This is a genomic window from Amycolatopsis sp. NPDC051716, from assembly GCF_040681595.1.
Classification (GTDB): domain Bacteria; phylum Actinomycetota; class Actinomycetes; order Mycobacteriales; family Pseudonocardiaceae; genus Amycolatopsis.
Map to the genome: position 1 here is coordinate 186,487 of NZ_JBFAZA010000007.1, position 56,911 is coordinate 243,397.

General features: G+C 73.1%; 49 protein-coding genes and 2 pseudogenes (1 of these 51 cut by a window edge). 23 read left to right on the top strand and 28 right to left on the bottom strand.

Features of this window, described 5'->3' with window-relative positions; all coding sequences use genetic code 11:
* Positions 1–323: 323 nt before the first annotated feature.
* The 6 genes from AB0M30_RS11850 to AB0M30_RS11875 all read right to left on the bottom strand — a co-directional run bounded on the left by AB0M30_RS11850 (position 324) and on the right by AB0M30_RS11875 (position 6,965).
* Positions 324–2,462, bottom strand: coding sequence for a transglutaminaseTgpA domain-containing protein (locus tag AB0M30_RS11850; RefSeq protein ID WP_364582956.1), 2,139 nt, complete (start codon positions 2,460–2,462; stop codon positions 324–326).
* Positions 2,462–3,607, bottom strand: coding sequence for a DUF58 domain-containing protein (locus tag AB0M30_RS11855; RefSeq protein WP_364582957.1), 1,146 nt, complete (start codon positions 3,605–3,607; stop codon positions 2,462–2,464). The genes AB0M30_RS11850 and AB0M30_RS11855 overlap by 1 nt, the downstream gene beginning before the upstream one ends.
* 2 nt (positions 3,608–3,609) lie before the next feature.
* A complete protein-coding gene (locus tag AB0M30_RS11860) occupies positions 3,610–4,569 on the bottom strand; it encodes a MoxR family ATPase (protein ID WP_360168011.1) in 960 nt (319 codons plus the stop codon).
* A gap of 123 nt (positions 4,570–4,692) precedes the next feature.
* Entirely contained in the window at positions 4,693–5,778 is a 1,086-nt protein-coding gene (locus tag AB0M30_RS11865) for a hypothetical protein (protein ID WP_364582959.1), read from the bottom strand.
* A 31-nt stretch (positions 5,779–5,809) separates the two neighbouring features.
* Positions 5,810–6,148 carry a hypothetical protein gene (locus AB0M30_RS11870; protein WP_364582962.1) on the bottom strand — a complete coding sequence of 113 codons (339 nt, stop codon included), beginning with the start codon at positions 6,146–6,148 and terminating at the stop codon, positions 5,810–5,812.
* Positions 6,149–6,152: 4 nt separating this feature from the next.
* Entirely contained in the window at positions 6,153–6,965 is an 813-nt protein-coding gene (locus AB0M30_RS11875) for a hypothetical protein (protein ID WP_364582964.1), read from the bottom strand.
* A gap of 244 nt (positions 6,966–7,209) precedes the next feature.
* Between AB0M30_RS11875 and AB0M30_RS11880 the strand changes: the two genes are divergently transcribed.
* A complete protein-coding gene (locus tag AB0M30_RS11880; protein ID WP_364582965.1) occupies positions 7,210–8,526 on the top strand; it encodes a protein kinase in 1,317 nt (438 codons plus the stop codon).
* Positions 8,527–8,538: 12 nt separating this feature from the next.
* Here AB0M30_RS11880 and AB0M30_RS11885 read toward each other — a convergent pair whose 3' ends face one another.
* From AB0M30_RS11885 to AB0M30_RS11895, 3 genes are all read right to left on the bottom strand, one after another.
* Positions 8,539–10,395 (bottom strand): fibronectin type III domain-containing protein, encoded by a 1,857-nt coding sequence (locus AB0M30_RS11885; protein ID WP_364582968.1) that lies wholly within the window; start codon positions 10,393–10,395, stop codon positions 8,539–8,541.
* Between the two features lie 81 nt (positions 10,396–10,476).
* The gene (locus tag AB0M30_RS11890; RefSeq protein ID WP_364582971.1) at positions 10,477–11,721 is read right to left on the bottom strand and encodes a HAMP domain-containing sensor histidine kinase; all 1,245 of its coding nucleotides are present in this window, start codon (positions 11,719–11,721) and stop codon (positions 10,477–10,479) included.
* Positions 11,718–12,389, bottom strand: a complete 672-nt coding sequence (locus tag AB0M30_RS11895) for a response regulator transcription factor (protein ID WP_364582974.1) — start codon at positions 12,387–12,389, stop codon at positions 11,718–11,720. The genes AB0M30_RS11890 and AB0M30_RS11895 overlap by 4 nt, the downstream gene beginning before the upstream one ends.
* Before the next feature lie 56 nt (positions 12,390–12,445).
* Between AB0M30_RS11895 and AB0M30_RS11900 the strand changes: the two genes are divergently transcribed.
* From AB0M30_RS11900 to AB0M30_RS11910, 3 genes and pseudogenes are all read left to right on the top strand, one after another.
* Positions 12,446–13,888: a BTAD domain-containing putative transcriptional regulator gene (locus AB0M30_RS11900; protein ID WP_364583277.1), complete on the top strand. Its 1,443-nt coding sequence runs from the start codon at positions 12,446–12,448 to the stop codon at positions 13,886–13,888.
* A gap of 21 nt (positions 13,889–13,909) precedes the next feature.
* Positions 13,910–14,107, top strand: a pseudogene (locus AB0M30_RS11905) (helix-turn-helix transcriptional regulator); the annotation flags it as partial.
* A gap of 27 nt (positions 14,108–14,134) precedes the next feature.
* Entirely contained in the window at positions 14,135–14,818 is a 684-nt protein-coding gene (locus AB0M30_RS11910; protein ID WP_364582976.1) for a response regulator transcription factor, read from the top strand.
* Between the two features lie 29 nt (positions 14,819–14,847).
* On the opposite strand, the gene AB0M30_RS11915 is transcribed toward AB0M30_RS11910, so the two are convergent.
* The 9 genes from AB0M30_RS11915 to AB0M30_RS11955 form a co-directional block, all read right to left on the bottom strand.
* Complete coding sequence (locus AB0M30_RS11915; RefSeq protein ID WP_364582978.1) at positions 14,848–15,639, bottom strand: FHA domain-containing protein; 792 nt, start codon at positions 15,637–15,639, stop codon at positions 14,848–14,850.
* Positions 15,636–16,829 carry a right-handed parallel beta-helix repeat-containing protein gene (locus AB0M30_RS11920; protein ID WP_364582981.1) on the bottom strand — a complete coding sequence of 398 codons (1,194 nt, stop codon included), beginning with the start codon at positions 16,827–16,829 and terminating at the stop codon, positions 15,636–15,638. Before AB0M30_RS11920 ends, AB0M30_RS11915 begins: the two co-directional genes overlap by 4 nt.
* Before the next feature lie 83 nt (positions 16,830–16,912).
* Entirely contained in the window at positions 16,913–18,703 is a 1,791-nt protein-coding gene (locus AB0M30_RS11925) for a serine/threonine-protein kinase (protein WP_364583279.1), read from the bottom strand.
* Positions 18,704–18,964: 261 nt separating this feature from the next.
* The gene (locus AB0M30_RS11930; protein ID WP_364582984.1) at positions 18,965–20,284 is read right to left on the bottom strand and encodes an RICIN domain-containing protein; all 1,320 of its coding nucleotides are present in this window, start codon (positions 20,282–20,284) and stop codon (positions 18,965–18,967) included.
* Between the two features lie 224 nt (positions 20,285–20,508).
* On the bottom strand, positions 20,509–21,333 hold the full coding sequence (locus tag AB0M30_RS11935; RefSeq protein WP_364582986.1) for a class II fructose-bisphosphate aldolase: 825 nt from the start codon (positions 21,331–21,333) through the stop codon (positions 20,509–20,511).
* A complete protein-coding gene (locus AB0M30_RS11940; RefSeq protein ID WP_364582988.1) occupies positions 21,330–22,271 on the bottom strand; it encodes a PfkB family carbohydrate kinase in 942 nt (313 codons plus the stop codon). The genes AB0M30_RS11935 and AB0M30_RS11940 overlap by 4 nt, the downstream gene beginning before the upstream one ends.
* Positions 22,268–23,179 carry a DMT family transporter gene (locus AB0M30_RS11945; RefSeq protein WP_103343168.1) on the bottom strand — a complete coding sequence of 304 codons (912 nt, stop codon included), beginning with the start codon at positions 23,177–23,179 and terminating at the stop codon, positions 22,268–22,270. Before AB0M30_RS11945 ends, AB0M30_RS11940 begins: the two co-directional genes overlap by 4 nt.
* A 9-nt stretch (positions 23,180–23,188) precedes the next feature.
* On the bottom strand, positions 23,189–24,145 hold the full coding sequence (locus tag AB0M30_RS11950) for a BadF/BadG/BcrA/BcrD ATPase family protein (RefSeq protein ID WP_364582992.1): 957 nt from the start codon (positions 24,143–24,145) through the stop codon (positions 23,189–23,191).
* Positions 24,146–25,288, bottom strand: a complete 1,143-nt coding sequence (locus AB0M30_RS11955; RefSeq protein ID WP_364582995.1) for an SIS domain-containing protein — start codon at positions 25,286–25,288, stop codon at positions 24,146–24,148.
* A 125-nt stretch (positions 25,289–25,413) separates the two neighbouring features.
* Between AB0M30_RS11955 and AB0M30_RS11960 the strand changes: the two genes are divergently transcribed.
* The 8 genes from AB0M30_RS11960 (at position 25,414) to AB0M30_RS11995 (ending at position 35,349) form a co-directional block, all read left to right on the top strand.
* A complete protein-coding gene (locus tag AB0M30_RS11960) occupies positions 25,414–26,220 on the top strand; it encodes a DeoR/GlpR family DNA-binding transcription regulator (protein WP_360167954.1) in 807 nt (268 codons plus the stop codon).
* A gap of 90 nt (positions 26,221–26,310) precedes the next feature.
* Complete coding sequence (locus AB0M30_RS11965; RefSeq protein WP_364582997.1) at positions 26,311–27,126, top strand: endo alpha-1,4 polygalactosaminidase; 816 nt, start codon at positions 26,311–26,313, stop codon at positions 27,124–27,126.
* A gap of 212 nt (positions 27,127–27,338) precedes the next feature.
* Complete coding sequence (locus tag AB0M30_RS11970) at positions 27,339–28,604, top strand: ABC transporter substrate-binding protein (RefSeq protein WP_364583000.1); 1,266 nt, start codon at positions 27,339–27,341, stop codon at positions 28,602–28,604.
* Positions 28,605–28,766: 162 nt separating this feature from the next.
* Positions 28,767–29,588: a sugar ABC transporter permease gene (locus AB0M30_RS11975; RefSeq protein ID WP_364583003.1), complete on the top strand. Its 822-nt coding sequence runs from the start codon at positions 28,767–28,769 to the stop codon at positions 29,586–29,588.
* Entirely contained in the window at positions 29,585–30,484 is a 900-nt protein-coding gene (locus AB0M30_RS11980) for a carbohydrate ABC transporter permease (RefSeq protein WP_364583005.1), read from the top strand. The genes AB0M30_RS11975 and AB0M30_RS11980 overlap by 4 nt, the downstream gene beginning before the upstream one ends.
* Positions 30,485–30,518: 34 nt before the next feature.
* Positions 30,519–31,826 carry an alpha-glucosidase/alpha-galactosidase gene (locus tag AB0M30_RS11985; protein WP_364583008.1) on the top strand — a complete coding sequence of 436 codons (1,308 nt, stop codon included), beginning with the start codon at positions 30,519–30,521 and terminating at the stop codon, positions 31,824–31,826.
* Between the two features lie 341 nt (positions 31,827–32,167).
* Positions 32,168–34,279 (top strand): PQQ-dependent sugar dehydrogenase, encoded by a 2,112-nt coding sequence (locus tag AB0M30_RS11990; RefSeq protein WP_364583011.1) that lies wholly within the window; start codon positions 32,168–32,170, stop codon positions 34,277–34,279.
* Between the two features lie 62 nt (positions 34,280–34,341).
* A complete protein-coding gene (locus AB0M30_RS11995) occupies positions 34,342–35,349 on the top strand; it encodes an SMP-30/gluconolactonase/LRE family protein (protein WP_364583013.1) in 1,008 nt (335 codons plus the stop codon).
* Here the strand turns inward: AB0M30_RS11995 and AB0M30_RS12000 are convergent.
* A complete protein-coding gene (locus AB0M30_RS12000; protein WP_364583016.1) occupies positions 35,324–35,800 on the bottom strand; it encodes a transposase in 477 nt (158 codons plus the stop codon). The genes AB0M30_RS11995 and AB0M30_RS12000 overlap by 26 nt on opposite strands.
* A 186-nt stretch (positions 35,801–35,986) precedes the next feature.
* On the opposite strand from AB0M30_RS12000, the gene AB0M30_RS12005 reads away from it, so the two are divergent.
* The 4 genes from AB0M30_RS12005 (at position 35,987) to AB0M30_RS12020 (ending at position 39,627) form a co-directional block, all read left to right on the top strand.
* Positions 35,987–36,481: a SigE family RNA polymerase sigma factor gene (locus AB0M30_RS12005; RefSeq protein WP_364583018.1), complete on the top strand. Its 495-nt coding sequence runs from the start codon at positions 35,987–35,989 to the stop codon at positions 36,479–36,481.
* On the top strand, positions 36,481–37,350 hold the full coding sequence (locus AB0M30_RS12010) for a hypothetical protein (protein WP_364583020.1): 870 nt from the start codon (positions 36,481–36,483) through the stop codon (positions 37,348–37,350). Before AB0M30_RS12005 ends, AB0M30_RS12010 begins: the two co-directional genes overlap by 1 nt.
* Positions 37,351–37,494: 144 nt before the next feature.
* On the top strand, positions 37,495–38,331 hold the full coding sequence (locus AB0M30_RS12015; RefSeq protein ID WP_364583022.1) for a serine hydrolase: 837 nt from the start codon (positions 37,495–37,497) through the stop codon (positions 38,329–38,331).
* A 54-nt stretch (positions 38,332–38,385) separates the two neighbouring features.
* Positions 38,386–39,627: a PHB depolymerase family esterase gene (locus tag AB0M30_RS12020; protein WP_364583024.1), complete on the top strand. Its 1,242-nt coding sequence runs from the start codon at positions 38,386–38,388 to the stop codon at positions 39,625–39,627.
* A gap of 19 nt (positions 39,628–39,646) precedes the next feature.
* On the opposite strand, the gene AB0M30_RS12025 is transcribed toward AB0M30_RS12020, so the two are convergent.
* The 4 genes from AB0M30_RS12025 to AB0M30_RS12040 form a co-directional block, all read right to left on the bottom strand.
* The gene (locus AB0M30_RS12025) at positions 39,647–41,737 is read right to left on the bottom strand and encodes a xanthine dehydrogenase family protein molybdopterin-binding subunit (RefSeq protein ID WP_364583026.1); all 2,091 of its coding nucleotides are present in this window, start codon (positions 41,735–41,737) and stop codon (positions 39,647–39,649) included.
* Positions 41,734–42,729, bottom strand: a complete 996-nt coding sequence (locus AB0M30_RS12030) for a xanthine dehydrogenase family protein subunit M (RefSeq protein WP_364583028.1) — start codon at positions 42,727–42,729, stop codon at positions 41,734–41,736. The genes AB0M30_RS12025 and AB0M30_RS12030 overlap by 4 nt, the downstream gene beginning before the upstream one ends.
* Positions 42,726–43,250, bottom strand: a complete 525-nt coding sequence (locus tag AB0M30_RS12035; protein WP_364583030.1) for a 2Fe-2S iron-sulfur cluster-binding protein — start codon at positions 43,248–43,250, stop codon at positions 42,726–42,728. Before AB0M30_RS12035 ends, AB0M30_RS12030 begins: the two co-directional genes overlap by 4 nt.
* Before the next feature lie 246 nt (positions 43,251–43,496).
* Positions 43,497–43,694: a hypothetical protein gene (locus tag AB0M30_RS12040; RefSeq protein WP_364583036.1), complete on the bottom strand. Its 198-nt coding sequence runs from the start codon at positions 43,692–43,694 to the stop codon at positions 43,497–43,499.
* A 113-nt stretch (positions 43,695–43,807) separates the two neighbouring features.
* On the opposite strand from AB0M30_RS12040, the gene AB0M30_RS12045 reads away from it, so the two are divergent.
* Positions 43,808–44,224 (top strand): nitroreductase family deazaflavin-dependent oxidoreductase, encoded by a 417-nt coding sequence (locus AB0M30_RS12045; protein WP_364583039.1) that lies wholly within the window; start codon positions 43,808–43,810, stop codon positions 44,222–44,224.
* A 303-nt stretch (positions 44,225–44,527) separates the two neighbouring features.
* Complete coding sequence (locus AB0M30_RS12050) at positions 44,528–45,757, top strand: AI-2E family transporter (RefSeq protein WP_364583042.1); 1,230 nt, start codon at positions 44,528–44,530, stop codon at positions 45,755–45,757.
* 335 nt (positions 45,758–46,092) lie between these two features.
* Here AB0M30_RS12050 and AB0M30_RS12055 read toward each other — a convergent pair whose 3' ends face one another.
* Both AB0M30_RS12055 and AB0M30_RS12060 read right to left on the bottom strand, forming a co-directional pair.
* On the bottom strand, positions 46,093–48,651 hold the full coding sequence (locus AB0M30_RS12055; RefSeq protein WP_364583044.1) for a LuxR C-terminal-related transcriptional regulator: 2,559 nt from the start codon (positions 48,649–48,651) through the stop codon (positions 46,093–46,095).
* Positions 48,652–48,753: 102 nt separating this feature from the next.
* Positions 48,754–49,215 carry a hypothetical protein gene (locus AB0M30_RS12060; protein ID WP_364583047.1) on the bottom strand — a complete coding sequence of 154 codons (462 nt, stop codon included), beginning with the start codon at positions 49,213–49,215 and terminating at the stop codon, positions 48,754–48,756.
* Between the two features lie 201 nt (positions 49,216–49,416).
* Here AB0M30_RS12060 and AB0M30_RS12065 point away from each other — a divergent pair, with 201 nt between their 5' ends.
* On the top strand, positions 49,417–49,923 hold the full coding sequence (locus AB0M30_RS12065; RefSeq protein ID WP_364583050.1) for a DUF1269 domain-containing protein: 507 nt from the start codon (positions 49,417–49,419) through the stop codon (positions 49,921–49,923).
* 336 nt (positions 49,924–50,259) lie between these two features.
* Positions 50,260–51,624 carry a DUF2252 domain-containing protein gene (locus tag AB0M30_RS12070; protein WP_364583053.1) on the top strand — a complete coding sequence of 455 codons (1,365 nt, stop codon included), beginning with the start codon at positions 50,260–50,262 and terminating at the stop codon, positions 51,622–51,624.
* A 23-nt stretch (positions 51,625–51,647) separates the two neighbouring features.
* On the opposite strand, the gene AB0M30_RS12075 is transcribed toward AB0M30_RS12070, so the two are convergent.
* Both AB0M30_RS12075 and AB0M30_RS12080 read right to left on the bottom strand, forming a co-directional pair.
* The gene (locus AB0M30_RS12075; RefSeq protein WP_364583056.1) at positions 51,648–51,920 is read right to left on the bottom strand and encodes a hypothetical protein; all 273 of its coding nucleotides are present in this window, start codon (positions 51,918–51,920) and stop codon (positions 51,648–51,650) included.
* Positions 51,917–52,168: a hypothetical protein gene (locus AB0M30_RS12080; RefSeq protein ID WP_364583058.1), complete on the bottom strand. Its 252-nt coding sequence runs from the start codon at positions 52,166–52,168 to the stop codon at positions 51,917–51,919. Before AB0M30_RS12080 ends, AB0M30_RS12075 begins: the two co-directional genes overlap by 4 nt.
* 204 nt (positions 52,169–52,372) lie before the next feature.
* Here AB0M30_RS12080 and AB0M30_RS12085 point away from each other — a divergent pair, with 204 nt between their 5' ends.
* The 3 genes and pseudogenes from AB0M30_RS12085 to AB0M30_RS12095 all read left to right on the top strand — a co-directional run.
* Positions 52,373–55,030, top strand: coding sequence for a LuxR C-terminal-related transcriptional regulator (locus AB0M30_RS12085; protein ID WP_364583061.1), 2,658 nt, complete (start codon positions 52,373–52,375; stop codon positions 55,028–55,030).
* A 109-nt stretch (positions 55,031–55,139) separates the two neighbouring features.
* The gene (locus AB0M30_RS12090; RefSeq protein WP_364583063.1) at positions 55,140–55,544 is read left to right on the top strand and encodes an SHOCT domain-containing protein; all 405 of its coding nucleotides are present in this window, start codon (positions 55,140–55,142) and stop codon (positions 55,542–55,544) included.
* A gap of 179 nt (positions 55,545–55,723) precedes the next feature.
* Positions 55,724–55,963, top strand: a pseudogene (locus tag AB0M30_RS12095) (potassium channel family protein); the annotation flags it as partial.
* 90 nt (positions 55,964–56,053) lie between these two features.
* Here AB0M30_RS12095 and AB0M30_RS12100 read toward each other — a convergent pair.
* Positions 56,054–56,911 carry the 3' portion of an MFS transporter gene (locus AB0M30_RS12100; RefSeq protein ID WP_364583066.1) on the bottom strand. 543 nt of this gene lie beyond the right edge of the window, so the window shows 858 of its 1,401 coding nt (coding positions 544–1,401); the start codon falls outside the window, past its right edge; its stop codon occupies positions 56,054–56,056.

Consider the following 56,911-nt stretch of genomic DNA (forward strand, 5'->3'; position numbering starts at 1 on the left):
GCCGAACCGTGCGGACCGCGGCCCACGCCTCGGAACCCGCATCCGCGCCCGGAACATCACCGGACCACCCGATCCCGGGCCACACCCCGTGCTGAACGCGTCCGAGACAGGAACTACACGAATTCATACCCGGAACCGAAGTGTGCAGGGGTCGAGCGCCGCACGCAAACGGAGACGCGGGACGCGACCGGCCAGGCCGCGCCGAACCGTGCGGACCGCGGCCCACGCCTCGGAACCCGCATCCGCGCCCGGAACATCACCGGACCACCCGATCCCGGGCCACACCCCGTGCTGAACACGTCCGAGACAGGAACTACACGAATTCATACCCGGAACCGAAGTGTGCAGGGGTCGAGCGCCGCACGCAAACGGAGACGCGGGCCGCGACCGGCCAGGCCGCGCCGAACCGTGCGGACCGCGGCCCACGCCTCGGAACCCGCACGCGCGCCCGGAACATCACCGGACCACAGGACCTGATCCACGGTGGCACCCAGGGCGTGCAAGCCGTCCACTATGGACGGATTGCCGAGCCGCCGGGCGGCCGATGCCAGGTCACGCGCCGTCATCCCCGCCGTCCACGGAACACTGTGGTCGCGGAGGCGGTCGCGGGCCTCGAGCCAGGCACCGAGCACCGCGCCGGCACCCGCCCTGCGCCGTCGGCGCCACGAACGCAGGACCTTGGCCACCGGCACCCCCACGAACCAAGCCAGCAGGAACGCGGCCGGCCCGGCGAGTACCCAGAGCACCGGGAACGACCGGTCGCCGGTGCTCGCACCACCCGCGTCGCCGGGACCCTTGACCGGGGCGACCGGGGCGTCGTGCTGCTGCGCCGCCGGCGGCAGCTGGGCGCGCGCCTGGGCGGTGACCTCGGAAAGACCGGCGGGGCCACCGGCACCGCCGAGGCGGGTGGTGCCGGTCGGATCCAGCGGCACCCAGCCGGCCCCGGCGACCGCCACCTCCGGCCAGGCCAGGACATCGCCGTTGCGGACCGTGTAGCCACCGCCCGCGGCCGGCCCGGCGGGACAGCGGAAGCCGACGACCAGGCGGGCCGGGATGCCGACGATCCGCGCCAATGCGACGTACGCGGCCGCGAACTGCTCGCTCGTCCCGCGTCGCGTCTCGAGCAGGAACTTGCGCAGCTGCGGCCAGCCGTGGCCGCTCGGCAGGCCGGGGCCCGCCGCGGTGTGGTAGCCCTCGCGGAAGAACCGTTCCAAGGTGAGCGCCGCCTGGAAACCGGGGTGCAAGCCGCCGGCCGCGGCCCGCGCCATCGCCTCGACGTCCGCGGGCGGCTCGCCGATCGCGCCGAGCCCGCCCGGGGCCCGCTGGTCGATGGCGGCGGCCGCGAGGTCGGCGACCGGGACCTGCGGTTCCCACCAGCTCAGCCGGTACTCGCCGGCCGGGCGTGGCAACCACAGCGATCCTTGCGACTCCTCGACCAGCGGATCGGCGCCGCTGACGGCGGCCGGCCAGGTCTGGCTCGGCAGCCACGGCCCGTCGAGGTCGCCGAGCCGGATCGTCGCCGTCCGTTCCCGGGACGGCACGGTCACCAGCGGGCTCCGCGGCAACTCCGCGCCGAGCCGCCGGTAGTGGCCGCCCGGCGTCCAGTTGACTCCGTCGAAGGTGTCGAGCACGACCAGCGGCCACCGGTCGGGCCGCGCGTCGCCGCGGACGGAAAACAGCGGCACGTCGGGGTGCCGCAGCCGGTCGGCGATGTCGTCCAACGGCCCGGTCACGCGCCCGCTCACCTGCGCGGGCTGGTCCTGCTTCAGCGAAAACGCCGGTCCCGGCGCGGGAAGCAGCATCCCGGCCGCGGCCGCAGCGGCGAGCCCGAGGACCACCACCGGCACCCCCGACACGAACGCCGGCGCTCTCCGGCGGCCCCGGCTCGCCGGTTTCCCCGAGCCCGGACGGCTCAGGACGAGCAACGCTCCCACGACCGCCGCGTACCCGAGCCCGGCGGCGACGGCCGCGAGTCCGGACAGCGCAACGTAGAGCTGGCTCACGACGACCACCGCGAAACTCGGGATCAGCGCCACCATCGGCTTCCGGGCGCGCAGCGCCAGTTCCGTTCCGAGCACCCCGGCCGCCAGGGCCAGCAACGGGACGAACAGCAACTGGTCCGGCGACGGCCGCGCCGGCCAGGTCGACTGCAGGGTCAGCTGCCAGGACTCGGTGACCCCGGACGCCAGCGCGGACAACGTCTCGCCGGTGGGCAGCCCGGCCGCGGTCGTCGGAAAGAGCACGGTCTCGACGACCGCGAGCAGCCCGGCCAGGAGCAGCAGCAGCGGGCGCCACGCGGCGAGTGCCTCGGTGCGCGCGCACAGCCGGGCGACCCCGAACAGCACCGCCGCGGGGACCAGGAGCGGTGCGAGCAACGCCGCCACCCCGAACACCGGCGCGAAGAACAGGCCCGCGACGACGGTGGCGAGCAGCACGCACAGCGCGGTGGACCGGCCGGGCATCAGACCACCTCGTTCCACCGGCGCACGGCGTCCGCGGCGCTGTCGGCGCTGAGCACCCGGGCGCCGGGAACCACTAGCGGGACGCCGCCGGAACCCAGGTCCAGGACGAAAACCGACGAATACCGCACGCGCAGCCCGGCGAGGCCACCGAGCGTGCCGGGCCCGCCCGCTCCCGACGTCACGACCGTCAGGCAGCCACCCCGGTGCCGGACGACGGACAGCACGCCCGGCACGAGTGCCTGCCCGGCGCCGGTGTCCTGGCGTACCTGGCACAGCTCGTCGAGCACGTGCCGGACCGCGAGCGGGCCGCCGGCGGTCGCGAGGTCGGTACCGCCCGAGGTGACCAGCCGGCTGTGGTGCCCGGCCGTGGCGGACGCGGCGAGCAGTGACGCCGCGAGATCGACGGCTTCCTCGAAAACGGCCGGCGGCAACGCATTGCTTCGGGTGTCGAGCAGCAGGGTGAAGCGCGGCTGCTCCGGGTCGGCGTAGTCGCGGACCATCATCCGGCCGGTCCGCGCGGTCGCCTTCCAGTGCAGGTGCCGGACTTCGTCGCCGGGCTGGTATTCGCGGACGTCGCGGAGGTCCAGCGAGCCCCGCAGCGAGTCGTCGGTGGTGGCGCCGTCGTGGTGGTGCCGGGGGAAGCCGCCGGTCAGGGCGCGCGCCGGGTACGTGCGCGGATACACCCACAGCGTCGCGATTTCGCCCGCCGGGTGCCGGTTGCGGGCGAGGCCGAAGGGATCGGCGCGCAGCAGCGTCAGCGGCCCGACGGCCAGCAGCCCGCGGGTCCCGGTCGGAAGCTCGTACTGGTACGTCGCTTCCGCCCCCTCGGCCAGCGCGCGCACCTGGACCGACCGGGTACTTCCGCCGGCGTGGTCCCACGCGGCGAAGCCCGGCTGGGGCCGGCCGGCGAGATTGCGGACCCGCAGCTTCGCCAGGGCCGGCCGGCCTCGCTCGACGCGGTCCGGGTAGACGACCCGGGAGACCGCGACCCGCATCCCGCGGGCGGTGACCGCGACGGCGGCGAGCAAGGCGCCGAGCCCGATCGCGCCGAGCACGCGCAGCAGCGGGTAGCCCGCCCACTCCGCCGCCGCGACCAGCAGCACGGACACCCCGAGGACGGCGGCCCCGCGCGGGGTCGGCCGCATGGTCAGCGGCCCGCGTGGTGCATCGCCGGTGCCGGCGTCCCGGCCAGGACGTCGGCCACGACGTCGGCGGCGCCGAGCCGGCCGAGCTCGGCTTCGGTGGTGAGCACCAGCCGGTGTGCGAAGACCGGCACGGCCACGTCCTTGAGGTCGTCCGGCGTGACGAACCCCCGGCCTTCGGTGGCGGCCATGGCCTGGGCGGCGCGCACCAGCGCGATGCTCCCGCGCGGGCTGACCCCGAACCGCACCGCGGCGTGTTCGCGGGTCGCTCCGGCGAGCCGTGCCGCGTACTCGACGACCGCCCGGTCGAGGTGGGAAGCCCGGACCTCGGCGATCGCGTCGAGCAGCATCGGGACGTCGACCACGGCCGGGAGGTCGTCGGGTGACACGCCCGCGCAGTCGCTCATGATCACCATGACCTCGGCGTCCAGATCCGGGTACCCGACGGACAGGCGCATCAGGAACCGGTCGAGCTGGGCCTCGGGCAGCCGGTAGGTGCCCTCCATCTCGATCGGGTTCTGGGTGGCGATGACGAGGAAGGGCCGCGGTACGTCGTGGGAAACGGCGTCGGCGGTGACCCGCCGCTCGGACATCACCTCCAGCAGCGCGGACTGCGTCTTGGGGGTGCCGCGGTTGATTTCGTCGGCCACCACGATGTTCGAGAACACCCCGCCGGGGTGGAAGGCGAACCGCTCGTCCTTCTGGTGGTAGACGGTCACGCCGGTGATGTCGCCGGGAAGCAGGTCCGGCGTGAACTGGATCCGGCTCCAGCTGCCGCCGATGCTGCGCGCCAGGCACCGCGCGAGGGTCGTCTTGCCGAGACCGGGCACGTCCTCGATCAACAGGTGCCCCTCGGCGAACAGCGCGGCGACGGCGAGCCGGACCACCTCCGGCTTGCCGCGGATCACCCCCTGGATGTTCCGTGCGATCAGCGCGTAGGCCTCGCCGGCCCTCGACTCACCCATGCTGACTCCCCACCTCGTCGAACCTGCCCTCTTTTCCGAGGTGCGGATCCGGCCGACCGTAGCGCCGGCTTCCGGGGACCGGTCCCGAAGTCGTCCGGACATCGCGATCGGCCGCGCGATACCTCACGAAGGTGCGCCGACCGGCGGGCTTCCCGGGGCCATGACCCGCACCTTCGGCTGGGCCAGCACATCTCTCCAGTCGAACAGGCGACGGGCGTCGGTGTACTCCAGGCCACCACTGGCCGAAGCTTCGATACCGGCCCCGACCGCGACACTGTCGTTGAGGTACTTGCCGTCTTCGGATACCGAACCGTTGAGTTCGACCCCGGGACCGGCCGCTATCCCGGCCGTGCCGTAGATCGACCGGCCGGTGAGCTCGTCGATGTTCGCCGTCGACCCCTTGACACTGATGGTGGCTTCGCCGCCGAAACCCAGGCCCGGACCCACGTGCTGACTGTTGGCGACGCCGACCCCGCGCCGGTCGACCACCAGGCAGGAGTCACCACCACCGCCGGCGCCCGCACCTTGGAGGTGCACGCCGAAGCAAAGCGCGTTGGAACCACCGGGCGGGTTCTTCTCTTCCGCCTTCTTCTGGTCCGGCTGCCGCGCCGGGCGGGCCGCCGCCTGCCCGCGCCGGGCCTGCTGCTGTCGCTCTCCTGACCTCTTCGCGGCCTGCTTGCCCTTCGCATCATCCGCAGAAGCGTTGGCCTTCCTGCTCGCCTTGTTCCGCGCGGCGGTGTCGGCCAGCCTTCGATTCCTGGCGACGTTCTCGGCGGCCCGCCGCCCCGCGCCCAGCTGGTCGGACACCGCGCCGCCGCCACCGACCTTGGTTCGCCGCGCGTCGCCCGCCGGGTCGGACACCGCCACGCCGCCCCCTCCCGCGTTTTCCGGAAGCCGAGGCAACGCACCGGGCATCGTCTGCCGAACCACGCGGTTGAACCGGTCGGAGGATTTCTTGTCGAGGACCGGCGCGTGCTGCTCGGCATTCTTACGCCCCTGCGCACGCTCTTCCTTCCGAGCCGGATTCCCGGCATCGGCGGCGGTGCGCTTGTCCGCGGCTTCCTGCTTCGCGATGTCCGCGGGTGAGCTCGGCGGCGGCGCCGGCGCGGCGTCCGCGGACTGCGCCCCCACCACCCCGAACACCGCGGCCGCCCCCACACCGAAGCCGGCCGTCAGCATTCCCCGGATCACCTTGTCCACTGTCGTCAACCGCTTCTCCCTTCCTACGGCGGTGCGAATCTCAGTGCTTGCGGTCGTGGATTTCCTCGGCGAGCGAACTGCCCATCAGGCCGCCGAAGATGCCCGCCGCGACGCCGGCGGCCAGGCCGAGCGGCGACGTGGCGAGCGCGCCGGCGACGATGCCGAACACCAGCGAGCCCGACACGCCACCGATTCCCGTCACCGCGCCGAGGCCGAGCGGCGCCCTCGGCTCGAGCGGCGGCAGGTAGTACGTCTCGGAAACCTCCTCGCCGCGGTCCCGCTCCTCGACCGGCGCCTTCTGCCCGAGCCACACCCGCTCCGGGAGCACGATGTAGTAGGCGTCGTCGAGTGCCGGCTCTTCGGCCAATGCCGTGCTCACGACGTCACCACGCGGTCGCGGAGACGGTGCCGTTGACCGCCGTCGCGGTCGAGGACGCGGACACTCCGCCGGACGTGACGGACGCGGTCTTCGAGACCACCTTGCCGTGCTCGCCGGGAGTCCGCTTCCCGTGCCCGGTCTTCCGCGCGGGCGCGTCGTCGCACGGTCCCTTCTCGGTCTTGAGGCCGTCGCGGATCTTCTTGAGATCCGCCTTCGTCTTGCCGAGTGTGTCCTTGGCCTGGTGGAGCGCCTTGGCCGCCTCGTCGAAGGTCTTTTCCGCGTCCCGGACGGCCTGGTGCGCGACGCCGACCGCCTTGACGGCTTCGTCGAGCCCTTGATCGGTCGTCGCGGCGGGGCTCGGCCGGACCTCCGGCGTCTTGACGGCCGGCGCGGAGGCCTGGGCCGCGGCCCGCACGATGTACCGGGTGGTCGACGCGTCGACCGTCTTCTGCGCCGCCGAAGAGCGGGACCGTGACGGCGATTTGGCGTGTTTCGCGACCGGCCGCGCCGGCAGGATCGGCCGTGCCGCCGCGACGGCCGGGCGGTGCGCCGCCGCGGGCACCACGTGCCGCGGCGGCTCCGGCTGCTTCGGCCCGTCGACGGTGTGCTGCGGGGTGGCGATCCTGGCCGGCGGAGCGGCGACGGCGGCAGGAGCCTGCTGTGGAACCGCGGCCGCCTGAGGTGCGGCCGGAACCGGCTTCACGTCGTGGTTTTCCTGGCCGTCTTCGGCGAGTGCGCTCGCCGTCGATGCCCCGATCGCCGCGGTCGCGAGACCCGCCACCCCGTAAACGGCCGCCCGCTTCAGATTCCGCTTCATTCCCTCACCTCGCTGGTCATCGGCGACCGGTCGCCGCCACGCCGCAACAATCCCCGGAGGTGGTCCACCACGAATACATCCGCGATACATTCGCGGCCGATTCCCCGCGCGATCCGCCGTTGTGGCGCGCCGATGGCCGCAACCTGCCACGCGGGGCGCGCCGCGGGCAGAGGCATTCCTAGAATGGGAGTGCACGCCCGCACGAAGCCGGGCATCGGCACGAGCGCGAGGGCGACCCAGAACCATGGCGGACACGGAACACGGCGAACTGGTGCCGCTCGGCGAAGGCCCGGTCGCGCGAGTGCTGGCCGGGGTGCACGGCACGACCGGCGAGGCGTTCGCGCTCAAGGTGTACCCGGGCAAACTGGATCGCCGGACCCGCACCGAACTCGACAAGGAATTGAGCGCACTCGCCGAATTGCGCGAGCTGGGGACCGCGCTGATCCCGGACGAGGTCCGGGAACTCCCCGACGGCCGGTGCGGGATCCGGATGGAACTGTGCGCGCAGTCGTTGCCGGAACTGGTCGCCGCCTTCGGGCCGCTGTCGATCACCGACACGCTGGCGCTCGGCGAAGCCCTCGCCACCACTCTCGCCCAGGCGCACCAAGCCGGGCTCGTCCACGGCGGTGTCACGCCGGGCAACGTGCTCTTCCGGGCTTCCGGCGCCCCGGTGCTGGCCGACTTCGGTTCGACCCTGCGCCAGGCCTTCCCCCGCGACCTCGAAAGCGGGGTCGAATACCTCGCGCCCGAAACCCTGCGCGACGGGACCGTCGACGAGCGCACCGACCTGTACGGCCTCGGCGCCGTCCTGTACCTCGCGCTGTCCGGGCAGCCTCCGCACCAGGGCCGCCCCGGCGAGCCCGTGGACGCGGTGACGCTGCGCGTCCTCGGCGGCGACGTTCCCCCGCTGGACCGGCCCGACCTGCCCGGCGGTCTCGCTCATCTGGTGTCGGCACTGCTCGCGGTCAACCCGGACGCGCGGCCGATCGACGCCGCCCTCGTCGTCACCCGGCTCGGTGCGATGATCGGCCCCGCCGTCCCCGGAAACCACCCCGCACCGACACCTTCCGCAGCCGTGCCGCCCCGGCCTCGCCCGCTCGGTGAGCTGGTGGCCGAGTACGGCCCCACGACCGGCACGCCTCGCAAGCGCCGCACCACGCTCACGGTCGCGGCCGCCGCGGGCGCGGCCGCGCTCGCGATCGTCGCGGTGGTCGTCTTCACGAACCGGCCGGAGGAACTGAGCGTGCCCCCGGCCCCGGCCCCCACGACCGGCCGCCCGACGCCGTCACCGGCGGCCGCGCGGATCGAGTTCGCGACGCCCGCCGACCACGACACCTATGTGGACCTCAGCTGGCGCGGCAGCACGCCGGAGCTCGTCTACGCCGTCGTCGTCGCCCCGGAGGGCAAGCCGAACCACACCGAATACGTGCAGCGCGAGACGAGTCACCGCGTGGACGTGGAGCCGTCCCTGAAGTACTGCTTCGTCATCCAGGCCACCGACGGCTCGGCGACCGTCCAAAGTGCACCGCAGGGCATCCGGGACGCCCACTGCACGCAGTAGGCGTCCCGGGGCTCAGCCGGGCGGCCAGGTGTACTTGGCGGACGAGACGCCGTTGTCCGAGGTGACCCAGGCCTGCTTGCCGACCGCGCCGAAGTCGAACGCCTCGAAGGTCACCGCACCGTTCGCGTCGGTGGTGAACGAGCGGCCCCCGTTCGAGTACGTGCACCCGCAGTGCGGCGTGAAGTGGAACTCGGTGTCGGGCGCGAATCCGCGCACGACGACGTGCATCTTGGCGCAGTCCGGCGCCGAACACTCTTCCGGGGCCGGCTCGTAGGTCCCGGTCTTCCCCCGGGTCACCGTGATCGTCGGTTTCGGGACCGCCGGGCCGGTCACCTTCGCCGTGGCCGGCGTCCCGCGCCCGGCACTGTTCTCCGCGGCCACGGTGACCGTGTAGGTGATGCCCGCGCGCAGCCCGGGAATCACCGCGGACCGCGCGGTGCCCCCCAGATCGGCGGACCCCGCTCCGGCGCCGGACGACGGGTTCCACGTCACGTGGTACGCCGTGACCTCGGCCCGGTTGTCGGCCGCCGCGCCCCAGCTGAGCTGCGCATCACCGCCCTGCAGCCGCGCGGTGAGCCGGGCCGGGATGCCCGGCGGGCTCGGCGGGAGGGGCTTCTGCTGCTGGGGCACCGGCGGATCGGTCTTCCGCACCGGCGGAGATTGCTGCTTCGGACCGTCCGCCCGCACGTCGGGCTTGGCCTTCGGCGGTTGCTGAGCAGGTGGCTGCTGGACCGGCGGCGGTGGGGGTGACGTCGGCGGCGCCGAGGTGGCGGGGGCAGGAGCCTTGTCGGCGGCGACCGGCACCTGGCTGACCTTGCCGTCGGGGTCGACGACCAGGACGTGCTTGCCCTCCCCGCCGTCCACGTAGACGCGCTTGTCGTCGCCGCGCACCAGCTGCGGGGTGCCCGATTCCGGCGGGATCGCCGTGGACTGACGCGGCTTGCCGTCCGCGCCGTAGGTGAGCACCTGGTGGCGGGTCAGATCGAGGAGCACCACCGAGGACGCACTCGCCGCCGGGTTCGAATAGACGCCGTCGGGCAGGCCGACCTTGATCGGCTGCGCGGGCGCGCGCCCGGCACCGGGCACGCCGGCGTCGAGCAGGTACAGCTGCCGCTCTTCCGGCTCCAGCACGGCGATCCGGCCGTCGGCGTCGGCGGGAGCGATCTGCGCCGCCGCCGAAAGGTCCGTCCCGATCGCCACCGGTTCGCCCGGCGCGTCCCCCGACACCTGCCGGATCGTGTCGGTCGTCGTGTCGACGAACACCGCGCGGTCGCCGGCGATGCTGAGCCCGCCGGTGTGCCCCGCGCCCAGATCGTCCCGGCAGGCCACCGTGTCCGCGTCCTTCGCCAGCCGGCACAGCGCGCCGGAGTCGAGGCGGTTCAGCCAGAGCGTGCCGTCGGGGGTGGCCACCGGGGCACCGAGCGGACCGCCCGCGGGCAGCGTGGTGAAGCCGCTGCCGAGCCGGACCACCCGGCCGGCTTCCCGGTACACCAGGTACGGGCCGCCGGAGGCTTCCACGAGCGCCGGCCGTTCGCCGGACGGCGGGGTCAGCGTGCGGTCGACCGCCAGGTCCGACTTGCCGAATTCGACGATGGCGGACTTGCCGATCACGTACCCGCTCGTCGGGCCCTGCACCACCTGGCTGCCCGGTTCGAGGCCGGCCACGGGCACCTGGGCATCCACGCTCTTGGCCGAACCGTTGACGAACAGCACCAGGTTGAGGGCCGGGCTGGCGATCCAGTGCCCGGCCTGCGCGAGCTCCAGCCCCGGCAACGGCGAAGCGCCCCCCGACACGGCCGCCCCGATCAGCACCGCGCAGACGCTGACGAGCGCGGTCATCGGAAGCCGGCGGAGTCCCCTCTTACCCACCCGGCGATCGTAGAAAATCCCGGTACACGAACCGGCCCGGTCGAATACATTCCCGGCTCGGGTGCGCGCTGAACGTGACATTCATGCCTCCGGCAAACTCAGTTCGAAGATCGCGCCGCCCACTTCGGCGTTGTAGACGCGCAGGACACCGCCGTGCGCCTGGGCCACCCAGCGGACGATGGACAGCCCGAGCCCGCTCGAGCCGGCACCGCTGGTGAACCGGTCGAACGTCTCCCCGGCGACCGCCGCGTCGATGCCGGGCCCGTGGTCCGCCACCGTCACCCGGCCGCCCGCCACGGTGATGTGCACGATCGCCTCCGCCCCGGGCCGCCGCCCGTGGCGCATCGCGTTGTCCAGCAGGTTCCCGATGGCCCGCTGGACCAGCGCGGGGTCCGCGAGCACCTTCGTCGGGGCCACCGTCACCGTCACCTGGGCGTCTTCCTTCGGCGTTTCGTCCACCACGCCGGTGACCAGCTGATCGAGCCAGACCGGCTGGATGGCCAGTGACTCGACACCCGCGGCGAGCCGGGCGCGCACGAGCAGGCCGTCGATGATGCTGCCCATCCGCCCGGCCAGCCGGACCGTGCGCGGCAGCAGGTCCGCGCGTTCGGCCGGGTTCCGCAGGGCCGTTTCGGCCAGTGCGCGCAGCGCCGCCACCGGGGTGCGCAGGTCGTGCGCGGTCTCCGCGAGCAGGACCTCCTGCTGTTCCAGCGCGGCCGTCGCGGGCCGGATCGCGCGCCCGGACAGGACGTGCCCCGCGACTCCCAGCGCCGCGACGAGCAGCACGCACCCGCCGCCGACGAGCAGCACCAGCCGATCGTGGTCCGCCTCCTCGGCACGGGCGTCGACGACGACGACCACCGCGCCGGCGTACTGGCCGGCGGTGTTGCGGAACGGTTCCGCGCCGATCCTGACCAGTTCTCCGCCGGTCCCGCTGCCGTAGCCGGTGAGGACGGCTTCGCCGCGGACCGCCTCGCCGGCCCAGGCACGCAGCTTGGCCGGGTCCACCGGGACGCACGTCCGCGCGCTGGTGAAGCCGGCGAACCGGCCCGCGCCGGCGGGCAGGACCACGAACTGCGGGCACTGGCCGCTCACCGGGTCCTGGCCGACCAGCGCGGTCACGACCTCGTCGCCCTCCTTGACCAGCCGGGTGACCGCCGCGGTGACCCGGCTGGTCCGGCCGTCCAGGCGCACCTCGCGCTGCTGCGCGTCGGCCTGGACCGCGAGCCAGGCGAACACGATGAGGCCGGCCGCGTTGAGCCCGGTGAACAGCCAGGTGAGCACCCGGCGCAGGTGGCGCAGCCGGTCGGCCGCCGATCGCCTCACCGGGTGGCCAGCCGGTAGCCGCGCCCGCGCACGGTGCGGATCAGCTCGGGTTCGCGCAGCTTCAGGCGCAGCCGCCGGACGACGACATCGACCACATTGGACATCGGATCGGTCCGGCTGTCCCAGCAGTGTTCGATCAGCTCGTCGCGCCCGACAGCTTGCCCGGGCCGGGCCAGCAGGACTTCGAGCACGGCGAACTCCTTGCCGCTCAAGGTGAGCAGCGTCCCGGCCCGGCGGACCTCGCGGCGAGCGCAGTCCATTTCCAGGTCGTCGTGGCGCAGCACGGAGGGCCGTCCCGAGCCGGCCCGGCGGCACAGCGCGTTCACCCGGGCGGCCAGTTCCGCCACGGCGAACGGTTTCACCAGGTAGTCGTCGCCGCCGTGGGCGAACCCGGCCACCCGGTCGTCGAGGCTGTCGCGGGCGGTGAGGAACAGCACCGGCACCGCCCACCCCTCCTGCCGCCGCCGGTGGACGTAGCCGATCGAGTCGCCGTCGGGCAGCATGCGGTCGAAGACCGCGCAGTCGTGGTCCGCGGCCGCCAGCTCGGCGTGCGCGCCGGCGAGGTCACCCGCCTGGCCGACCCGCAGTCCGGACGCGGCCAGCTCGGTGGTCACCGCCACCCGCAGGTCTTCGTCGTCCTCCACCACCAGCACCCGTGCGGCTGTCATCGGAACCTCATGTGCGTCGCGCGATCGTGGGAGTCAGACGGAGCGGGGGTGTGAGCATGGTGCTCTTCCAGGTCCTGGGACCACTCGAGGTGCGGGGTCACGACGGTCTCGTGTGCCGGCTCGGCGGCGGCAAGCCCGTCGCGGTGCTCGCCGCCCTCCTCGTGGAGCCCAATGCGTGGATCGCCGTGGACCGGCTGATCGCAGCCACCTGGCCGGAACCGAACGCGCCGGCGTCGGCCGAGGCCAACCTCAAGACCTACGTGTGGCGGCTGCGGCGGCTGTTGCCGGGCCACGAAGCCGGCGCGCGCATCGAAAGCAGGCCGGGCGCTTACCGGCTGCGGGTCGCTCCGGGCGAACTCGACGCCCAGTGCGCCGCCGAAGCGGCCGAGAGCGCCCGGCACGCGCTGGCCGAGGGTGCGGCGGAGACGGCGTTCGCCCTGGCCACCGAAGCGCTCGGGCGCTGGTGCGGGCGACCGTACGAGGGTTTGGACCTCGACCTCGGCGCCACCGTGGCGAGGCTCGACGACCTGCGGCGTGAGCTGTGGGCGTGCCTCGCCGAGGCACAGCTGGCGCTCGGCCGCACGGCCGACGCCGTCACGACCCTGCGTTCCCTCACCGCCGACGATCCGCTGCGCGAAGACGCATGGGCGCGGCTGGTCCGCGCGTGGCACGCGCTGGGGCGCCCGGCCCAGGCGCTCGCCGCGTACCACGAGGCACGCCGCGTCCTGGCCGCCGAGCTGGGCGTCCGGCCGGGGCCCGAGCTGGCGGAGGCGCTCCGGGCGATGCACTGCGGCGCCCGCCCCGCCGAGCGGCCGCCCCGGCGCGAGCTGCCCCGCGACACGCCGTTGTTCACCGGCCGCGCCCGGGAGCTCGAGCTCCTGGACCGCGCGTGCACCGGCAATCCGCGGGTCGCCGTGGTGACCGGGCCGGCCGGGGCCGGCAAGACGGCCCTCGCCGTGCACGCGGCGCACCGGCTGGCCGCGCGGTTCCCCGACGGCCAGTTCTCCGTCGCGCTGCACGCGGCGGGCTCGCCGGTGCCGGTCGCGGCGGTACTGGCCAGGCTGCTGCACGGCATCGGCATCCCGCCCGCGCTCGTCCCGGCCGACGCGGACGGACGGGCCGCGCTGTGGCGATCCGAACTCGCGTTCCGGCGGGTGCTGCTGCTCTTCGACGACGTCGCGGACCCCGCGCAGGTGGAGCCGCTGCTGCCCGCGACCGGCCCGAGCGCGGCGCTGATCACCGGCCGGTCCGAGACCCTGCACGTCGACGGCGCGGTCCGCGTCCGGCTCGGGCCGATGTCCCCGGCCGAGGCGGCGGCGCTGTTCCGCGCGGCGGCCGGGGAACGCGGCGCCGTCGCGGACGAGCCGGCCGTCGCCGCGACCGTGCGGCGCTGCCACGGCCTTCCGGCCGCTCTGCGCGAAGCCGCGGCGACCGCGGGCAAGCCACCCATCACTCCACTGTGGACGATCCGGCGGCGCGAACCCGAGAAGGTCGCGTGAGCCATGAGTGTCCACGACGAGCTGAGCGATCGGGAACGGCAGCTGCTCACGCTGCTCACGGCCGGCTACACCGACGAGTCCGCGGCGGTGCGGCTGGGCATCTCGGTACGCACCGTGCGCCGGACGGTCTCCGGCATCATGAACCGGCTCGGCGCGCGAAGCCGGTTCCAAGCCGGGGTGAAGGCGGCCGATCGCGGCTGGCTCCTCGACGTGGGCTGAGTGGCCGATCACGCTACGCTGCGCAGCATGCGTGTGCTGGTCACCGAAGACGACGAGAATCTCCGGGTGGCCGTGGAGGCTTCCCTGCGAGGCGCCGGATTCGCGGTGGACGTCGCCGCCGACCTGCCCGAAGCCGACGAAGCGGTGAGCGTCAACGCCTACGACTGCGTGGTCTTCGACCGGATGCTGCCCGCCGGCGATTCGCTGGCCTACGTGACGGACCGCCGCCGGAGCGGCTGGGGCGTACCCGTCCTGTTCCTCACCGCGCGGGACACCGTGGCCGACCGCATCGCCGGGCTGGCCTGGGGCGACGACTACCTGGTCAAGCCGTTCGCGATGGCCGAGTTCCTGGCCCGGGTGCGGAGCCTGTGCCGGCGCAACGGCACCGGCCCCGCCCCCGTCCTGCGGTTTTCCGGCCTCGAGCTGGACACCGGCCGCCACGAGGCGCGCCGCGGCGGCGTCCTGCTCACGTTGACCGGCAAGGAGTTCGCCGTCCTGCGCCGCCTGCTCGCCACGCCGGGCGAACCGGTCCGCCGCGCCGACCTGCTGGCCGCCGGCTGGGACGAGCTCGTCGCCCCCACCACCAACGTCCTGGACGTCCTCATCCTCCAGTTGCGGGGCAAACTCGGCGACCCACCGGTGATCCACACGGTCCGCGGCATCGGCTACCTGCTCGGCCGGGCCGGGCGGACGGATCAGCGGGGCGAGTAGGCCGGGCAGCCGGGAAACCGCCGTCGCCGTCATCCCGGGGACAGCGGCGGATCGGGGAGCTCGAGCCATTCCAGGTCCATCGGCACCAGCGTCGTCGACAACACCAGCTCGCGAAGCAGGTTCACGGTCAGGGTCAGCCCCACCGGCTCCCCCACCTCCTCCCGCCGCAGCCCGTGCACCCCGGCGTCGGAAAGCCGTTGCCGGACCCGGGAAACGAGGTGCTCGACGCGCTTGACCGTCCAGTTCTCCTGCGGCCGCCGGTCGGCGAGCTCGGCGGCCGCCTGCTGCCGGGACAGCGGCAGCGGGTGGGGGTCGTAGCCGAGGTAACGCTGCCCGAGCACCGCCAGCACGAGGTGTTCCTCCCGGGACAGCCGCCACCGTTTCGGCGGCGCCGTCGGGTGCGTCGGGCGACGCGTGGCGACACCGGCCTCCCCGTCCGAGACGAGCAGTTCCAGCACGTGCTCGCGGGTGCCGCGCAGGAACAGCGCGGTGTACCCCACGGCCAGCGGCAGCGGTTCGCTGTCGCGGTGCAGCAGGACGCTGTCGGACAGCCGGATCGGCGAGCGGCCGGTGTTGCGCAGCCACCAGCGGTCCCCCTCGCGCAGGAGCAGCCCGTGGACCCGGCTGATCCGCACGTCTTCCTCGCCGACGCAGACGTCCACTTCCAGCCGGTTGCGCCCGAAGGTCACCCGGCTCCCGGGCGACGGCGGCACCGCGACGCCACCGGTGACGGTGAGCGCGCTCAACGTGCCCGGCACGGTGTCGGCGACGCCGTGGCGCAAGCTGCGCCGGCGGTGCGGGTCGAGGCGTTGGGTGGTCACGGCCACCTCCGTTCGTAGGCGCCGATGTCGAAACCCGCGCCGGCGGGCCGGGCGACGCCGTCGAGGTCGAACGCGGGAGCGTGCCGGGGGCTGCCCGCGTCGATCGCGGCCGAGCCCGCGGCGAGGTGGTAGTCGCCGCGGGCCGGATCGGCGAAGCCCGGGTTTCCGGCGAAGTCGTGGTCGGCGGCGAACGGCCCGGCGTCGACCGGTCCGTCACCGAACACGTTGTTGCGCAAGGTGTTCGTCCCGGTGAACCGGTCCGCGTCGATCAGCAGGGAGCCGCGGGCGTTGCCGGCGAAGGTGTTGTTGACGATCTTCAGGTCGCGCATGGTCCCGGTCGACTCGACCCAGAGGCTCAGCCCGGCCTGCGCGTTGCCGGTGGACAGGTTGTCGAAGACCCGGATGTCCGACAGCAGCCGGTTTTCCGAGTAGTCCTCGACGGCGAGGCCGATCCCGGCCTTGGTGGCCTCGCGGGTGTCGCCGACGACGTTGGCGTAGACGTCCACAGTGGACGAGGAATCGACGTAGATGTTCGGTCCGCGGTTGCCGGTCACGACGTTGTGGTGGATCTTCACCCGGGCGGCGTCGTCGTACTTGACGTCGATGCCTTCCTCGCCGTTGTCGTGCACGCGGCAGCCGGCCACCTCGACGTCCGACGAGCCGGAGGCGATGCTCAGCGCTTCGTAGTCGGCCGAGGTGCCTCGCGAGTTGGTGCCGCGGATGTCGCAGCCGGTGATCCGGACGCGCCGGGTGCCGACCAGCACGAGCCCGCCGTCGCGGGCGCCGTCGACGCCGAAGCGGTCGAACACGAGGTCGTGGGCGCCCTCGGCGTATACGCCGAAGCCGGTCGAGCCGGCCACGGTCACGTCGGTGAACTCCAGCCAGCCGTGCCCGCCGACGGCCAGGCCGCCGGCGCCCGTCAGCACCGCGGTGCCGCCGGTGCCGGCGAACCGGATCGGGCGGCCCGGAGCGCCGTCGCGGCGGACGGTCAGCCCACCCGGGTGCGAGCCGGCCTCGATCGCGACCGTGTCCCCCGGACGGGCCACGTCGGCCGCGGCCTGGACGGTGGCGTACTGCCCGTGCGGCCCGACCCGCCAGGTCCGCGGTACCGGTCCGGCGGCCCCCTCGGCCGTCGGACCGGCCACGGTCACCGCCAGGAGAGCCACACCGGCCAGCACCCGTATCGCCACTTTTCCGTCCCGTCTCCTCCGGCCCGCGAACCCGGCCTCGGCTCTCCCTTTCTAGCCGGGACCGCCGGGGACCGGTCCCCGGCTCACGGGAGCTTCCGGACGAGGACCTCCGCCAGGGAGCGCGCGGTCGCGCACAGCGCGTCCCCGCCGGCCGCCGCGGTGTCCTCGACGGAGACCGCGGCGACTTCCTCCCGGGTCTGCGGCGTGCCCTGCAGCACCGGCAGGGCCGGGGTGTAGGAGCGGTGCACGACCTTGACAGCGCACTCCGGGTGCCCGCCGGGCACCGGCGCCACGACGGCGGTGCGGTTCCCCACGCGGATCCGGTCGCCCGGCACGTCTTCGTCCGCCTCGATCGGCCATTCCCGGCTGTACTCGACGGTGATCGTGCGCGGATCGTGCTCCCAGGTGCAGTCCCAGCCACCGAACCCGCGGTCCGGCTTCTTGACCCGGCCCAGCACCCCCGACGTCGTCGCGTCGTCGAGCAGGCCGCAGGCGTCGATGCGCGCCAGTGACCAGGCCGGGAGCGGCTGTTCGCGCCGCGGCAGGGGCCCGTTGGCGAGCGTGGCCAGCACACCGGACAGCACCGACTCCGAGAAGGAGCAGAACGGCGCGTCCTTCGCGTCCGTCACCGCGCGCGAGGTGATGACGATCCGGTTGGCGTCGGCCAGCGAAATGGCGCGCTCGCAGGAGCCGTCGTGCGCCTCGGGGTACTCGATTTGGCCCATCTTCCCGGGCACCGGCGGCCGGGGCGGGTACCGCAGCGGGCCGGTGAGGTCGAGCCGGGTCTGCACCTGCCCGGACTTGTCGGCCAGCGTGGTCGTGACCACGCAGGTGCCGAAGTTCGCCACCTCGGGGTCCACGAACGGCTCCCCGAACCCGGTGAGCGAGTTGAGTGAAATCGCCGCGCACGGGTCCGTGCCGGCCGGGTCGGCACCGAGGGTGTTGGCCCTGGCCGGTGCGCTGCTGCTGGTAGTGGTCGTGGTGGTGGTCCACAGCGGCCGGGCGAGGACGAACCCGGCCACCAGCGCGGCCACCACCGCCACCGCGGCCCCGGCGAGCAGTTGCCGTCGCAGGCGGCGTCGCGGCCGCCGTGGCGCGGGCGCGTCCGCCGTGAGCAGGGTGACCACCTCGGCGGCGCCGGGCCGGTCGGCCGGGTGCCGGGCCATCAGCGCGGCGAGCACCGGCGCGAACGATCCGGCGCGCTCGGCGGGTGCGGGACGGCCGGCGGCGGCGCGGCGCATCTGCGCGAACGGGCCGTCCTCACCCGAGCCCCACGGCGACCGGCCTTCGATCGCGGCGTAGAGGGTGGCCCCCAGCGAGAAGACGTCCGAGGCCGGCCCGGCTTCGGCGCCGTCGGCCACCTCCGGCGCGACGTACCCGAGCGTGCCGGTCAGCTGCGCGCCGCCGGTGCGGGTGACCTCGGTCCAGCGGGCGATGCCCAGGTCGGTGAGCTTGGCGACGTCGTCCGCGGTCACCAGGACGTTGCCCGGTTTGACGTCGCGGTGGACGATGCCGCGGGCGTGCATGTCCGCGAGCGCCGCGGCGAGCTGCGTGCCGATCCGCCGGACGCGGTCCTCGGGCAGCGGCCCCCCGTCGTCGACGAGCTCTTCGAGGCTCCGGGCGGCCAGGTACTCCGTGACCAGCCACTGGGCGTCCCCGTCGGTCACCGTGTCGAACACCGTGACCACGTTCGAGTGCAGCAGGCCGGCTCCGATCCGCGCCTCGCGCCGGATCTGCCCGGCGTCCTCCCCCAGCGCTCGTTTGAGCGTCACCTGTCTGCCGAGCTCCAGATCGACCGCTCGCCAGACCACGCCCATGCCGCCTCGGCCGAGCTCCTCCTCCAACCGGTACCGGTTGGCCACGACCCGCCCCATGCCCACGCGGGCAGTGTACGAAATCGCGTGTCGGCTCGCTGACCCCGTGTCACCGTGACGGCCTAGCGGCGGCCCGGGACCGCTCGGTCTTCGTGGCCACGACCGGCTTCGCCCCGGCGCCGGCGGAATCGTCGTTCCGTGATTCCGGTTCCGCTTCGGGCCCGGCCACACCGGGCCCGTCGCCGCCGCCCCCTTTCGAGTCACCGGATTTCGCGGGCGATCCGCCGCTGTTCCCGGCCTCCGGTACGTCGCCGTCCGGCGTCAGCCGAGGCTCCACCGCTGGTTGCTGCCGCCGTTGCAGGACCACAGTTCGACCGGGGCGCCCTCGGCGGTGGACCCACCGGTCACGTCCAGGCACAGCCCGGACCGCGCCGCGGTGACGGTGCCGTCGGGGTTGACGTTCCACTGCTGGTTGGCCTGGCCGTTGCAGGACCAGACGATCACCTTGGTCCCGGGACTGGTGCCCTGGCCGGAGGCGTCCAGGCACAGCGGCGTGCCGGCCGGCGTGACGGTCAGCTGGGCGGCGGCGGTCCGCGTCCACGTCTGCCCGGCCCGTCCGTCACACCCGCCGATGGTCACCTGCGTGCCCGGGGTGCCGGCCGAAGGTGCGGCGAGGCACTTGGCCGCGCCCACCGCGTGCAGCGGGCCGGTGGTCCCGTTGTCCGGTGGCGTGCTGCCGGGCACGTACGGGCACTTGGGCGTGTAGACCGAGATACCGCGGGGATCGGGTGGCGCCGGGCACAGGAAGGCCGGGTACCGGGTGTCACTGTCCAGGAAGGTCTTCAGCCACGGGATCAGCAGTTTCATCTCGACGTTGTTGGGGTGGGTGTAGTAGATGTGGTCGGCGCTGGCGATCTGGGCGAAAACGCTCTGCGTCGAGGCGGGCATGGTGCCGTAGAGACCGCTGAGGTAGGACGGCGTGACCACGGTGTCGTTCTGCCCGCCGAGCACCATCGTCGGCACCCGGTCCGTGGCCAGCGACAGGTTGCCCACCGGCGAGCCGGGTGCGAGCCCGATCGCGGCCTTGAGCGTGGGCCGGCTTTCCGCCGCGAGCAACGCCCCGGCCCCGCCCGCGGAATGGCCGAGCACCGCCAGCCGGTTCGGGTCGACCCGGTCGCGCACCGGGCTTTGCGTCGTCAGGTAGTCCAACGCGGCCAGCAGTTCGGTGCCGCGGGCGTCGGCGCTGTCGGTGCGGGTGCTGGTCTCCACGCCGAGCACCACGAACCCGAACGAGGACAGCCACGGCCCCATCCACGCTTCCTCGTCGGCGAACAACGCGGAATAGCCGGGCACGATCGCCAGCGCACCCCACGTCCCCAGGCTGGTGTCGGTCGGGTAGTACACCCGTCCGCCGTTGAACCCGTGGCCCGCCGGCACGCTCGCCGACGCCGTCGCGAACGGACCGGTGCTCGATTCGATCATCGCCACCGTCGGATCGGGGCCTCGCTGGTACGGGTTGTCCGCCGTGCTGTCCCGTGGCCGGGCGAGGGCGGGCCCGGCCGTGAGCACGGCCGCGGCCAGCGTGGCCAGGACGGTCAGGACGATTCCGGTCGCCCGGGCCGGTGTCACGCCTCGTTGCATGCTCGCCTCCAGCGCCACGTGGACATTCCGCCTCAGCGTGGCAAGACGGCTCCGCGACTTCAACAACGACCGCGCACCGGCGGAACCACCGCGCCGGCACGCCGGCGGATCACCGCTGGTCACTCACTTTTTTCGATCCGTTCGACGCCGCCGCCATCACCCGGTTACCCGGTCTCGGCGAGGAAAATTTCATCGTGGCAACGGCACCGCGGGTCCCGGCCCGCTCATTTCGCGAGCAGGGTCAGCAACCTGGCCACTTCGTCGCGGACCGCGTCCCGCCCGGGAGCCAGGTAGCGGCGGGGGTCGGTGATCGTCGCGTGTTCCCCGAGCGTGGAACGCACCGCTTCGGTGAGCACCTGGTTCAGCCGCGTGCCGATGTTGACCTTGACGATGCCGCTCGCCACCGCCCCGCGCAGTCCCTCGTCGGTCACGCCGGAGGAACCGTGCAGCACCAGCGGCACCGGAACGCTCCCCGCGAGCGCGGCGATCAGCGCCTCGTCGAGCACCGCACTGCGGTCGGTCATGGCGTGCGACGATCCGACGGCCACCGCCAGCGAGTCCACGCCGGTCGCGGCGACGAATTCGCGGGCTTCGCCGGGGTCCGTGCGCACACCGGGGGCGTGGGCGCCGTTCTTGCCGCCGATCTCGCCGAGTTCGGCCTCGACGCGGCAGTTCGCGGCGTGACAGCGTTCGACGACGGCTTTCGTCCTGGCCACGTTTTCGGCGTAGGGCAGCGCGGCGGCGTCGAACATGACGGATGCGACGCCGAGGTCGAGTCCTTCGTGGATCAGCCGCTCGTCCTCGACGTGGTCGAGGTGCACCAGCACGGGCACGGTCGCGTTCGCGGCCAGGCGCAGGCAGGCGGCCGCGAACGGCGCGAGGGAACCGTGGTAGCGCACGGCGTTCTGCGAGATCTGCAGGATCACCGGGAGCCCGCTCAGCTCCGCGCCGGCCACGACGGCCTCCGCGTGCTCGATCAAGATCGCGTTGAACGCCCCGATCGCGCGCCGCTGCGCTCGCAGGTCGTCCAGCAAGGCGGCCCAGTTCATGGAATCCTCTCCGCTTTCACCACTCGAATCCATCGGTCCCTGGCCGCGACGTCGATCTCGCCGGCGACCGGCCGCAGCACCGCGGCGGCCGACGTGGCGACGACGTCCGCCAGTGCCACCGGCCAGTCCACTTCGGACGTTCCGCCGGCGGCACTCAGGTACCTGGCCAGCGCGGCGGCCGCGGCGTCTCCGGCACCGGCCGGATTGCCGGTGACGACTTCGGCCGGCCGCGCGCGCCAGGCGCCCCGCGGGGTGACGGCGATGGCGCCGTCGGTGCCGAAGGTCGCCACCACGGCCGAGGCTCCCTCGGCGACGAGGTCGTGACAGGCGTCGGCCGCCGCCCGGTCCGGGCCGGTCAGTTCCGCCAGTTCGGTCTCGTTCGGCATGAGCACCGCCCCGCTGCCCGCGGCGAAGCGGAGAGCGGCGCCGGAGACGTCGGCGATGACCGGCACCTCGTGCCGGACGCATAGCCGGGCCAGCTTCGCGGGGACGTCGGCGGCCAGCCCGGCGGGCACGCTGCCGGAGATGACGACGGCGCCCGCGCCGGCCGCGAGTTCGGCGCGAAGCGCGTCGAAGATGCCCGCTTCCCCCGCTTCGCCGGCCGGAAAGCCGTTCTCCTGCAACATCGTCGTGCCGCCGGCGCGGGTCACCACCGCGACGGTCCGCCGCACCGCGGGCAGCGCGGGCACGAGCCGGTGCGCGAGGCCGAGCCGGGTCAGCCCGGCCCGGAACTCGTCCGGCGCGCCGGTGGTGGTCAGCGCGAGCGCCAGGCTCTCGCCGCCCAGCGCCCGGACCACCGCCGCCACGTTGACACCCTTGCCGCCGGCGCGCGACCGGACGTCCGGCACCCGCACGGTCTCCCCCACGCGCAGCACGTCCACCCGGTAGGTCACGTCGATGGCGGGGTTCAGGGTGACGGTGAGGATCCGCGGCGTCACGGCACCGCGCTGCCGGGGACCAGCTCCGTGGACTTTTCCGCGCGGTACACCATCAGGGTCGAGCCAGCCAGGGCCAGCACGATGCCCGCGATCTGGAACACGGTGGGGGCGGAGCCGAAGAGCAGCAGCGACAGGACGACGGTCAGCACGGGGGCGAGCGCGTTGGTCACCGGCGCCACGATCGACGCCTTGCCGCGGCTCATGGCCATCACCAGGAACAACGCGCCGACCGAGTTGAGCAGCTGCGTGCCCGCGGTGAGCGCGGGCGCCTGCCACGGGAACGCCAGCGGCAGCCCGCCCATCATCAGCACGGCGACCGGGATCAGCAGGAGCCCGCTGATCGTCATCCAGCCGAACGTCGAGGCGTCGTCCACCCCGGCGAGCGCCGCCTTGCGCATGAAGAAGGCCTGCACGCCCCACGCCACGCAGATCCCGACCGCCAGCAGCAGGTAGAGCCACCCGTCTCCCCCGGCCTCCCCGGTGGAGACCGAGAACAGGACCACGGCGACGAGCGCGAGCACCACGCCCGTCCACGACCACCCGCCGAGCCGCTCGCGCAACACGCCGAGCGCCAGCAGCACCGTGACCGCGGGCGAGAGCGCGACGATCGGGAAGATCACGTAGGCGGGTCCGATCGTGAGCGCCTTGAACAGCACCAGCTGGCCGCCCGCGCCGGTGAGCCCGATCAGCAGCCCGTACCCGGCGGCGACCCGGCCGCGGTCGAACTTCCGGCCGCGCAGCGAAAACCACGCGGGCACGAGCATGGTCAGCGCCCAGAGCACGTAGACCATCGGGTCGGGGTAATTGTAGAGCTTGGTGGGCAGGCTGGAGAGGGCTCCCCAGACGCCCCAGAACACCACCAGCAGTCCCGCGTACGGGATCCAGCTGTTCGTGCGGGTGAAGGACATCTCGGCTCCTCAGCGGGACAGGGATGCGGTCGAGTGGACTTGCCCGGCCCGCAACGGGTGTCCGTGCAGGCGTGCCGCGTAGAGAGCGGCACCGATGTGCGGTTCCAGCAGCGGCTCACGCAGGTCGTACTCGAGGGAAAGCGCATCGCGGAACGACGCCAGCACGTGCGCCGAACCGAACATGCCCCCGGAGTACGACACCGGAACCCGTTGTGCGTCGGGGAATTCGAGAGCGCGCCGGCCGACGTCGACGAGCAGCGCGAGCTCCCGCCCCGCTTCCCGGAGCACCCCGGTGGCCACCGCGTCGCCCGTGTCCGCGGCCCGGACCACGACCTTGCTCAGGCTCGCGATGCGCCCCCGGTCGCCGTGCCACCGGTTCACCACGACGTCGATCGCGTCGAAGTCGGCGGCCAGCCCCAGCGCCTCGCGCATTTCTCCGACCAGCGGCCCGGCCGGCAGCCGTCCGTCGACCATGCGGCTGAACGCGTTCAGGCCCTGGATCGCGACCCAGTAGCCGGAACCCTCATCCCCGAACAGTTCGCTCCAGCCACCGCCGCGCCACTGCCGGCCTTCGTGCTCCCCGTAGGCGATCGAGCCGGTGCCGGCGACGACGCCGATGCCGTCGGCCGCCCCCAGTGAGCCCGCCCAGCCGCAGATCATGTCGTTGCCGCACCGGTAGTTCGCCGTACCGAGGATCTTCGCCGGCAACGCGTCGAGCTCGGGCACGTCGGCACTGATCTCGCCGTAGGCGGGCAATCCGAAGAACGAGTAGGTGATGTCCGCGACCGCGATGCCCGCGGTGTCACACACTTCGCCGATCCCTTGCCGCAGCAACGGCTCCACGATCGGCAGCCCGTCGCTGAGGTAGTACACGCTCGCGGTCCTGGCCTCCGCGGCGATCCGGCCGGCCGCGTCGATCAGGCAGAACGCCGTCTTCGTTCCCCCACCGTCGACACCGAGGAACATTCAGCTCACCTCCGGGGGATCGAACTCGTGGATGACCACGCCCCGCACGACGCGGTTCACTTCGCCGCCGGGGAACGGGTTGTCCGGGGTGAGGCCCAGCGCGAGCGAGCAGGCGAGGGCCGTGGACTGCGCCGCGATCACGGCGAGCAGCGCCCAGACCGCGACGGGCACACCGGGCGGCGACGGGACGGGCCAGCTCCGCGCCCCACCGAGCTCCGCGCCGTCGTCCCCGCCCACCACGACCACCCGCTCTTCGCCGAGCGACCGCACCAGCTCACGCGCGATGTCCTCGTCGTACTTCCGCGCGTGCGGGTCGACGGACCGGAACACCACGGCGATCGTGCGGTCGTCGAGCACCGACTTCGGCCCGTGCCGGAAGCCCAGTGCGGAATCGGCGATGCCGACCACCTCGCCCCGGGTCAGCTCCAGGCACTTGAGCGCGGCTTCCCGGGCCAGCCCGCGCAGCGGCCCCGAGCCCAGGAACACCAGCCGGGCCGGCTTGGCGCCGGCGATCGCGGAGGCGCGGTCCGCGGCACCGTCGAGCACCTCCGCCCCGGCGCGCGCCAGCGCCTCGACGTCGACGTCCAGGCCGAAGGCGAGCAGCGCCGCCAAGGCCATGCCGGTGAACGACGAGGTCATCGCGAAGCCGCGGTCGTTCACCTCGTCCGGCAGGGCCACCACGACGGCGTTCTCCGCGTCCGACCACTGCCGGGCGAGCTGCCCCCGCGGGTCGCAGGTGAGCACCAGGTGCCACAGCCGGGGAGCCAGCCGGTGCAGCAGCTCCGCCGCGGCGACGGACTCGGGGCTGTTGCCGCTGCGGGCGAACGACACCAGCAGGATCGGCCGGTCGTCCACGACCACGGCACGCGGATCGGCGACGATCTCGGTGGTCGCGATCGCCTCCACCGGGCGGCCGAGGTGGTTCGCCAGATCACGGGCCACGACCTCGCCGATGAACGCCGAGGTGCCCGCCCCGGTCAGCACGATCCTGGCGCCGGCACCGGAGAGGGCGGCGCCGACCAGCTCCCCGATCTCCGGCCGGGCCCACCGCACGACGTCCGCGACCCGGATCCAGGTATCGGGCTGCTGCCCGATCTCCCGCGCGGTCCGGCTGTCGCCGGACCACCGCACGCTCCCGCTCATAGGTGTTGCCTCCGATTTGCCGTTCGTCCTCCGGAGACTCATCCGCTCCCCGCCGCGGGGGCAAGGTCCGGTGTCCAAATGCGCATTCGGATTGAGCGTTTCGCCGGCTGTCGTAGGCTCGGCCCATGTCCACACGGAAGCGGGGCACCACCCGGGCCGAACGGCTCTCGGAGATGTTGCGGGTGCTCGCGGACACCGGCTCGGTGCAGGTGGGTGAGCTGTGCGCACGCTTCGGTGTCTCCGCCGCCACGCTGCGGCGCGACCTCGCGAAGCTGGAGGAGCAACGGCTGCTGACCCGCACCCACGGCGGCGCGCGGCCCCGGGGGCGCACGAACGAGGTGCCGCCGCCCTACCGGGAAGGCCGGTCCCGGGACGCCAAACGCGCCATCGTGCACGCGGCGATCCGCACGCTGCCGACCGGGCCGCACGTCATCGCCCTGACCGGCGGGTCGACCACCAGCGAGCTCGCGCGGGAACTGCCGGGCCGGGCGGATCTGACGGTGGTCACGAACGCCTTGAACATCGCGATGGACCTGGCGCTGCACCCCCGGCTGAAGCTGGTCGTCGTCGGCGGGGTCGCCCGGCCGCAGTCCTACGAGCTGGTCGGCCCGTGGGCCGAGCACGTGCTGGCCTCGATCAGCGTCGGGACGGCGTTCGTCGGCGTGGACGGCATCGACGCGACGGCGGGCATCACCACGCACGACGAGAACGAGGCCCGGACCAACCGCGCCATGCTCGGCCGCGCCCAGCGGGTGGTCGTGCTGGCCGACGGCAGCAAGCTCGGGCGGTCCACCCTCGCCCGCATGGGTGACATCCAGGACGTGCACGAGGTCATCACCGACGCCTCCGCCGCGGCCGGGGCGGTCGCGGCGATCCGCCGGGCCGGGGTCCGGGTCACCGTGGTCGAGGTCGGTTCCGCCGGGGACCGCTGAAACGCTCATCGCGAATGCGCGTTTCGTTGACCGCGGTGATCGGGCTGCCTACCTTTCGCCGACAACAGCCCCGACGATGATGGAGTCCGGATGAAGCGCTCTCTCCCCGTCCACGGCAAGCGGTTGGCTTCGTTCACGGCGGCGGGCGCACTGGCCGCCGGCGTGCTCGCCGCGGCCGCCACACCCGCCTCGGCCGCCGTCACCCTGCCCCCGCAGGCCGCCGGCTTCGACTACCAGATCGGCGGCGCCTACACCCCGCCGTCGGGGGTGCAGATCGTCAGCCGCGACGTCTCGGCGGCCGCGGCGAGCGGCAAGTACAACATCTGCTACCTCAACGCTTTCCAGGCCCAGGAAGGCCAGGACGGCGACTGGCCGAGCGACCTGCTGCTCCGCGATTCGAACGGCAACAAGGTCGTCGACCCGGACTGGAAGGAAACCCTGCTCGACCTGCGCACCGCCGACAAGCGCAGCCGGGTGGCGGCCAAGGTCGGCAGCTGGATCGACACGTGCGCCTCGAAGGGCTACCAGGCGATCGAGCCGGACAACTACGACAGCTACAGCCGGTCGAAGAACCTGCTCACCACCACGCACGCGCAGGAGTACATCAAGCTCCTGTCCGCCCGCGCGCACGGCAAGAACCTCGCCATCGCGCAGAAGAACACGCCGGAACTGGCCAGCAACCGGGTCGCCAACGGCCTCGACTTCGCCGTCACCGAAGAATGCGGGGAATACGAGGAGTGCGCCGACTACGCCGGCCCGTTCAACAACCGGGTGGTCGACGTCGAGTACACCGCTTCGGGCATGAGCAAGGCCTGCCCGGAGTGGAAGAGCAAGATCAGCATCGTCCGGCGTGACCTCTACGTGGTGCCCCAGGGATCGAGCGGATACGTCCGCAAGACCTGCTGACCCGCGCCTTGACACGTTCGAAGACGCTCGCTTTACTGCTGTCCACGCCGGAACGAAAACCCGACGTCAGAGGTATGCCCAGCCGGTATGTCGGTTCTCCCGCGAGCCCGGACTGAGTCGCCAGGACCCGCACGCGGTCCGAGGCGGGGTCGTGCCCACCATCATCCGGAGTCCTCGATGATGTCATTCCCGTTCCCCGGCAAGACCCGCTGATGGACCGCCGCGGATTCCTGCGCGGCGCCGGTGGTCTGGCCCTCGGTGCCGCCCTCGCCGGCTGCGGCCCGGCGCGGGCCACCGGGGGCCCGGTCACCGTCGAGATCTGGCACGGCCAGACCGACACCGGCAAGAAGGTGCTCGACACGCTCGTCGCGGACTTCCACCGGACCCACCCCGGGATCCGGATCGACCTCGGCGGCGGGGTCCTCGCCGACGCGATGCTCCAGAAGATCACCGCGGCGCTCGCCTCGGGGTCGTTCCCGGACATCGCCTACGTCTTCGGTTCGGACCTCGCCAGCGTGGCCCGCAGCCCCAGCGTCGTCGACGTCACCGACCTCGTCGACGCGGGCCCCGGCTTCTGGGCCCCGGCCCGGGAAGCGGTCACCGTCAACGGCCGCGTCCGCGCGGTCCCGGCGCTGCTCGACTCGCTGGCCGTGGTGTGCAACAAGGAGTTGTTCGCCAACGCGGGAATCCCGTTGCCCGCCGCGGGCTGGACGTGGGCCGACTTCGTCGCCACCGCGCGGAAACTCACCGACCCGGGCAGCGGCACCTTCGGCACCGCGTGGCCCGCCACCGGCGACGAAGACACCGTGTGGCGGCTGTGGCCGATGATCTGGGACCTCGGTGGCGACGTCATCGGCGCGGGCGGGCGCGGCATCGGGTTCGCCGATCAGGGTGCCCGCGTCCTCGAAGTCCTCCGCGACCTCGCCGCGGCGCACGCGGTCTACCTCGACCCGAAGACCGGCAGCGAGCAGATGTACCAGGCGTTCCAAGGCGGCCACATCGGGATGGTGGCGACCGGCCCGTGGCAGCTGCCCGACATCGCCGACGCCGGGATCGACTACGCGGTCGTGCCGCTGCCCAGCTTCAGCCGCCGTCCGGTCACCATTTCCGGCCCGGACACCTGGACGCTGTTCGACAACGGCGAAGAACGGGTGGCGGCGGCGCGCACCTTCCTGTCCTGGCTGGCGGACCCGGCGCAGGACGTCCGCTGGGACGACGGCGCGGGCAGCCTCCCGCTGAGCCGCCGGACGCAGCAACTGCCCGCGTGGCAGGACAAGACCGCCGAGACCCCGGGGCTGCCGGTGTTCGTCGACGCGCTGGAGAACGCCCGCGTCCGGCCCGTGCACCCGGCCTACCCCCAGGTGTCGGCGGCGCTCGGCACCGCGATCGTCGCCGTCCTGCTCGGCCGGGCGACCCCGGCCGACGCCATGCGCGACTGCGCCGCGGCCGCGAACGCCGCCCTGATCATTCCGCGATAGGGAGCCGCCATGCCCGGACTGCCGAGGCCCATTACCGTGCCGAGCCGAGGCTCCGCCTCGGGCCGGGGGCTCCGCCACCCGGAACCCCCGAAAAGCTCAGTCACCCCGAGCCGACGCCGGCGACGCGAAACCGCGACCGCGTGGGCCTACGTCTCCCCCGCCGTGCTCATCATCCTCGGCCTCGGCGTGGTGCCCGTGCTCTGGTCGCTGGTGCTGTCCTTCCAGGTCGACGACCTGGTGACGCCGAGCCGCTGGGCCGGCCTCGACAACTACGCCGCGCTCGCCCAGGACCCGCACTTCGCCCAGGCCGTGGCGAACACCGTGCTGTACACGGTGCTCTACGTGCCGCTCAGCATCCTGTTCGGGTTCCTGCTGGCGCAGGCGCTGAACCGGCGCATCCGCCTGGTCGGCGTCTACCGGACGCTCGTGTTCGTCCCGTTCGTGCTGTCGGCGACGGCCCAGGGCGTGCTGTTCTCCTTCATCCTCGACCCGCAGTTCGGCGCGGCCAACTCGCTGCTGCACCACCTCGGCGTCTCACCGCAAGGGTTTCTGACCGACCCGGGCCAGGCGTTGCTGGTGCTGGTCGGGATCACGCTGTGGAGCGGCACCGGCTTCTGCGTCGTGGTGTACCTGGCCGCGCTGCAGGACGTCCCGCCGTCGCTGGTCGAAGCCGCGCGGCTGGACGGCGCCGGGACGTGGCGGGTGCTCCGGCACGTGACGCTGCCCGCGGTCACCCCGGTGACGGCGTTCCTCGTGCTGTGGCAGCTGATCACGTCGCTGCAGGTGTTCGACCTGGTCTACGTGACGACCAAGGGCGGCCCGCTCGGCTCGACCACGGTCATCGTCTACTTCGTCTGGGAGCAGGCGTTCAAGAACTTCACCGCCGGCTACGGCGCGGCGTCGGCCTACGTGCTGGCGCTGGCCCTGCTGGTCGTCGTGATCGCCGTCCGCCTGCTGCGCCGGCCCGGGAAGGCGCTCCGATGAGAATACAGCCGGTACAGCCGACAAGGGCCGCCCGCCTCGAGGTGCCCGCGACCCGCGCCGTGCTGCCCGTGCTGCGCCGGCCCCGGCTGCCCTTCAGCCCGTGGCACCTGCTGCTCGTGCCGCTGGCGCTGCTGTTCGCGGCGCCGCTGGTGTGGCTGCTGCTCAGCTCGGTGATGAGCAACGCCGAGATCAACCGGTTCCCACCCGCGCTCTGGCCGTCCCATGTGGACTTCGCCGGGTACCGCTATGTCCTCGAGAACGCGCTGTTCCTGCGCTGGTTCGCGAACTCGCTGATCGTCTCGGCGGTGACCGTCGTGTCGAACCTGCTGTTCGGCACGCTCGGCGGGTACGCGTTCGCGCGGATGCGGTTCACCGGCTCGCGGGCGCTGCTCGCGCTGATGGTCGCGACGATGGCGATCCCGTTCCAGCTCACCATGATCCCGACGTTCCTGGTCATGAAGAAGCTCGGCCTGATCGACAGCCTGGGCGCGCTCATCGTGCCGTCGCTGGTGACGCCGTTCGCGGTGTTCCTGCTGCGCCAGTTCTTCCTTTCGCTGCCGAGGGAACTCGAAGAGGCGGCCTGGATCGACGGCTGCTCGCGACTGCGCGTGCTGTTCACCATCGTGGTGCCGCTGTCGCGGCCCGCGCTGAGCACGGTGGCCGTGCTGACGTTCCTCAGCACGTGGAACGACCTCACCTGGCCACTGATCGCGGTCAACCACGACACGACCTACACGCTGCAGCTGGGGCTCACCACGTTCCAGGGCCAGCACCACACGAACTGGGCCGCGGTGATGGCGGGCAACGTCATCACCGTGCTGCCCGTGCTGCTGGCCTTCCTCGGCGCGCAGAAGACGTTCATCCAGTCGGTCACCTCCAGCGGACTCAAGGGCTGAGGCGTCCACACCGCACAACCGGATCGGAATTTCCATGCCTGTCAAGATCACCTTCGTCGGCGCGGGCAGCGTCGTGTTCACCCAGGGCCTGCTCGCCGACCTGTTCGCCTACCCGGAACTGGACGGGGTGCACGTCGCCCTGCACGACATCGACCCGGAGCGGCTGGCCACCGCGCTGGCCGCGGCCCGGCGGATCGCCGAAGTGCGAGGCGTCAAGCCGGTGCTCACCGCGCACGCGGACCGCCGGGAAGCGTTGTCGGGCGCGGACTTCGTCGTGAACATCGTCCAGATCGGAATGGGTGAGGCGACGCGCACCGACTTCGAAGTCCCGGCGCGCTACGGCCTGCGCCAGACCATCGGGGACACCCTCGGCATCGGCGGGATCTTCCGCGCGCTGCGGACGTTCCCCTTCCTGAAAGCCCTCGGGGAAGACATCGCCGACGTCTGCCCGGAGGCGTGGCTGCTGAACTACACGAACCCGATGGCGATGAACGTCCAGTACCTGAGCGAGGCCACCGGGCTGACCCGGGTCGTCGGGCTGTGCCACTCGGTGTACTGGACGGTGCACGGGCTCGCCGAGCTCGTCGGTGTGCCGTTCGACGAGGTCACCTACGTCGCGGCCGGCGTCAACCACCAGGCGTGGGTGCTGCGGTTCGAGCACGCGGGCGCCGACCTCTACCCGCGGCTGCGGGAGCTGGCCGCGTCCGACGGACAGCTGCGGCGGCGCGTCCGGTTCGACATGCTGCGGCGGCTCGGCTACTACCCGACGGAGACGAGCGAGCACTCGGCCGAGTACGTGCCGTGGTACCTCAAGCACGACAGCGAGATCGAGCGCCTGCGGTTGCCGATCGGGGACTACCTCGGCATCGTCGCGGAGAACGAAGCCGAGTACGAACGGACCCGCCGGGCGATCGCGGCCGACGAGCCGCTGCCCGTCGAAGGCACCGGCGAATACGCGCCGCAGATCGTCCACAGTGTCTTGACCGGCACCCCGCGGACCGTCTACGGCAACGTCGTCAACCGGGGCCTGATCGAGAACCTGCCGTCCGGCGGCGTGGTCGAGGTGCCGTGCCTGGCCGACGGAACCGGCGTCCGGCCGACGCGGATCGGCGCGCTGCCGCCGCAGCTCGCCGCCCTCAACCGGACGTACCTGAGCGTCAACGACCTGGTCGTGCGCGCGGCCGTCGAGGACGACCCACGCCACATCCGCCACGCGGCGATGACCGACCCGGCCACGGCGGCGGCGCTGCCGGTCGAGCGGATCTTCGAGCTGTGCGACGACCTTGTCCGCGCCCACGGCGACCGGCTCCAGCCCGCCCTCCGAGCGGTCCTCGGCCGCTGACCCGCGGCTTCCGGGGAACCGGCGGCGGACGGGGAAGCGCCGGGCCACCGAGCTTCCACGTCCGCCGCGGCCCGGCTGCTACCCCGCTCGGCGCAACTTCGCCGGCGGGTGCGGAAAAGCGCCCAGGAGCTGACCCGCAAGTCGCCCCAAGCCCCTGATTCGGTGCCGGCACTCGTGCGGCCGTGAAACTTTCCCGAGCCGCCCCACCATCGGCGCAGGTGGTTGGATACCCGCTCACCGGTCTTGTCGACGGACAACGGTTTACGCTACGGTGATCTGGGAGCGCTCCCAGCCCGCGGGCTCAATGCCTGCTGCCTCGCATTCCGTGAGAGAGGAACACCATGCGAGATACCGTGGGAAGGAAGCGCGCGGTCCCCCGCCCGGGTCTCCGAGGGCTGTGCGCAGTGGTGCTGGCCGGCCTGGGTGTCGTGCTTCCGGCACCGGCCGCCTCGGCCGCCACCGTGGACACCTCCGCCGCGTACGTGCTGGTCAACCGCAACAGCGGCAAGGCGCTGGAAATCTCCGGAGGCGCCACCTCCGAGGGGGCCAGGATCACCCAGGGCACCCGTGACGACCGCGCTTCGCAGCAGTGGCAGTTCGTCGGCTCCGGCGGCGGTCAGTACCGCATCAAGTCCAAGCACAGCGCCATGGTCCTGGGTTTTCCCTCCACCGCCGACCGCGCCGGGCTCGTGCAGAGCACCGACACCGGCCGCGCCGGGCAGCAGTTCCGGCTGGCCGACTCCGCCGGCGGCGACGTGCGCCTGCTCAACCGGGCCAGCGGCAAGGCCGTGGACGTGCTGGGTTCCTCGACCGCCGACGGCGCGCGGGTCGTCCAGCTGCCCGACTCCGGCGGCGCCAGCCAGCGGTGGCAGCTGATCAAGCTGAACGCCGACACGACGCCGCCGACCGCGCCGGCCGACCCCCGCACCGCGAACCTGACGTGCACCGCCGTGACGTTCTCGTGGTCGGCGTCGTCCGATGACGTCGGGGTCGCCTTCTACGACGTCTACCACGACGGGCAGCTGATGACCTCGGTGCCGGGCACGGCGCTGTCGGCCGACCTGACCGTCGTGCCCGGGGCGACCTGGGGCCTGTACGTCAACGCCCGCGACGCCGCGGGCAACGTTTCCCAGGCCAGTCCCACGGTTCCGGTCACCGTGCCGCAGTGCCAGGCCGACACCGAGCCACCCACCACCCCCACCGGCGTGACGGCGACCGCGTCGGGCACCACGGTCACCGTGCACTGGACGCCCGCGACCGACAACGTCGGCGTCACGGGCTACGAGGTGCTCCGCGACGGAACCGTGGCCGGCTCCGCAAGTGGCGCGGCCACGACCTCGTTCACCGACAGCGGCCTGGCCGCGAACACCCGCTACCAGTACCAGGTGCGGGCACGTGACGCCCAGGCCAACCGCTCGGCCCCGAGCACGGCGGTTGCGGTCACCACCGGTGCCTCCTGCGCGACGGCGCTGTGCTCGGTCACCAGGGTCACCACCGAAACCGACCTGCCATGGGGGCTGACCACCCTGCCCGACGGACAGGTGCTCTACAGCCGCCGCGACACCTTCGAGATCATCCGCCTCGACCCCGCCACCGGCACGAAGACCGTCGTCGGCCGGATGCCGGACGTGGCGGGAACCGACGGCGAGGGCGGAGTCCTGGGCCTCGCCGTGGCCACCGACTTCGCGAGCGACCCGTGGCTCTACGTCATGCACACCAGCTCGACCGACAACCGGGTGGTGCGCATCCGCTACACCGGCGGCGTGCTCAGCGGCAGCCCGCAGATCCTGCTCACCGGCATCCCGCGCAACAAGTACCACAACGGCGGCCGGCTGCGCTTCGGGCCCGACGGCAAGCTCTACATCTCGACCGGTGACGGCCAGAACGGCGACTGGGCGCAAGACCTCACCATCCTGGCCGGCAAGGTCCTGCGCATCAACCGCGACGGCACCGTTCCCTCGGACAACCCGTTCGGCACGCCGGTGTGGAGCTACGGCCACCGCAACCCGCAGGGCCTGGCCTTCGACTCGCAGGGGCGGCTCTGGGAGCAGGAGTTCGGCAACTCCGTGATGGACGAGACCAACCTGATCGTCCGCGGCGGCAACTACGGCTGGCCCCGCTGCGAGGGCACCACGGGCAGCTGCGGCGAAGCCGGTTTCATCGCGCCCAAGCACACCTACCCGGTGGCCGAGGGTTCGTGCAGCGGCATCGCCGTGGTCCGCACCGGCCTCTACATCGCCTGCGAGCGCGGCACGCGGCTGTACCGGGCCGAAATCTCCGGTGACAGCCTGACCGACGTCCAGTCGTACCTCAACGGCACGTACGGGCGGCTGCGCACCGTGGAGCCGTCCGCCGACGGCGGCTTGTGGCTGACCACCAGCAACTACGGCGACAAGGACAGCATCCCCAACAACAGCAACGAAAGCATCCTCAAGGTCGAGCTCGGCCGGTGAACCCCCGGCCGCGGGCCGGGACCACCGGCCCGCGGCCGTCCCCTCACGGAAGGAGAGCCGGCATGGCTCACCGCAGCACACCCATGCACCGTCGCCTGTGGACGGTGCCGGCGGCGGCGATCGTCATCGCGGGCGCGGTGGCACCCGCGGCGTCCGGCACCACCACGGCAGCCCCGTGCACCCCGGGGGCGACCTACGGTCCGCCGTTGCCGGGCCAGGCGGTGGCGGCCCAGCTCGTCCGGGGCGGGTTCGCCTTCCTCGAAGGGCCCACCTGGGACCGGCGGACGGGCACCCTGCTGCTGTCGAACATGCAGAACCCCACCGGCCCCCAGGGCGTGCAGCCGTCGGCGATGCTCCGGTACACGCCGCCGGCCACCTTCGAGACGTTCATCGCCGCCTCCGGCAGCAACGGGCTGGCGATCAGCGCGGACGGGACGCGGGTGCTCGCCGCCACCCACGACAACCGCACGGTCTCGGCCTACAGCCTGGCCGACCGCAGCCGCACGACGGTGGCGGCCGGCTACCTCGGCCGCGCGTTCAACTCGCCGAACGACCTGACCACCGGCCAGGACGGCACCACCTACTTCACCGACCCGAACTACCAGCGCGGCAACCGCGCCGACGAGCAAGGCGGCCGCACCAGCGTCTTCCGCGTCCGCGACGGCGTGGTCAGCCTCGTCGACGACACGCTGCCGCAGCCGAACGGCATCGTCCTGTCCCCCGACGGCAAGACGCTCTACGTGGGGGCCACCGGCGCCAACGCGATCATGAAGTACACCGTCTTCCCCGACGGCACCACGGGCAACCGCACGACGTTCGCGAGCATGCGCACCCCCGACGGCGCGACCATCGACTGCGCGGGCAACCTGTACTGGGCCTCCTACGACGAAGGGCTCGTCCACGTCTTCGCCCCATCGGGCGCCCAGCTCGGCACGATTTCCGCCGGTCGCAACACCACGAACGCGGCATTCGGCGGCTCGGACGGGCGGACGCTGTACCTCACGTCCGGCGTCACCGGCAGCTTCGGCCTGTACCAGACGCACCTCAACGTGCCCGGCAACCCGTACTGACCGAGCCGGCGCGGGTTCGGCCGCAGATCGCCTTGGAGGAGCAGCAGGCCTTGTCGCCGCGGCCCGGCCCCTTGCGCTGCCCGTGGATGCCGGCTCGTCGTTCGGTGCGGATGCGCCGGCGGGGAGCCGGGCTTGCGGCGGTCGACCGGGCTGGGCCCGGTGTGCTCCCCCCTTTGAGGGCACTCAGGTGGGTGGAGTCGACCAGCGCGGCGGACAGGTCCGGCAGCCCGGTGGCCCCCATTTCGGCGAGCATGCGTTCGTGCAACTGCTGCCGGACACCGGCCTCGTGCCATTCGGTCAGCCGCCGCCAGCAGGCAGCCCCGGAGGCCCCGAACAGCGGTGGGCGGGCGATTCGAGCGGTGCCGGTACGGATCAGGCACAGGATGGCTTCCGGTGCGGCGTGGTCGTCGGCACGCTTACGGCCGGGATAGCGGAAACGCCGCGGGCGCATCGGAAGCCGCCGCGGGCACGGCCGGGTGCGGGTTTCGACCGCACCGGGCCCGGCCGTGTTCTGCCCTGCCCGGCCCGCGGATTCCTCATCAGGTGAGCGGCGGATCGGGCGGCTTCGCGCCGCCCGCCTCCGGAACATGTCGCCCGCAACTGCAACAGATCGCGCGCCGGGGGCATCTTAAGGGGTGTGCACTTCGAAGAGTTCGCACGAGAACAACTGCCCAGCCTGCTGCGCTTCGCCGCCGTCCTGACCGGTGACCGGGAACTGGCTCAGGACGTGGTGCAGGACGCGCTCGTGCGCGCGCACAAAAGCTGGCGGCGGATAGCGACGGCCGATCGGCCCGAGCTGTACATGCGGAAGGTGGTCGTCAACGGCTATCTCTCGTGGCACCGCCAGTGGTACCAGCGGTCCGTGCACCCCACCTCGGACGTGGCCCGGTTCCGGGAGCCGGCCGCGCCCGATCCGGCGCGGCGGATCGCCGATGCCGACCAGCTCACCGGGATGCTCGCCCGGCTGAGCCGCGCGCAACGGGCGTCGATCGTGTTGCGGTTCTACGAGGACCGCGACGACGACGAAATCGCGGCGGTGCTCGGCTGCGCGACCGGAACGGTGCGCAGCCACATCTCGCGCGGACTGAACTCGCTGCGCATCCAGCTCACCGAAGGCAAGGAGACCGTCTGATGACCGACCTCGACGAGTTGCGCCGCGCGCTGCGCGCTCGGGAAACCCTGGCGCCCGATCCCGGTGCCGTGCTGACCGTCGCGGCCCGCCGGATCCGGCGGCGCCGGACGGTGAGCGTCGCCGCGGTGGCCCTCACCGTGGCCGCCGCCGGTGCCGGCACCTTCGCCTTGCTCGACCGGGGTGCCCCGGCGGTGTCACCGGTCACGCCCGCGAGCGCACTGTCCGCCGTGCCGGCCGGTGCCAAGGTGCCCCCGGCCGCGCCGCCGGTGAGCCTGCAGGACGGTTCCTGGGAGCTGGCCATGTGGGCCGTCCAGCCGCACTTCGCCAGCCTGCACTACGGGCAGGACCACAAGTACGCGTTCGAGGTCGAAGTCCGGGAAAGCGCCGCCCCCAAGGGCGCCCTGCCCGCGAAGCCTTCGACCGCCGGCCAGCTCACCCAGCCGCAGTCGGTCATGTGGCAGGACGGACCGGGTCGCTGGATCTGGGCGAGGACCACGAAACCGGTGACGGCCGGGGAAATGCTCGCCCTGGTGGGGAAGATCGGGACCACGCCGCCGTCGATCGCGTCGCCGCTGAAGTCGGTGCGCGTCCCCGACGGGCAGAAGGTCGTCACGTTCACCAGCGAGCCGCTGGCCAACACCCTCGTCCTCTGCCCCGAAGCCGACGCGGTGAAGGCCCCGCTCGACAGCCGGTGTTTCTCCATGTTCGTTTCACCGAGCAGCCGCGCCGCGGACACCGTTTCGCCCGGCGACCCGCTCCCCGTGCACCAGCACCGGACGCTCGGGGCCTACACCATCGAAATCGACAGCTCGCCGGCCGGCAAGCAGGCCGCCCAGGAACTGCTGAATTCGGTGCAGCTGAACCACTGATCGGTTTTCACCGGTAATCATCGGAACAGTTCCGGAACCCGCACGGGAAGCAGTGCACGACAAAGGGGCGCCGCCGCGCCCCTTTGCCGTCTCACCATCCCGCATTCGTGAGCATTGGCGAATCGCCCTGCCGAAAGAGTTTCGATGCGTACTTCCGTGATCATCGTCCTGCTGGGTGTCATCGTCGGTGCGGGCACCGCGGCGTTCTTCCTCGACCCCGCGAAGGTGACCGCCACGCCGGAAAGACCGGCCACGGCGCCGTCGCCGGACTTCCCCGCGCGGTCGTTGATCGCGCCTTCGGCCGCACCGAGCCCGAAGGACGTCAAGGTGGCGGTCGACGTCCGGGGCGAATGGTCCTGGGCGTTGCGCGAACTCGGCTCGGGTGTCGTGGTCGGCGACGGGACCTTGCGCAACACGACCGAATCCATGGTCAAGATCTGGCTCGCGGCGGACTTCCTCGCCTCGCACGCGTCACCGCTCGCGGCCGACGACGAGGGCCGGCTGACCCGGATGATCCGGAACAGTGACGATCGTGCCGCCCAGGCGCTGTACCTGCGGCTCGGCGGGGACGAGTCGATCCGGCGGATGATCCGGACGTGCGACTTGCACGAGACGCGGATCCACCCGGATTGGTGGTCCAAGACCACGATGTCCGCGAGCGACGCGACGCTGCTGGGCCGGTGCGTGGCGCGCGGCCCGGGGGTGAGCGAACCGTGGCGGGCCAAGGTGCTGGAGCTCATGCGGTCGGTCGATCCGCGCGACGCGTTCGGCATCGCGGAGGCGCCGGCCCTCGCGGGCGAGCGGGTAGCCGTCAAGAACGGCTGGACGCGGCACGGCACCTGGTGGGCGGTGAACTGCCTGGCGATCTGGGACCACTGGGTGCTCGCGGTCATGGTGCACTACCCCGACCAGGGCAGCGAACACCGCTACGGGGCCGATGTCTGCATGAACGTCGCCCAGCAACTGTTCGGCTCGTGGTGAGCCGGCCGGTGCGAGGCATGGACAACGCGCCGGCCACCCTCGAAAATGGTTCACATGGACAAGGTCTTCAGCCGCCGGACCGCGCTGGTCACCGGCGCGGGCCTCAGCGCCGGCCTCGCGTTCCCGGGCGTAGCCCGGGCGGCCGGCGACGGCAGCGTGGGTTTCACCCTCGACGCCGAGACCCTCGACGGCGGGGAACAGATCACCTCGGTCACCCTCGGCACCGCCCGGATCGGGCCGATCGACCCCGCGAGCCTGACCACGGGCACGTTCCGCGTGCACGCCAAGGCCACCAGCCCGATCGACACCGGCGGCCAGGACGCCGGCTACGACCTCGACCGGCCCGTGACGGCCGCCCGGCTGGACCGCCGCGGCGACATCGTGCTCGAACTCGCCCACGGGGAAGGCGAGCCCGGGGCCGGCACCCTCGGCTACCTCGACAGCAAGAGCCGCAACGTCCGGCTCGACCTCGTCTACACCATCACGCAGACCGCCCCCGTCCGTTCGCGGCACGGCCGCCCGGTCACCTTCACCCGGTTCACGCAAGGCCGGCTGGCCAACCCCGAGGTCGACGCCTTCGGTTACCACACCTCCCGCTCCGGGATGAAGTACCGGCTGTACTCCCCCGCGGCGCCGCGCGGCCGGCGGCCCTTGATCGTCTGGCTCCACGGCGGCGGTGAAGGCGCTTCCCTGCCCGACCACTACTACGACAACGAAACCACGTTGCGCGCCAACCGCGGCGCTCTCGGGTTCGCCACCCCGGAAGCGCAAGCGATCTTCGGCGGCGCCTACGTGGTCGCTCCGCAGAGCACGTCCGCCTGGATGGACGACGGCCCCCGCTTCGCCCCGCTCATCCACGAAATCATCCGGGAGGTCCAGCGCACGCGACCGGTCGACACCGGCCGTGTCTACGTCGCGGGCTGCAGCAATGGCGGCTACCTGACCCTGAAGATGACGACGACCTACCCCGAAACGTTCGCCGCGTCGGTCCCGATCTGCGGCGTCGTCAGGGCCAGGAAAGAGGGCGATCCCCCGCTGGTGCCCGACGCCGAACTGGCCGCGATCAGCACCCCCACCTGGCTCGTCGCCTCCCGCGACGACGACACGGTGGACCCGGTGGCCAACACCGTCCACGCGCACGAACTCATCCACCGCTCCGAACTGACGCTCTACGACGAAGTCGTCTGGAACGGCCACCGGTTCCCCGGCCACTGGTCGTGGATCTACGTGGCCCGCAACGACCCGAGCACCCGCGGCACCCACCTCTGGCAGTGGATGGCGCGGAAACGCCGCTGAACCCGAACCGGGTGCGCGGTCAGGGCAGCGCGTCCAGCAGGGCGTCGAGGGTGATCGGCAGCTTCCGCACCCGCACGCCCGTCGCGTGGTACACCGCGTTCGCGACCGCCGCCGCGGTGCCGACGATGCCGATTTCACCGACGCCCTTGGTGCCCATGGGGTTCACGTGCGGGTCGTGCTCGTCGAGCCAGTCCGCGCGCAGGTCGCCCACGTCGGCGTTGGTGGCGATGTGGTACTCGCCCAGGTCGTGGTTGACCACGTGCCCGGTGCGGGGATCCATGACGCTGCCTTCGAACAACGCCATCGACAGCCCCATCGTCATCCCGCCGAGGAACTGGGAGCGCGCGGTCACCGGATTGACGATCCGGCCGGCCGCGAACGCGCCGTACAGCCGCGAAACGCGGATCTCGCCGGTGTCCGCGTCGACCCGCACCTCGGCGAACTGCGCGCCGAAGGCGTACATCGAGTACTGCTCCTCGGCCGGGTTCTCCGGCGTGTCCGCGCTCGCTTCGGCGCCCTCGGCCGGGTCGGTGCCGAACTTGTCCCGGAACGCCCGCGCGGCCGCGACCACCGCCGATCCCCACGACGCGGTGCCGGACGAGCCACCGGCGACCGTGGCGTTCGGGTAGGCCGTGTCGCCGATCCGGGCCTCGACGTCCGGCGCGGGCACGCCGAGCGCGTCGGCCGCGATCTGCGGCAGGATCGTCCACGCGCCCGTCCCGAGGTCGGCGGCGCCGATCTCCACGACGTACCGGCCGTCTTCGAACCGGATCAGCGCCGTGGAGCCGGGCGACCGCTTCGCCGGGTACACCGACGCGGCGACGCCGGTCCCGGTCAGCCACCGGCCGTCCCGGCGGACGCCGGGACGCGGATCGCGGCCCGCCCAGCCGAAGCGTTCGGCCCCGGTGCGCAGGCAGGCGACCAGGTTCCGGCTGGAGAAGGGGCGCCCGTTCTCCGGGTCGCGGTCGGGCTCGTTGCGCACCCGCAGGTCGATCGGGTCGATGCCGAGCGCCACGGCGAGCTCGTCCATCGCGACCTCCGGGCCGAACATCCCCGGGCACTCCCCCGGCGCCCGCATCCAGGACGGCACCGGCACGTCCAGCGCGGCGAGCCGGTGGCTGGTGGCCCGGTCCGGCACCGCGTACATCATCCGCGCGGGCACCGCGGTCTGCTCGGCGAACTCCTTGATCCGCGAGGTCTGCTCGACGACGTCGACCCGCAGCGCGCGCAGGCGCCCGTCGCGGTCCGCGCCGAGCCGGACGTGCTGGATCGTCGGCGTCCGGTACCCGGCCAGTGCGAACATCTGCTGCCGGGTCAGCGCCAGCTTGACCGCGCGGCCCGGCACCGCGCGGGCGGCCAGTGCGGCGAGCACGACGTTCGCGTGCGGCCTGCCCTTCGACCCGAAGCCGCCGCCGACGTAGGGGCAGCGGACCCGGACCTTCTCCGGGGCCAGCCCGAACACCTCGGCGACGGTGGACCGGACGGAGTGCACGCCTTGCGTGGAGTCCCAGAGGGTGAGCACCCCGTTGTCCCACAACGCGGTGGTCGCGTGCGGCTCCAGCGGGTTGTTGTGCTGCATCGCCGTCGTGTACGTCTCCTCGACGGTCACCTCCGCGCGGGCGAGTCCGGCGTCGGCGTCGCCTTGGGCGGTGTCGGTCGGGAAGTCCGGGTTGACCGAGTCCGGCGCGTACAGGTCGTCGCGATCGGCGCCGAGCTCGACGTCGTGCGGCTCGGCGTCGTACTCGACCGTCACCAGCTCCGCGGCGTGGCGGGCGGTCTCCGGGGTCTCGGCCAGCACCAGCGCGACGACGTGGCCGCGGAACGGGACGTCGTGGTCCTGCAGCACGGCTAGCTCGGCGTCGTCGGTGCTCGCGAGCCGCTCGGCGGTGAACGGCGTGATCACCTTCACGACGCCGTCGACGCTTTCGGCGGCCACGGTGGCGATCCGGCCGCAGCGGCCGCGGCCGATGGTGGCCTGCACCGGGTGGCAGTACAGCGGCCGGTCGGCCGGCGCCTCGAAGGCGTACGGCGCGGTCCCGGTGACCTTGGCCGGGCCGTCACGGCGGGTGGTCGCGGTTCCGATGGCGTGGGGTTCGAGCAGCTCGGTCATCGGCTCGGCTCCTCGGTCGTCAGGTCGCGCAGGACCGCGACCAGGGTGCGGCGGGCGAGCGGGATCTTGAAGGCGTTCCCGCCGTCGACGCCCTCGAGCGCGCGGGCGCCGGCCAGCTCGGCGTCCGCGGCGGCGCGGAACACGTCATCGCCCGGCCGGGCGCCACGCAGCACGGCTTCGGCTTCGGTGGCCCGCCACGGTTTGTGGGCCACTCCGCCGAACGCGACGCGGATGTCGGCGATCCGGCCCTCCACTGTGGACACCGCGGCGGCGACCGAAACGAGCGCGAACGCGAACGACGCCCGGTCCCGGACCTTGCGGTAGGCCGACCACGGCACAGCGGGCAGCGTGAAGCCGGTGATCAGCTCGCCGTGCGCGAGGACGGTGTCGCGTTCGGGGGTGTCGCCGGGCAGCCGGTGCAGGTCCCCGAAAGCGATTTCCCGCTCACCACCGGCCCCGGTGACGTGCACCCGGGCGTCCAGGATCGCCAAGGCGACCGCCATGTCCGACGGGTGGGTGGCCACGCAGGCGTCGGACGCGCCGAGGATCGCGTGCTGGCGCGTGGCCCCGCCGAGGGCCGAGCACCCCGAACCGGGAGCGCGCTTGTTGCACGGCGTCGTCACGTCCTGGAAGTACAGGCACCGGGTGCGCTGCAACGGGTTCCCGCCCGTGGTGGCCATGTTGCGCAGCTGGGCCGACGCGCCGGACAGCAGAGCTTCGGCCAGCACCGGGTAGCGTTCGCGGACCACGGGGTGGTTCGCCAGGTCGCTGTTGCGGACGCCGGCCCCGAAGAACAGGCCACCGGCGTCCTCGCGGATCTCCGCCGAAGTCACGCCGGTGACGTCGACGACCCGGTCCGGCCGGGCCACCCCCAGCTTCAGGTGGTCGACGAGGTTCGTGCCGCCGCCGAGGAACACCGCATCCGGCTCCCCGGCCACGGCCCGCACCGCCTCGGCCACGGTGGCGGGCTTGGCGAAGGCGAAGGTCTTCATCGCGACTCCCGGACGGCGGCGACGATCCCGGCGTAGGCCCCGCAGCGGCACAGGTTGCCGCTCATCCGTTCGGCGATCTCCTCGTCGGACCACCGTGGGGCAGCACCGACCGGCGAAGTGACGTGGCTCGGCGCACCTTCGGCGAACTCGGCCAGCAGCCCGGCCGCCGAGCAGATCTGCCCCGGCGTGCAGTACCCGCACTGGAAGGCGTCGTGGTCGAGGAAGGCCTGCTGGATCGGGTGCAGATCACCGTCGGCGGCCAGGCCGGCGGCCGTGGTGACCTCCGCGCCGTCGCAGGTCACCGCCAGGGTCAGGCAGGCCAGCACGCGACGGCCGCCGAGCAGCACCGTGCACGCGCCGCACTGACCGTGGTCACAGCCCTTCTTCGGGCTCGTCTCGCCCAGCTGGTCGCGGAGCAGGTCGAGCAGGGTGCGCCGCGGGTCCACCGCCTGCCGGTGCTCGGTGCCGTCGATCCGCACCCCGATGGTGTGGTCCGGGTCAGCGTCTTCGGTCGTCGCCATGGGCCCGCCGCCTCTCCGTGTGATCGTTCGGCGTACCCGCTCGGAAGGGTCCGAAACGAACATCCGGCCACCTGGGAGGCCACGTCGACAGGCAATCTCACCTTCCGCCGTTTGGCGGACCCCCGGACCGGCTATCCGGCGGATGCCCCTCCAGGTGAAGTTCCGGGGGAGTCGGCGTCCCCGCCGGTCAAGCAGCTGGCCGGCGGGGACGACCGCCTCACGAGCCGGACCCGGGCGGCCACCGCGTCACCACGGCGAGACCCCGGTCGCGTCGAGGAAGGTGCCGGTGGGATCCGCCGCGGTGAACCGGGCGGCCCGGACGATCGGCGCGGCGCCGGCCTCGGCGGGCTGGGCAAGGCCGAGGCGCAGCTGCGGGCCGATCTGGACCCCGCCGAAGAACAGCAGCTGCGGACGCTGCTGGAGCGCGTCGCCCGGACCGCTCACCGAGACGGCAACGACCCCGGCGACTGCCGGCTCCAGGACTGAGGCGACCGGCTACCCGGCAAGGCGCGAACTCGCGAAGTAACGTCATCGATCACCGACCGAAGGATGGAACCATGTCCGCTCCCGACTGGAACGCCCAGACGATCGCCGAGTTCCGCGCCAACCACGGCCGCGTCGGCGGCCAGTTCGAAGGCGCCCCGCTGCTCCTGCTGCACACGACCGGCGCACGCAGCGGCGCGAGCCGGGTCAACCCGATGATGTACCTGCCCGACGGCGACCGGTACCTGGTCTTCGCGTCGAAGGCGGGCGCCGACCGGAACCCCGACTGGTACCACAACCTCCTGGCCCACCCCGACGCCCGGATCGAGGTCGGTGACGAGGTCCTCGACGTCCACGCCACCGAACTGACCGGGGCCGAGCGGGACGAGAAGTACGCCCGGCAGGCCGAGCTGTACCCGGGCTTCGCCGAATACGAGCGGAAGACCCAGCGGGTCATCCCCGTCGTCGCCCTCACGCCGGCGGCCAAGTGAGCTCGACGCCGTCCTCGGCCCGCTAGAGCACGGACCACCAGTCCTCCAACCGGATCGGGTACGCCACCACCAGGGACTTCCGCACGTTCAGCGAGCCGGAGCCCGTGATTCGACCCGGGACATTCGGTGATCGACTCGCGCACTCACCGCACCAGGTCCGCTCCCAGTCGTCGCGGCCGTACATCCGCTTCCGGCTCGGCACCGGGTCGTCCCGGTCTCGATCTCCCCCGCGCCGGGTGACGGCCGGGGCGCGGTGAACGGGCACCGTGGGCTCCGCCGCCGTCCATCTCCGGAGGGATCCGCATGGTGCGAGCATCGTTCACCGATTTCCCGGCCCACCGGCTCCGCAAGCCCCGGCGGCGCCGGACCACGGCCGGTGACCGGCGGGCGCCCCGCTCCGCCCGGCACCCCTTCCGGGGACTCGCCGACCGGTTCGGCGGCGGCGCGCACCCGCCGCCGGTCCCGTGGCCACCCGAAAGGGACCTCGGGGCCGGTGGCACTTCCCTGCCCCGGGCGCTCGTGGTGCTGCTGGGCGCCGCCGCCGCGGTGGTCGTGCTGGCCGGCATCCAGGCCGTCGCCTGGCTCGCCGGCCCGGTCTTCCTCGCCCTCGTGGTCGTCATCACCCTCGACCCGGTGCGGACGTGGCTGCGGGACAAGGGACTGCCGCGCTGGCTGACCGTCGCCGTGCTGGTCGTCACCGTCTACGCGATCCTGCTCGGCTTCTTCCTGGTCGTCGTGGTGTCCGTCGCGCAGCTGTCGGCCCTGCTCCCCGGCTACACCGGGCGGGTCGACGAGCTCCTGCACGAAGGGCTGACCGTGCTCGGCCGGTTCGGTGTCGGCGAGCCGGAGCTGCGCACCATGCTGTCGTCCCTCGACACCGGGAAACTCGTCGGCCTGGCCGGTTCCCTGCTCGCCGGGGTCGGCGGTCTGCTGACGAACCTGGCCTTCTTGTTCGCCCTCCTGCTGTTCCTGAGCGCCGAGACGGCGTGGGCGGGTCAGCGCCTTGGCCGCATCGCGCGCGAGCGGCCGTGGATTTCCGCGTCGTTGCGCGGTTTCGTCACCGGAACCCGCCGGTACCTGCTCGTGACAACGGTGTTCGGCGGCCTCGTGGCGGCGCTCGACACGACCGCGCTGGCCCTGCTTTCCGTCCCGGGTGCGGTGCTGTGGGGGCTGCTCGCCTTCGTCACCAACTACATCCCCAACGTGGGCTTCGTGATCGGGGTGGCCCCACCGGCCCTCATCGCCCTCCTCGACGGCGGCTGGCGCAGCCTGATCCTGGTGCTCATCGTGTACGCCGGGTTGAACTTCGTGGTGCAGTCACTGATCCAGCCCCGGTTCGTCGCCGGCTCGGTCGGTCTGTCCACTTTGGTCACGGTGCTGGCGCTGGTGTTCTGGACCTGGCTGCTGGGCCCGCTCGGCGCGGTCCTGGCCGTGCCGGCCACGCTGCTCGCCAAGGCCCTGCTGGTGGACGTCGACCCGCGGGCCCGCTGGGCGGACGCCCTGCTGTCGGCACCTCGCCGCGACGACGAGTGAGGCGTCAGGTCGAGCCAACGACCGCTGGCACGGCAGCCGCTACGGCACCACCTGTTCACGGTCGGCCAGAACGCTGGGCCGATGCGCTGCCCTCGGCACCCCGCCGCAATAAGGGGTGAGAGGCGTCGGGTCAGATCGTGCTGTCGAGCGACCACAACAGCGGAACGCCGGTTGTTCACACCGAGCTTGCCGCAGATGACCATGCACCAACGCCCTGCTGTCGGCAGCCCAGCGCCACAAGAGTAGGAAGCATCAGATCAGGTCGTGCATGCCCGCAGACAGCCCGCACCGCCACGCTGCTCTCCGCACCCCGCCACGACAAGGAACAAGAAACCTCAAGTCAACCCGTGCTGCCGAGCGACCACGACAGCGGAACGCCGGTTGTTCACACCGAGCTTCCCGTAAATAGCCCGCACGTGAGTCTTCACGGTATTGACCGAAACCGTCAGATCGGACGCGATCTCGTCCAACGACCGCTGCGACGGCAGCCGCTGCAGGACCACCTGCTCGCGGTCGGTCAGGTCGCTCGGCGGCGCGTGCGTGACCAGCCGGCCGCGGACCGCCTGGGCGAACCTGTCCAGTGAACCGAACCCGCCGGAGTGGTCGATCAGCAGGTGGCCTACCCGGGGTTCGGCCAAGGCGAACGGCCGCACCAGTCCGTTAGGGCGGGCGAGGGCGAGTGCGCGGTCGAGGGCGTGCAGGGCCTTGGTCCGCCGGTGCGAACGCAGGGCGAGCGCTGTCTCGGCCAGAGATCGGTCGACCGGGGTGGCCGGGAGCACCGAGGTCGCCGAGGCCGTGTCCCGCAGGACCGCTTCGGCCGCTTCGGTTTCGTCGGCGGCGAGGTGGGCGCGGACCCGCAGGACCGCCAGCTCGCCGCTGCCGGGCAGCCGCTCGTGCACCCAAGCGAGCACTTCGGCCGCGTGCAGTCCTTCGCCGAGGGTGAGCGCCGCGTGGTACTCGGCGACCGCGCACACCGCTACGACCTCGCGGGGCAGCTCGAGGTCGGCGAGGCGGTGGCGGGCCGCCCGCATGACCTGGGAGCTCGCCACCCGGTCACCGTCGTCGAAACGCACCATGCCTTCGAAGAACTCGCGCAGCGGCCGCAGCAGGGGCACGCCCCCGGGCACTTCCGCCGTCGCCGCCTGGGCCAGTTCGCGGGCCGCGGCCACCGGCTCGGCGCGCATCAGGTCGTCGTAGGCCAGCAACAGGTGGCACTCCGCCACTCCCGGGGACCGGCGCCAGCCGTGCCGGCGCGCGATGGCGAGCGCACCGGTGCAGGCGCGGCGCATCGCCGGGTGATCGCCGCCCACCGCCGTGGCGACGGCGACCGCGAGCCTGCTGTGAAGCACCAAGTGGTCGAGCCGCTCGCCCTGGGCCAGCCGCATGGCTTCCTGCGCCTGGGTCACGGCGTGCCGGCGCGCGCCCCGGTGCACCGAGCGCCACGCGCGATCGAGATGCGCCCACGCCACGGTTTCCGGGCGGCGGGCCACCGGCGGATCCGCCTCCGGCGGGCGCTTTCCCGTCACCGAGGCCAAATGGCGGACGGCGAGCGGCCACAAGTCGTCGTCCGCCGCCTCTTCGCCGAGGTCGGCACGCGCTTCGGCGAGCCGGCCGCGCTGGATGTTCTCCAGTGCCGACGCCAGCCGCAGCTGCGGGCTCACGGCGACCGTCCCGGCGCCCAGGTGGGTCAGCGCGACCCGCACCGGATCGCCGTCGCCGGCCAGCACCTGGCGCACGGCCTGATCCCGGGCCAGCGCCAGGACCCGCTGCCGGTCGCGGCCCGCCACGGCGTGCCGGAGGGCCTCCCCGAAGCGGCCTTCGCCGGCGTACCACCGCGCGGCGATCCCGTGCAGCCGCGGCACCCGCGCCGGGTCCCGCCGCGCCAGCTCGGCGCGCAGGAAGACGCGCAGCAACGGCGGCAGCCGGTAGGTCTCGGCCGGGGTCCGCGTGACGAGCCCCATTTCGCGCTCGAGTTCGTCCAGCCGGGCCCCGGCATCCGGCCGGCCCGACAGCCGGACCGCGAGCGCCGGGCCGGCCGCGTCGCAGACGCTGAGGCAAAGCAGGAGATCCGACGTCGCCGCGGGCAGGCGCGAAAGCACTTCGTCGGCGAGGAACCGGGCGACGGCCCGGCTGTCACCGGTGACGGAAGCGACGAGCGCGTCCGCGTTCTCCGCCTTCCGCACCGAAACCGCGGCCCAGCCGAGGGCGGCGGCCCAGCCCGCGGTGCGTTCGGTGAGCTCGCGAACGCGGTCGTCGACCACGGTGGCCCCGGTGGCCCGCAACAGGTTGGCGGTTTCCTTCGCGGTGAACCGGAGTTCGGCGGCCTCCACCCGGGACAGGGCGCCTTCGACGTGCAGGCGGGCCAGCCGCAGCCGCGGCTCGACGCGGGTCGCCAGCACCAGCCGCAGCCCGGATGGCAGGTGCCGGGCGAGGGTCGCGAGCGCCTCCAGCGGCTCCGGGTGCGAGAGCTCCTGAAGGTCGTCCAGGACCAGCCGTACCGGGTGGTCCAGACCGGCGACCGCGTCGTCGAGGTCGGCCAGGAACGCGCCCCGCCGCCCGGGCCGTGGCGGGCCGAGCCGGTGCAGGACACCGCCCGCGGGCACGGCGGGACACCGGCGCAACGCGCCGAGGATCGCCGCCCACAGCCGGGACTCGTCGTTGTCGTCGGAGTCCAAAGAAACCCAGGCGACCGCGCGGCCGTCGCCGGCCCAGCCGGCCAGCGCCGTGGTCTTGCCGGCGCCGGCCGGCGCCCGGACCACCGTGACGGGCCGGGTGGTGGCGCGGTCGAGCAGCACCCCCAGCCGCGCACGGGGAACGAAGATCCCCGGCAGCCGCGGGACCGCGACCTTGCCGCCGGGAACCGGCCGGAACGGGCTCGTCACTGGATCGGGCACGTCAACCTCTCGGCTGTCGGGAGACTTCGCCCCGGTTCCGCGGTCGACGCCGGGCGGAGGCCACGACTGTACTGATCACCGACGGGCGACCCGGATGCCGGGTCACCAGATTTCGTAGGTGGATTGGTCACCGTGCACGATGACGGCCCAGATCACGAGGACGTCGAGGGCGATCACGATGGTGCCCCAGAACGGGTACGCGGACAGGAAAGCCAGCTGCGCGAGCGCGTTGAACCCGGCCAGCGCGACCGTCACGACCCGCGCCCACGTAGAGCCGGTGGTCAAGGCGATCCCGGTCACCACCACGAGGATGCCGACGATCAGGTGGAGCCAGCCCCAGCCGGCCAGGGAGAAGACGAGCAGTCCGGACGGGCCGACGACGTAGTAGTCGCGGTCGAACAACGCGACCACGCCTTCCACCACGTTGAACAGTCCGACCAGGACGGTGATCGCCGAAGCGAACCAGATCCAGCCGACCCGCCGGGACCGCGCGACGGCCCGCTCCGGCGGGAGGGGTGCCCGGGCGCCGGTCGTTCCGGTCCGGGGCTGCATGGGTTCGGTCATGATCACTCTTCCTCGTTCGTCGGCGAGTTGCGGACCCGGGCGATCATGGTCGGTCGCCGGTCCGCCGGGCCTCGCCCGCCCCAGGTGAGATCACGCGGTCCGGGCGCGGTGCGCGCGGCTCACACGGCGTGGGCGATGCCGTGCCCCGGCGCCGGAGGAGACAGTGCGGCAGACCACCGAACCCGGACCGAGGAGGACGTCATGTCCACGTTGACCGTGTGGCGGTTCCCGACCGTCGAAGGTGCCGAAAACGCACTGGATCTGCTACGGCAGCTACAGAAGCAGCAGCTGATTTCGATCACCGATGCGGCTTGCGTGAGCTGGCCCGAGGGACGGAAGAAGCCGAAGACGAAGGACCTCGGTTCGCTGACCGGTGCCGGCGCGCTGGGCGGTGGCTTCTGGGGCCTGCTGTTCGGCCTGATCTTTCTCGTCCCGCTGCTGGGCATGGCCGTCGGCGCGGCGATCGGGGCGCTGACCGGGTCGCTGAGTCACGTCGGGATCGACGAGGAGTTCATCGACACCGTCCGGACCCAGGTCACCCCCGGCACGTCCGCCTTGTTCGTGCTGTCGCAGGACACCGTGCTGGACCGGGTCGTCGAGCCGTTCAAGGAAACCGGTGCCTTGCTGCTGAGCACCAACCTGTCCGGCGAAGAGGAAGCCCGGCTGCGCGACGCCTTCGGCGAAACGCCGCAACGGGCGGCGCGGTAGGCCTCCCGGGACCGCCGTCGCGGGAGGACCGCGGCGGCGCCCCCGAGCGTCGCCGCGGCCCCGCAGGAGGTTCCGCCCGCCCGGCGACGCTCCCCCGAGAGCGCCGCGGGGCGGCCCGACGGGATGGCGAAGCGAGGCGCCGAGCGCCGCCGGGGAGATCCCCTCGGCACTCCGGCCCGGCGCCGGCGGGCGCTCGTCGTCCACTTCGTCATCACCGCACCTCCACGGCTCACCTTGCGGTCCGCGCCACTTCCGGTCGTCACCCGTGGTGGATGACTCCCCGCTTCACCCCCGGCGGGCGACGCCGCGGCCGGTTCCGCGGCCGACGATCCGTCCATGACTCTCACCGACAAGCAGACGGCGGCACCCGATGCGCGGATCGTCCGAGGCCGCGCCGCGCGCGCCGCGGTGCCGGCGGCCGCCCACGCCGAGTTCCCCGGCCACCTCCGGCGCGCGGATCCCTTCACGCTGCTGCGCCGCCAGGACCGCGATCGGGTGCCGGAACTGGTGCCGCTCCGCTACGGCCGGATGGCCGCCTCGCCGCTGGCCTTCTTCCGCGGCGCCGCCCTCCCCGCGGCGGCCGACCTCGCCCTGACCCCGCGGACCGGGTTCGGAGTCCAGGCGTGCGGCGACGCCCAGCTGGCGAACTTCGGCTTGGTGACCGCGCAGGGCCGGCGGCTGGTCTTCGACTTCACCGACTTCGACGAGACGCTGCCCGCGCCCTGGGAATGGGACGTCAAACGGCTGGCCGCGAGCTTCGAGGTCACCGGCCGGGAAAACGAGCACCCGGCGGGCCAGCGGCGGCGCACGGTGCTCGCCGCGGTCGAGGCGTACCGGCTGGCGATGCACGACTTCGCGCGCCGCACGCCGCTCGACATCTACTTCGCCCCGGCCGACGCCCGGACGCTGCGGGTGGTCGCGTCCCACCGGCTGGGGCCGGCGAAGCGCCGCGTCCCGGGAGTGCGCCGGTACACCGAAATCCGGGACGGGCGGCTGCGGCTGGCCGCGCGGCCGCCCTCGGTCGTCCCGGCGGGCTGCCTCGCCGGGGACGGCGACCCCGCGACGCTGACCGACCGCCTCGGCGCCGTGTTCGCGCGGTACCGGCGCACGCTCGGCCCGGCGCGGCGGGCGTTGCTGGACCGCTACCGGCTCGCCGACGTCGCCCGCGCCGTGACCGGGCCGGGTGGCGCGGGCACCCGCTGCTGGGTGGTCCTGCTCGTCCGGACCGGCACCGGGGATCCGCTCTTCCTGCAGCTCAAGGAAGCCCGGCCCTCGGTGTTGCAGGAGTACACCGGCACCGCGGTGCCGGGCGGCCCCGGCCGGCGGGTGGTCACCGGGCAACGGCTGATCCAGGCCACCGGCGACGTCTTCCTGGGCTGGGCCCGCGCCGCGGAGTTCGACGGCCGCATCGACGAGTTCCACGTCCGCCGGCTGCGCGACGACCACGACGACGGCGACGTCACCACGATGACCCCGGACGTGCTGAGGGCCCACGCCCGGCTCTGCGGGTGGACCCTGGCCCGGGCGCACGCGCGCACCGGGGACCCGCTCGCGATCGCCGCGTACCTCGGCTCGGGGCCGGCTTTCGCCGAAGCCGTCCGGGAGTTCTCGGTGGCCTGCGCCGACCAGAACGAACGCGACCACGCTGCCCTGCGGCAAGCGATCCGGGCGGGCCGCGTCACCGCGGTGTCCAGGTCGTGACGGGTCGCCTCGCGCGCGTCTTTTCACCCGCCGGCGCCGGGCGCCGGACGCGGGAGTTCCCGGACCCGGTGCACGGACTCCACGCGCATCCCGAGCACCTCGAGCCGGCGCAGAATCTCCGGCAGGCACCCCGGGTCGGCCACCGTTCCGAAAACTATCGTCTCGGGCGGAACCGGCACGACGAGCACTCCCCGGAAATCCTCGGCGCCTTGGGCGGACCATTCCGGAATGGCACCGCATCCCCGGAAGACGTAATTCGGGCCCGCGGCCGGGCCGAGGATGCCGGCCCGGCTCACCGGGCGCTCCCGTCCCGCCGGGCCCGGCCGGCCGAATACCAGGCGCGGGCGACGACCGCCACGTCGAGCAGCACCACCAGGATCGACCACCCGCGCGCCGGCAGGAAGACCAGCCTCGCGACCAGGTCGGCCCCGGCGCGGACCCCGGTCCGCACCTCGCCCACCGAGGTCAGGGCGGAGAGTGCGACGGCCGCTCCGAGCAGCACCGACCCGATCCCGACCCGGCCGGTCCGCACCACCTCGAGCACCACGACCTCCCCCGGTCCGAGCCAGCAGAACTGCGAGGCGGCGAATCGGCGAGGACGGCGCCCCGGGGTATTTCCACGAATTTTCACCCGCCACACGATTCTGCCCGAGGCCGTTGTTTTCCTCGCCCACAGCGGGTGAGCCCGGCCTATTTCGTGGCAGGATCCGCCGGGCTTGCCCGGCGCCGAAGACGAAGGAGAATTGCCATGCGTCAATGTCGCGAAGTCTCGTCCCGAAGACGGGTTCCGAGAACGAAGATCACCGTTCCCGGTCCCCCGGCGGATCTCGTGTCGCGGCCGCGTCTGCTCACCGTCCTCGACGCGACGACCGAAGCGGCCATGGTGTTCGTCGGTGCCCCGGCGGGGTTCGGCAAGACCGTGCTGCTCGCCGAATGGGCGCGGCGCCAGGACCGCGGCGCGGTCGCCTGGCTGTCCGCCGACGCCGACGACAACGATGACCGGCTCTTCTGGTCCGCGGTCCTCGAAGCGCTCGGCGGCTGCGGCCGGCTCCCGGAGGGCAACCCGCTGCGGGAGCTGACCGTGCCTGACGCCCCGAGCGCCGATCTCGCCTTCCTCGCCCAGGTCGCCGACGCGCTGGACACCCTGCCCAAGCCCGTCGTGCTCGTCCTCGACGCCGCCCAGGAGATCACCTCCCCCGACCCGTGGCACGGGCTCCGGGCGCTGGTCCGCCACCAGCCGGCCGGGCTGTGCCTGGCGATCGCGAGCCGGCGGGAACCGCCGCTGCCCCTGGGCCGGGCCCGGCTCGCGGACCGGCTCGTCGAAGTCGGCGCCGCCCGGCTGCGGTTCACCGCCGACGAAGCGGACGCCCTGTTCGCCGCGGCCGACGCGGCGGTCCCGCGGGACGAGGTCGCCCCGCTCGTCGCCCGGACCGGCGGCTGGCCGGCGGGGCTGCGGCTGGCCGCGGCGTCCGCGGCCCGGCACGGCAGCCTGCGGGAGTTCGACACCGGCCAGGACAGCGGCGTCCTCGCCTACCTGACCGACGAGGTCCTCGCCCCCTTCACCCCGGCGCAGCGGGAACTGCTGCGGACGATCAGCATCTGCGACGAGCTCCCGGCCGGGCTCGCCCCGGTGCTCAGCGGCCGCGCGGACGCGGAAGCGATGCTCCACGAGCTGGGCGAGCCGGCCACCCGGGTGGTCGACTCCGCCGGTGCCCCACCGCACCACCGCGTGACGCCGCTGCTGCGCACCTACCTGCGGTCCGAGCTGCAGCGCCGGGCACCGGACCGGGCGCGCACCCTCCACGCGGCCGCGGCCCGCTGGTTCGCCGCGCACGACCGGCCGGCGCCGGCGCTGCTGCACAGCGTCCGCGCGGGCGATCCCGCCCGGGTGGGCGAGTTGCTGCGCGAGCACGCCGTCACGCTGTTCCTCGCCGGAGAGCACCACGTCCTGCGGCTCGCGCTCGCCGTCTTCGACGGCCGGCGGATGCCCGCCGGCCCCTTGGCCGCGCTGATCTCGGCCGCGCTCTGCCTGGAGGCGGCCGAGACGTCGGCGGCCGGGCTGCAGCTGGCGAGCGCGGAGGCGGCGTGGCCGGCCCGGCCGGCGCCGGAGTTGACCGTCCTGCGGCAGCTGGCGTACTCCCGGCTCGCCCAGGTGGACGGCACGCCGGCCCGGATCCGCCGCGCGGCCGAAGAGGTCGACGAACGACTGGCCGACGGCACCGGTCTCGGCGGCCTCGCGACCCTGCACCGCGCCGGTGTCCTGCTCACCCTCGACCAGGCCCGGGAAACCCTGGTGCGGCTGCTCGGCACCGCGGAGTCGCTCCGGCAGGACTTCACCGTCGCGCAGTGCCTCACCACCCTCGCCGAGCTGGCCGGCCGCGACGGCGACTACCGGGTGATGGAGACGCTGGCGCGCCGGGCGGAAGTCCGCCGGCCGCGGGAGAATTCCCTGCGGTCCCTCCAGGGCGCGCAGGCGAACGCCCTGCTGTCCTACGGCGCCCTGTTGCGGGGCGAGCCCGCCGAGTGCCTCAAGCACGCGAAGGAAACCCGGCTCCTGGTCGGGGACGCCCCGGCGCGGGCGGCTCGCGACCTGCGGCTGCTTTCGGAGACGTTGCGCGGCGCCGCCGAGTTCGAGCTCGGCAGCTGGCACGCGGGCCTGCGGCGGATGCGCCGGGCCCGCACCCGACTCGGGACCGGACGGGCCTGCCCGACCGGGTACGCGGCTCTGTGCGCCGTGCTGGAGCAGCGTGCGGCGCTCCGGTTGGGCGCGGCGGCCCAGGCCAGGGACACGGTTCGCTGGGCCCTGCCGATCCTCGCCGGTTCGGGCGAGCTGCTGCTGATGCGCGCCCGGACCCAGCTGCGGCTCGGCCGGCACCACGCGGCGAGCACCGTGCTGCGGTCGCTGGCCGACGACGGCGCGCCGATGGAACTGGAATGGGCCATGATCGAGGCGTCGCTGGTCGGGGTGCAGGCCGCGCTGGCGGCCGGGGCACGGGAGCGGGCGGCCCGGCTGCTCGACGACGCCCTGCGCACCGCCGAGCCCACCGGCGTCCGGTTCCCGTTCGTCTTCGCGCCGGCCGAGCTCATCGGGTTCCTGACCAGCCGGCTGGGCGGCCTCGGCGCCGGCGAGCGGTTCGCGGGCGAGATCCTGTCCGTCCGGCGCCGGCTGCGCACCCCGCCGATCCCGGCGCCGCTGACCGAGCGCGAACGCAGCGTCCTGCGCCTGCTCCCGACCCAGCGGTCGATCGACGAGATCGCCCAGGACCTGACCGTCTCGCCGAACACCGTCAAGACCCACGTGCGCGGCATCTACGCGAAGCTCGACGTCCGCAGCCGGCGCGACGCCGTCGCGATCGCGCAGAAGCGCGGCCTGCTCGACACCGAGGTCGCCGACTTCACGGTCTGACGCCCGCTCGCCCCACCCGGCGCGGGTGAGGCGAGCGGCACCGGGATCCGGTCGAGTGGGCCGGGCACGCCGCAGCGTGCCTGGCCCCGATCCCGGTTGAGGAGATGTCATGGCCCTGGCGAACGCGGAATACCCGTTCTTGAACCTGATGTGGACGATGCTGGTGTTCTTCTGCTGGATCGCCTGGTTCTGGCTGTTGTTCGTGGCCTTCGGCGACCTGTTCCGCCGCGCCGACGTGTCCGGCTGGGCCAAGGCGGGCTGGACGGTGCTGGTGATCGTGCTGCCGATCATCGGGGTGCTGCTCTACCTGCTCACCCAGGGCCGGCACCTCGCCGAGCGGCAGCGGGACCGGGAAACGGCGGCGCGGCACCGGTTCGACGACTACGTGCGCTCGGTGTCCACATCGGACAACAACAGTGCGGCGCAGATCGCCGAGGCCCGGCGGCTGCTGGAGGAGGGCGTCATCGACGACCGGGAATACGCGGCGCTCAAGCAGAAGGCCCTCGCGCGTTGACCGCCGCGCGCCGGTGGCGGTTCGTCCACCTCGCGGTGCTCCGGCCGCTGCTCACGATCACCGCGCTGGTCTGCCTCTACTACCTGCTCCCGGTCGGGCAGGCCCTGCGGCCGTGGACCGCGGTCGTGTTCACCGCCGGGCTCGCGCTCGTCGTGGTGCTGGTCGTCGGCGAGGTGCGGATGATCCTGCGCTCGCCGTTCCCGGCCTGGCAGGGCGTGCAGGCGCTGGCCCTCATCCTCCCGCTCTTCCTCCTGCTGTTCGCCGACGGCTACTACGTGCTCGCCCACGACAGCGCGGGCTCGTTCGGCACGACGCTGACGCGGACCGACGCCCTGTACTTCGCGGTCACCGTGTTCACCACCGTCGGCTTCGGCGACATCACCCCGGTTTCCGCCGCCGCCCGGGTGCTGGTGACGGTCCAGATGGTCGCGGACCTGGTGGTGCTGGGCGTGGCGCTGCGGGTGATCCTGACCGCGGTGCGGCACCGGCGTTCGTCCACAGGGGACGGTTCAGTCCGGCGCCGGCAGCAGCAGGGCCGCGATCAGGCCGGCCACCGCCGCGACGCCCAGGGTGGTGAGGGCCAGCGCGAAGGACCGGCCGCCGAGGTGCGGCGTCCCGGCCAGGACGGAACCGGCCAGCGCCGTCCCCACCGACGAGCCGAGGTTGGACGCGCTGCGCGACACTCCCGAAATGTCGCCTTGGGCGGCGTCCGGGAACCGCGACTGCACCAGGTTCACCGACGCCGTCAGCATGATCCCGACGCCGGCGCCGAGCAGGAACAGCCCGGGCACCGCACTCGCCACGCCGGACTCGGCCCGGACCAGCAGGAGCACGAGCGCGAGGCCCGCGATGGCGAGGACGAACCCCGCCCGGACGAGCCGGCGCTGCGAGTGCCGCCTCGCCAGCCGTCCCGCGGCCGCCGAGGCGCCCAGGATGCCGATCGTCGCCGGGGTCAGCATCAGCCCGGTCTCGATCGCGTCGTAGCCGCGGACCTGCTGCAGGAAGACCGCCACCACGAAGAACGAGCCCTGCAGGACGAGCCATTGGACGTGCTGGGTCGCCAGCCCGAGGCCGGTGACGCGGTCGCGGAAGAGCCCGGCCGGGACCAGCGGCTCCCGCCCGGCCCGCTCGCGCGCGCGGATGTGGGCGAAGAACACCACCAGGAAGAGCACCCCGATCCCGGCGAACAGCCACACCGGCGAGACCCCGCCGGCGGGCAGCAGGACCGCCCCGCCGACGGCGAAGTCGGTGCGTGAGACCAGCCAGCCGTAGGTGCCCGCCTGCAGGACGCCGAACACGACGAAGAACAGGCCGGCCGCCGAGAGGCCCGCGCCGGCGACGTCGAACTCCTTCTCGCGGGGCGGTGC

Excerpts from the sequence above, each read along its gene's own strand:
- AB0M30_RS11850 (WP_364582956.1), bottom strand. The coding sequence starts at position 2,462 with ATGCCCGGCCGGTCCACCGCGCTGTGCGTGCTGCTCGCCACCGTCGTC.
- AB0M30_RS11855 (WP_364582957.1), bottom strand. The coding sequence starts at position 3,607 with ATGCGGCCGACCCCGCGCGGGGCCGCCGTCCTCGGGGTGTCCGTGCTG.
- AB0M30_RS11860 (WP_360168011.1), bottom strand. The coding sequence starts at position 4,569 with ATGGGTGAGTCGAGGGCCGGCGAGGCCTACGCGCTGATCGCACGGAAC.
- AB0M30_RS11875 (WP_364582964.1), bottom strand. The coding sequence starts at position 6,965 with ATGAAGCGGAATCTGAAGCGGGCGGCCGTTTACGGGGTGGCGGGTCTC.
- AB0M30_RS11880 (WP_364582965.1), top strand. The coding sequence starts at position 7,210 with ATGGCGGACACGGAACACGGCGAACTGGTGCCGCTCGGCGAAGGCCCG.
- AB0M30_RS11895 (WP_364582974.1), bottom strand. The coding sequence starts at position 12,389 with ATGACAGCCGCACGGGTGCTGGTGGTGGAGGACGACGAAGACCTGCGG.
- AB0M30_RS11900 (WP_364583277.1), top strand. The coding sequence starts at position 12,446 with ATGGTGCTCTTCCAGGTCCTGGGACCACTCGAGGTGCGGGGTCACGAC.
- AB0M30_RS11910 (WP_364582976.1), top strand. The coding sequence starts at position 14,135 with ATGCGTGTGCTGGTCACCGAAGACGACGAGAATCTCCGGGTGGCCGTG.
- AB0M30_RS11925 (WP_364583279.1), bottom strand. The coding sequence starts at position 18,703 with ATGGGGCGGGTCGTGGCCAACCGGTACCGGTTGGAGGAGGAGCTCGGC.
- AB0M30_RS11930 (WP_364582984.1), bottom strand. The coding sequence starts at position 20,284 with ATGCAACGAGGCGTGACACCGGCCCGGGCGACCGGAATCGTCCTGACC.
- AB0M30_RS11935 (WP_364582986.1), bottom strand. The coding sequence starts at position 21,333 with ATGAACTGGGCCGCCTTGCTGGACGACCTGCGAGCGCAGCGGCGCGCG.
- AB0M30_RS11945 (WP_103343168.1), bottom strand. The coding sequence starts at position 23,179 with ATGTCCTTCACCCGCACGAACAGCTGGATCCCGTACGCGGGACTGCTG.
- AB0M30_RS11950 (WP_364582992.1), bottom strand. The coding sequence starts at position 24,145 with ATGTTCCTCGGTGTCGACGGTGGGGGAACGAAGACGGCGTTCTGCCTG.
- AB0M30_RS11955 (WP_364582995.1), bottom strand. The coding sequence starts at position 25,288 with ATGAGCGGGAGCGTGCGGTGGTCCGGCGACAGCCGGACCGCGCGGGAG.
- AB0M30_RS11960 (WP_360167954.1), top strand. The coding sequence starts at position 25,414 with ATGTCCACACGGAAGCGGGGCACCACCCGGGCCGAACGGCTCTCGGAG.
- AB0M30_RS11965 (WP_364582997.1), top strand. The coding sequence starts at position 26,311 with ATGAAGCGCTCTCTCCCCGTCCACGGCAAGCGGTTGGCTTCGTTCACG.
- AB0M30_RS11970 (WP_364583000.1), top strand. The coding sequence starts at position 27,339 with ATGGACCGCCGCGGATTCCTGCGCGGCGCCGGTGGTCTGGCCCTCGGT.
- AB0M30_RS11980 (WP_364583005.1), top strand. The coding sequence starts at position 29,585 with ATGAGAATACAGCCGGTACAGCCGACAAGGGCCGCCCGCCTCGAGGTG.
- AB0M30_RS11985 (WP_364583008.1), top strand. The coding sequence starts at position 30,519 with ATGCCTGTCAAGATCACCTTCGTCGGCGCGGGCAGCGTCGTGTTCACC.
- AB0M30_RS11990 (WP_364583011.1), top strand. The coding sequence starts at position 32,168 with ATGCGAGATACCGTGGGAAGGAAGCGCGCGGTCCCCCGCCCGGGTCTC.
- AB0M30_RS11995 (WP_364583013.1), top strand. The coding sequence starts at position 34,342 with ATGGCTCACCGCAGCACACCCATGCACCGTCGCCTGTGGACGGTGCCG.
- AB0M30_RS12000 (WP_364583016.1), bottom strand. The coding sequence starts at position 35,800 with ATGCGCCCGCGGCGTTTCCGCTATCCCGGCCGTAAGCGTGCCGACGAC.
- AB0M30_RS12010 (WP_364583020.1), top strand. The coding sequence starts at position 36,481 with ATGACCGACCTCGACGAGTTGCGCCGCGCGCTGCGCGCTCGGGAAACC.
- AB0M30_RS12015 (WP_364583022.1), top strand. The coding sequence starts at position 37,495 with ATGCGTACTTCCGTGATCATCGTCCTGCTGGGTGTCATCGTCGGTGCG.
- AB0M30_RS12020 (WP_364583024.1), top strand. The coding sequence starts at position 38,386 with ATGGACAAGGTCTTCAGCCGCCGGACCGCGCTGGTCACCGGCGCGGGC.
- AB0M30_RS12025 (WP_364583026.1), bottom strand. The coding sequence starts at position 41,737 with ATGACCGAGCTGCTCGAACCCCACGCCATCGGAACCGCGACCACCCGC.
- AB0M30_RS12030 (WP_364583028.1), bottom strand. The coding sequence starts at position 42,729 with ATGAAGACCTTCGCCTTCGCCAAGCCCGCCACCGTGGCCGAGGCGGTG.
- AB0M30_RS12035 (WP_364583030.1), bottom strand. The coding sequence starts at position 43,250 with ATGGCGACGACCGAAGACGCTGACCCGGACCACACCATCGGGGTGCGG.
- AB0M30_RS12045 (WP_364583039.1), top strand. The coding sequence starts at position 43,808 with ATGTCCGCTCCCGACTGGAACGCCCAGACGATCGCCGAGTTCCGCGCC.
- AB0M30_RS12050 (WP_364583042.1), top strand. The coding sequence starts at position 44,528 with ATGGTGCGAGCATCGTTCACCGATTTCCCGGCCCACCGGCTCCGCAAG.
- AB0M30_RS12060 (WP_364583047.1), bottom strand. The coding sequence starts at position 49,215 with ATGACCGAACCCATGCAGCCCCGGACCGGAACGACCGGCGCCCGGGCA.
- AB0M30_RS12065 (WP_364583050.1), top strand. The coding sequence starts at position 49,417 with ATGTCCACGTTGACCGTGTGGCGGTTCCCGACCGTCGAAGGTGCCGAA.
- AB0M30_RS12070 (WP_364583053.1), top strand. The coding sequence starts at position 50,260 with ATGACTCTCACCGACAAGCAGACGGCGGCACCCGATGCGCGGATCGTC.
- AB0M30_RS12085 (WP_364583061.1), top strand. The coding sequence starts at position 52,373 with ATGCGTCAATGTCGCGAAGTCTCGTCCCGAAGACGGGTTCCGAGAACG.
- AB0M30_RS12090 (WP_364583063.1), top strand. The coding sequence starts at position 55,140 with ATGGCCCTGGCGAACGCGGAATACCCGTTCTTGAACCTGATGTGGACG.